Source organism: Cohnella zeiphila (genome assembly GCF_014212055.1).
Lineage (GTDB): Bacteria > Bacillota > Bacilli > Paenibacillales > Paenibacillaceae > Cohnella > Cohnella zeiphila.
In genome coordinates this window covers 111,222-167,699 of record NZ_JACJVO010000012.1, presented here as the reverse complement: position 1 = coordinate 167,699, position 56,478 = coordinate 111,222, and the positions used below count along the sequence as shown (strand labels likewise).

At 56.5% G+C, this 56,478-nt stretch carries 58 protein-coding genes (2 of these 58 running past the window's edge); 24 read left to right on the top strand and 34 right to left on the bottom strand.

Translation table 11 applies throughout. The features are described from left to right. The 3 genes from H7C18_RS11555 to H7C18_RS11545 all read left to right on the top strand — a co-directional run. Positions 1-4,997 carry the 3' portion of a DUF7507 domain-containing protein gene (locus H7C18_RS11555; RefSeq protein ID WP_475571994.1) on the top strand. 739 nt of this gene lie to the left of the window's left edge, so only the last 4,997 of its 5,736 coding nucleotides appear in the window; its start codon lies off the left edge, out of view; its stop codon occupies positions 4,995-4,997. A 175-nt stretch (positions 4,998-5,172) separates the two neighbouring features. Continuing rightward, positions 5,173-5,790 (top strand): TetR/AcrR family transcriptional regulator, encoded by a 618-nt coding sequence (locus H7C18_RS11550; protein ID WP_337913345.1) that lies wholly within the window; start codon positions 5,173-5,175, stop codon positions 5,788-5,790. Between the two features lie 244 nt (positions 5,791-6,034). Continuing rightward, the gene (locus tag H7C18_RS11545) at positions 6,035-6,778 is read left to right on the top strand and encodes an SDR family oxidoreductase (protein ID WP_185129201.1); all 744 of its coding nucleotides are present in this window, start codon (positions 6,035-6,037) and stop codon (positions 6,776-6,778) included. Between the two features lie 4 nt (positions 6,779-6,782). Here the strand turns inward: H7C18_RS11545 and helD are convergent, their stop codons facing one another. Together helD and H7C18_RS11535 are read right to left on the bottom strand one after the other, a co-directional pair. Further along, entirely contained in the window at positions 6,783-9,209 is a 2,427-nt protein-coding gene (gene helD, locus H7C18_RS11540) for an RNA polymerase recycling motor HelD (protein ID WP_202887024.1), read from the bottom strand. 311 nt (positions 9,210-9,520) lie between these two features. Then, positions 9,521-10,075: a cysteine hydrolase family protein gene (locus H7C18_RS11535; protein WP_185129200.1), complete on the bottom strand. Its 555-nt coding sequence runs from the start codon at positions 10,073-10,075 to the stop codon at positions 9,521-9,523. A gap of 119 nt (positions 10,076-10,194) precedes the next feature. Here H7C18_RS11535 and H7C18_RS11530 point away from each other — a divergent pair, with 119 nt between their 5' ends. Continuing rightward, positions 10,195-10,809, top strand: coding sequence for a TetR family transcriptional regulator (locus H7C18_RS11530; RefSeq protein ID WP_185129199.1), 615 nt, complete (start codon positions 10,195-10,197; stop codon positions 10,807-10,809). A 59-nt stretch (positions 10,810-10,868) separates the two neighbouring features. Here H7C18_RS11530 and H7C18_RS11525 read toward each other — a convergent pair whose 3' ends face one another. After that, positions 10,869-11,258, bottom strand: coding sequence for a DoxX family protein (locus tag H7C18_RS11525; protein WP_185129266.1), 390 nt, complete (start codon positions 11,256-11,258; stop codon positions 10,869-10,871). A 262-nt stretch (positions 11,259-11,520) separates the two neighbouring features. Here H7C18_RS11525 and H7C18_RS11520 point away from each other — a divergent pair, with 262 nt between their 5' ends. Then, complete coding sequence (locus H7C18_RS11520; RefSeq protein WP_185129198.1) at positions 11,521-11,985, top strand: SRPBCC domain-containing protein; 465 nt, start codon at positions 11,521-11,523, stop codon at positions 11,983-11,985. After that, positions 11,982-12,380: a metalloregulator ArsR/SmtB family transcription factor gene (locus tag H7C18_RS11515; RefSeq protein ID WP_202887020.1), complete on the top strand. Its 399-nt coding sequence runs from the start codon at positions 11,982-11,984 to the stop codon at positions 12,378-12,380. Before H7C18_RS11520 ends, H7C18_RS11515 begins: the two co-directional genes overlap by 4 nt. An 83-nt stretch (positions 12,381-12,463) precedes the next feature. Here H7C18_RS11515 and H7C18_RS11510 read toward each other — a convergent pair whose 3' ends face one another. Then, positions 12,464-12,943 carry a MerR family transcriptional regulator gene (locus H7C18_RS11510; protein WP_185129265.1) on the bottom strand — a complete coding sequence of 160 codons (480 nt, stop codon included), beginning with the start codon at positions 12,941-12,943 and terminating at the stop codon, positions 12,464-12,466. A 124-nt stretch (positions 12,944-13,067) separates the two neighbouring features. Here H7C18_RS11510 and H7C18_RS11505 point away from each other — a divergent pair, with 124 nt between their 5' ends. Continuing rightward, on the top strand, positions 13,068-14,192 hold the full coding sequence (locus H7C18_RS11505) for an NADH-dependent flavin oxidoreductase (RefSeq protein ID WP_185129196.1): 1,125 nt from the start codon (positions 13,068-13,070) through the stop codon (positions 14,190-14,192). Between the two features lie 66 nt (positions 14,193-14,258). On the opposite strand, the gene H7C18_RS11500 is transcribed toward H7C18_RS11505, so the two are convergent. After that, positions 14,259-15,104, bottom strand: a complete 846-nt coding sequence (locus H7C18_RS11500; RefSeq protein ID WP_185129195.1) for an NAD-dependent epimerase/dehydratase family protein — start codon at positions 15,102-15,104, stop codon at positions 14,259-14,261. 119 nt (positions 15,105-15,223) lie between these two features. Between H7C18_RS11500 and H7C18_RS11495 the strand changes: the two genes are divergently transcribed. After that, positions 15,224-16,051, top strand: a complete 828-nt coding sequence (locus tag H7C18_RS11495; RefSeq protein ID WP_185129194.1) for a helix-turn-helix transcriptional regulator — start codon at positions 15,224-15,226, stop codon at positions 16,049-16,051. A 163-nt stretch (positions 16,052-16,214) separates the two neighbouring features. Here the strand turns inward: H7C18_RS11495 and H7C18_RS11490 are convergent, their stop codons facing one another. The 10 genes from H7C18_RS11490 to H7C18_RS11445 form a co-directional block, all read right to left on the bottom strand. Beyond that, on the bottom strand, positions 16,215-16,637 hold the full coding sequence (locus tag H7C18_RS11490; protein ID WP_185129193.1) for an OsmC family protein: 423 nt from the start codon (positions 16,635-16,637) through the stop codon (positions 16,215-16,217). A gap of 45 nt (positions 16,638-16,682) precedes the next feature. After that, positions 16,683-17,429 carry an amino acid ABC transporter ATP-binding protein gene (locus H7C18_RS11485; RefSeq protein ID WP_185129264.1) on the bottom strand — a complete coding sequence of 249 codons (747 nt, stop codon included), beginning with the start codon at positions 17,427-17,429 and terminating at the stop codon, positions 16,683-16,685. Between the two features lie 22 nt (positions 17,430-17,451). Continuing rightward, complete coding sequence (locus H7C18_RS11480) at positions 17,452-18,096, bottom strand: amino acid ABC transporter permease (RefSeq protein WP_185129192.1); 645 nt, start codon at positions 18,094-18,096, stop codon at positions 17,452-17,454. A gap of 78 nt (positions 18,097-18,174) precedes the next feature. Beyond that, positions 18,175-19,068, bottom strand: coding sequence for a transporter substrate-binding domain-containing protein (locus H7C18_RS11475; RefSeq protein WP_238357637.1), 894 nt, complete (start codon positions 19,066-19,068; stop codon positions 18,175-18,177). A gap of 43 nt (positions 19,069-19,111) precedes the next feature. Next, complete coding sequence (locus H7C18_RS11470) at positions 19,112-19,693, bottom strand: TetR/AcrR family transcriptional regulator (RefSeq protein ID WP_185129262.1); 582 nt, start codon at positions 19,691-19,693, stop codon at positions 19,112-19,114. A 279-nt stretch (positions 19,694-19,972) separates the two neighbouring features. After that, positions 19,973-20,284: a hypothetical protein gene (locus H7C18_RS11465; RefSeq protein WP_185129191.1), complete on the bottom strand. Its 312-nt coding sequence runs from the start codon at positions 20,282-20,284 to the stop codon at positions 19,973-19,975. Between the two features lie 40 nt (positions 20,285-20,324). Further along, the gene (locus tag H7C18_RS11460) at positions 20,325-21,521 is read right to left on the bottom strand and encodes a ParM/StbA family protein (protein ID WP_185129190.1); all 1,197 of its coding nucleotides are present in this window, start codon (positions 21,519-21,521) and stop codon (positions 20,325-20,327) included. A gap of 357 nt (positions 21,522-21,878) precedes the next feature. Beyond that, positions 21,879-22,655, bottom strand: coding sequence for an SDR family NAD(P)-dependent oxidoreductase (locus H7C18_RS11455; RefSeq protein WP_185129189.1), 777 nt, complete (start codon positions 22,653-22,655; stop codon positions 21,879-21,881). A 53-nt stretch (positions 22,656-22,708) separates the two neighbouring features. Further along, positions 22,709-23,518 (bottom strand): SDR family NAD(P)-dependent oxidoreductase, encoded by an 810-nt coding sequence (locus tag H7C18_RS11450; protein WP_185129188.1) that lies wholly within the window; start codon positions 23,516-23,518, stop codon positions 22,709-22,711. A 65-nt stretch (positions 23,519-23,583) separates the two neighbouring features. Continuing rightward, positions 23,584-24,162 (bottom strand): TetR/AcrR family transcriptional regulator, encoded by a 579-nt coding sequence (locus H7C18_RS11445; protein ID WP_185129187.1) that lies wholly within the window; start codon positions 24,160-24,162, stop codon positions 23,584-23,586. A 115-nt stretch (positions 24,163-24,277) separates the two neighbouring features. Here H7C18_RS11445 and H7C18_RS11440 point away from each other — a divergent pair, with 115 nt between their 5' ends. Next, a complete protein-coding gene (locus tag H7C18_RS11440; RefSeq protein ID WP_185129186.1) occupies positions 24,278-25,102 on the top strand; it encodes a helix-turn-helix transcriptional regulator in 825 nt (274 codons plus the stop codon). Positions 25,103-25,206: 104 nt separating this feature from the next. Then, the gene (locus H7C18_RS11435; protein ID WP_185129261.1) at positions 25,207-26,154 is read left to right on the top strand and encodes an aldo/keto reductase; all 948 of its coding nucleotides are present in this window, start codon (positions 25,207-25,209) and stop codon (positions 26,152-26,154) included. A gap of 51 nt (positions 26,155-26,205) precedes the next feature. Here the strand turns inward: H7C18_RS11435 and H7C18_RS11430 are convergent, their stop codons facing one another. Further along, positions 26,206-27,330, bottom strand: coding sequence for an acyltransferase family protein (locus H7C18_RS11430; protein ID WP_185129185.1), 1,125 nt, complete (start codon positions 27,328-27,330; stop codon positions 26,206-26,208). A gap of 209 nt (positions 27,331-27,539) precedes the next feature. Here H7C18_RS11430 and H7C18_RS11425 point away from each other — a divergent pair, with 209 nt between their 5' ends. Beyond that, complete coding sequence (locus H7C18_RS11425) at positions 27,540-28,190, top strand: response regulator transcription factor (RefSeq protein ID WP_185129184.1); 651 nt, start codon at positions 27,540-27,542, stop codon at positions 28,188-28,190. 4 nt (positions 28,191-28,194) lie between these two features. Here H7C18_RS11425 and H7C18_RS11420 read toward each other — a convergent pair whose 3' ends face one another. Beyond that, the gene (locus H7C18_RS11420; RefSeq protein ID WP_238357651.1) at positions 28,195-30,156 is read right to left on the bottom strand and encodes a sensor histidine kinase; all 1,962 of its coding nucleotides are present in this window, start codon (positions 30,154-30,156) and stop codon (positions 28,195-28,197) included. 355 nt (positions 30,157-30,511) lie between these two features. Between H7C18_RS11420 and H7C18_RS11415 the strand changes: the two genes are divergently transcribed. Next, entirely contained in the window at positions 30,512-32,029 is a 1,518-nt protein-coding gene (locus H7C18_RS11415) for a right-handed parallel beta-helix repeat-containing protein (RefSeq protein WP_185129260.1), read from the top strand. A gap of 430 nt (positions 32,030-32,459) precedes the next feature. Here the strand turns inward: H7C18_RS11415 and H7C18_RS11410 are convergent, their stop codons facing one another. Beyond that, a complete protein-coding gene (locus tag H7C18_RS11410) occupies positions 32,460-33,038 on the bottom strand; it encodes a TMEM175 family protein (protein ID WP_185129259.1) in 579 nt (192 codons plus the stop codon). Between the two features lie 5 nt (positions 33,039-33,043). After that, positions 33,044-33,898 (bottom strand): helix-turn-helix transcriptional regulator, encoded by an 855-nt coding sequence (locus H7C18_RS11405; protein WP_185129182.1) that lies wholly within the window; start codon positions 33,896-33,898, stop codon positions 33,044-33,046. Between the two features lie 142 nt (positions 33,899-34,040). Here H7C18_RS11405 and H7C18_RS11400 point away from each other — a divergent pair, with 142 nt between their 5' ends. Beyond that, the gene (locus H7C18_RS11400; RefSeq protein WP_185129181.1) at positions 34,041-34,958 is read left to right on the top strand and encodes an MBL fold metallo-hydrolase; all 918 of its coding nucleotides are present in this window, start codon (positions 34,041-34,043) and stop codon (positions 34,956-34,958) included. 43 nt (positions 34,959-35,001) lie between these two features. Here H7C18_RS11400 and H7C18_RS11395 read toward each other — a convergent pair whose 3' ends face one another. Continuing rightward, a complete protein-coding gene (locus H7C18_RS11395; protein ID WP_185129180.1) occupies positions 35,002-36,234 on the bottom strand; it encodes a YbfB/YjiJ family MFS transporter in 1,233 nt (410 codons plus the stop codon). A gap of 116 nt (positions 36,235-36,350) precedes the next feature. Here H7C18_RS11395 and H7C18_RS11390 point away from each other — a divergent pair, with 116 nt between their 5' ends. Continuing rightward, the gene (locus H7C18_RS11390; RefSeq protein ID WP_185129179.1) at positions 36,351-37,244 is read left to right on the top strand and encodes a LysR family transcriptional regulator; all 894 of its coding nucleotides are present in this window, start codon (positions 36,351-36,353) and stop codon (positions 37,242-37,244) included. Positions 37,245-37,304: 60 nt separating this feature from the next. Here H7C18_RS11390 and H7C18_RS11385 read toward each other — a convergent pair whose 3' ends face one another. Beyond that, the gene (locus tag H7C18_RS11385; RefSeq protein ID WP_185129178.1) at positions 37,305-39,260 is read right to left on the bottom strand and encodes an elongation factor G; all 1,956 of its coding nucleotides are present in this window, start codon (positions 39,258-39,260) and stop codon (positions 37,305-37,307) included. A 292-nt stretch (positions 39,261-39,552) separates the two neighbouring features. Here H7C18_RS11385 and H7C18_RS11380 point away from each other — a divergent pair, with 292 nt between their 5' ends. The 3 genes from H7C18_RS11380 to H7C18_RS11370 all read left to right on the top strand — a co-directional run bounded on the left by H7C18_RS11380 (position 39,553) and on the right by H7C18_RS11370 (position 41,787). Further along, the gene (locus tag H7C18_RS11380) at positions 39,553-39,891 is read left to right on the top strand and encodes an ArsR/SmtB family transcription factor (protein ID WP_185129177.1); all 339 of its coding nucleotides are present in this window, start codon (positions 39,553-39,555) and stop codon (positions 39,889-39,891) included. Positions 39,892-39,995: 104 nt separating this feature from the next. Beyond that, on the top strand, positions 39,996-40,337 hold the full coding sequence (locus H7C18_RS11375) for an SRPBCC family protein (RefSeq protein ID WP_238357636.1): 342 nt from the start codon (positions 39,996-39,998) through the stop codon (positions 40,335-40,337). 457 nt (positions 40,338-40,794) lie between these two features. Continuing rightward, positions 40,795-41,787 (top strand): phosphotransferase, encoded by a 993-nt coding sequence (locus tag H7C18_RS11370; RefSeq protein ID WP_185129175.1) that lies wholly within the window; start codon positions 40,795-40,797, stop codon positions 41,785-41,787. A gap of 69 nt (positions 41,788-41,856) precedes the next feature. On the opposite strand, the gene H7C18_RS11365 is transcribed toward H7C18_RS11370, so the two are convergent. After that, a complete protein-coding gene (locus H7C18_RS11365) occupies positions 41,857-42,450 on the bottom strand; it encodes a TetR family transcriptional regulator (RefSeq protein WP_185129174.1) in 594 nt (197 codons plus the stop codon). 176 nt (positions 42,451-42,626) lie between these two features. Here H7C18_RS11365 and H7C18_RS11360 point away from each other — a divergent pair, with 176 nt between their 5' ends. Continuing rightward, entirely contained in the window at positions 42,627-43,484 is an 858-nt protein-coding gene (locus H7C18_RS11360) for an SDR family oxidoreductase (RefSeq protein ID WP_185129173.1), read from the top strand. A gap of 71 nt (positions 43,485-43,555) precedes the next feature. Here H7C18_RS11360 and H7C18_RS11355 read toward each other — a convergent pair whose 3' ends face one another. The 10 genes from H7C18_RS11355 to H7C18_RS11310 form a co-directional block, all read right to left on the bottom strand. Beyond that, on the bottom strand, positions 43,556-43,972 hold the full coding sequence (locus tag H7C18_RS11355; RefSeq protein ID WP_185129172.1) for a hypothetical protein: 417 nt from the start codon (positions 43,970-43,972) through the stop codon (positions 43,556-43,558). A 112-nt stretch (positions 43,973-44,084) separates the two neighbouring features. Next, positions 44,085-44,357, bottom strand: a complete 273-nt coding sequence (locus H7C18_RS11350; RefSeq protein ID WP_238357650.1) for a chorismate synthase — start codon at positions 44,355-44,357, stop codon at positions 44,085-44,087. 148 nt (positions 44,358-44,505) lie between these two features. After that, positions 44,506-45,027 carry a hypothetical protein gene (locus H7C18_RS11345; protein ID WP_185129171.1) on the bottom strand — a complete coding sequence of 174 codons (522 nt, stop codon included), beginning with the start codon at positions 45,025-45,027 and terminating at the stop codon, positions 44,506-44,508. Positions 45,028-45,128: 101 nt separating this feature from the next. After that, positions 45,129-45,377: a hypothetical protein gene (locus H7C18_RS11340; protein WP_185129170.1), complete on the bottom strand. Its 249-nt coding sequence runs from the start codon at positions 45,375-45,377 to the stop codon at positions 45,129-45,131. A gap of 347 nt (positions 45,378-45,724) precedes the next feature. Further along, positions 45,725-46,111, bottom strand: a complete 387-nt coding sequence (locus H7C18_RS11335; RefSeq protein WP_185129169.1) for a hypothetical protein — start codon at positions 46,109-46,111, stop codon at positions 45,725-45,727. Between the two features lie 5 nt (positions 46,112-46,116). After that, positions 46,117-47,277 (bottom strand): acyltransferase family protein, encoded by a 1,161-nt coding sequence (locus tag H7C18_RS11330; protein ID WP_238357635.1) that lies wholly within the window; start codon positions 47,275-47,277, stop codon positions 46,117-46,119. Further along, complete coding sequence (locus tag H7C18_RS11325; RefSeq protein ID WP_185129168.1) at positions 47,274-47,639, bottom strand: GntR family transcriptional regulator; 366 nt, start codon at positions 47,637-47,639, stop codon at positions 47,274-47,276. The genes H7C18_RS11330 and H7C18_RS11325 overlap by 4 nt, the downstream gene beginning before the upstream one ends. Next, a complete protein-coding gene (locus tag H7C18_RS11320; RefSeq protein WP_185129167.1) occupies positions 47,636-48,298 on the bottom strand; it encodes an ABC-2 transporter permease in 663 nt (220 codons plus the stop codon). The genes H7C18_RS11325 and H7C18_RS11320 overlap by 4 nt, the downstream gene beginning before the upstream one ends. After that, positions 48,291-49,145, bottom strand: coding sequence for an ABC transporter ATP-binding protein (locus H7C18_RS11315; RefSeq protein ID WP_185129166.1), 855 nt, complete (start codon positions 49,143-49,145; stop codon positions 48,291-48,293). The genes H7C18_RS11320 and H7C18_RS11315 overlap by 8 nt, the downstream gene beginning before the upstream one ends. Before the next feature lie 132 nt (positions 49,146-49,277). Next, on the bottom strand, positions 49,278-50,192 hold the full coding sequence (locus tag H7C18_RS11310) for a helix-turn-helix domain-containing protein (protein WP_185129165.1): 915 nt from the start codon (positions 50,190-50,192) through the stop codon (positions 49,278-49,280). A 194-nt stretch (positions 50,193-50,386) separates the two neighbouring features. On the opposite strand from H7C18_RS11310, the gene H7C18_RS11305 reads away from it, so the two are divergent. The 4 genes from H7C18_RS11305 to H7C18_RS11290 are packed head-to-tail and all read left to right on the top strand — an operon-like array spanning position 50,387 to position 54,330. Next, the gene (locus H7C18_RS11305) at positions 50,387-51,490 is read left to right on the top strand and encodes an iron-siderophore ABC transporter substrate-binding protein (protein ID WP_185129164.1); all 1,104 of its coding nucleotides are present in this window, start codon (positions 50,387-50,389) and stop codon (positions 51,488-51,490) included. Then, on the top strand, positions 51,483-52,493 hold the full coding sequence (locus tag H7C18_RS11300; RefSeq protein ID WP_185129163.1) for a FecCD family ABC transporter permease: 1,011 nt from the start codon (positions 51,483-51,485) through the stop codon (positions 52,491-52,493). Before H7C18_RS11305 ends, H7C18_RS11300 begins: the two co-directional genes overlap by 8 nt. Then, on the top strand, positions 52,490-53,521 hold the full coding sequence (locus H7C18_RS11295; RefSeq protein ID WP_185129162.1) for a FecCD family ABC transporter permease: 1,032 nt from the start codon (positions 52,490-52,492) through the stop codon (positions 53,519-53,521). The genes H7C18_RS11300 and H7C18_RS11295 overlap by 4 nt, the downstream gene beginning before the upstream one ends. Beyond that, positions 53,518-54,330 (top strand): ABC transporter ATP-binding protein, encoded by an 813-nt coding sequence (locus H7C18_RS11290; RefSeq protein WP_185129161.1) that lies wholly within the window; start codon positions 53,518-53,520, stop codon positions 54,328-54,330. The genes H7C18_RS11295 and H7C18_RS11290 overlap by 4 nt, the downstream gene beginning before the upstream one ends. Positions 54,331-54,366: 36 nt before the next feature. Here H7C18_RS11290 and H7C18_RS11285 read toward each other — a convergent pair whose 3' ends face one another. Then, positions 54,367-55,230 carry an SDR family NAD(P)-dependent oxidoreductase gene (locus tag H7C18_RS11285; protein ID WP_185129160.1) on the bottom strand — a complete coding sequence of 288 codons (864 nt, stop codon included), beginning with the start codon at positions 55,228-55,230 and terminating at the stop codon, positions 54,367-54,369. A 100-nt stretch (positions 55,231-55,330) separates the two neighbouring features. On the opposite strand from H7C18_RS11285, the gene H7C18_RS35720 reads away from it, so the two are divergent. Further along, positions 55,331-55,717 carry a MerR family transcriptional regulator gene (locus tag H7C18_RS35720; protein WP_185129159.1) on the top strand — a complete coding sequence of 129 codons (387 nt, stop codon included), beginning with the start codon at positions 55,331-55,333 and terminating at the stop codon, positions 55,715-55,717. Between the two features lie 42 nt (positions 55,718-55,759). On the opposite strand, the gene H7C18_RS11275 is transcribed toward H7C18_RS35720, so the two are convergent. After that, positions 55,760-56,104 carry a winged helix-turn-helix transcriptional regulator gene (locus H7C18_RS11275; protein ID WP_185129158.1) on the bottom strand — a complete coding sequence of 115 codons (345 nt, stop codon included), beginning with the start codon at positions 56,102-56,104 and terminating at the stop codon, positions 55,760-55,762. Positions 56,105-56,249: 145 nt separating this feature from the next. Here H7C18_RS11275 and H7C18_RS11270 point away from each other — a divergent pair, with 145 nt between their 5' ends. After that, positions 56,250-56,478: the 5' portion of a DoxX family protein gene (locus H7C18_RS11270; RefSeq protein WP_185129157.1), read on the top strand. 125 nt of this gene lie beyond the right edge of the window; the window shows 229 of its 354 coding nt (coding positions 1-229); it begins with the start codon at positions 56,250-56,252; its stop codon lies off the right edge, out of view.

Sequence of the window (56,478 nt, the reverse complement as noted above, 5' to 3'; positions counted from 1 at the left end):
CGTATGTGACGGGGCAAACGTTATCCCTTGATTTTCCGATCACGCCCGGCGCGTTCCAGCCTTTCAAGGACGGGTCCTCCAGCGCGTTCGTCACCAAGGTGAATCCCGGCGGCAACGCGCTGGTCTATTCTACTTTTATCGGCGGCAGCAGCTTTGATCTGGGACGCGGCATCGCGGTCGACGCATCCGGTCATGCCTATGTGACGGGGCAGACTCTATCTCCCGATTTTCCGACGACGCCGGGAGCGTTTCAGACGATCATCGGCGCAGCTCAAGATGCGTTCGTAACCAAATTAAGCCCGGACGGAGGGTCCCTTGTCTACTCCACCTTTCTTGGCGGAGAGGGGGCGGATACCGGATTCGCCATCGCCGTCGATGGCGCAGGAAGCGCCTATGTCGCGGGCGGCACGAGTTCCGTCCATTTCCCCGTCGTTAACCCCCTGCAAGGGTTTATCGCCAATGAGCATGCTTTTGTTGCGAAAATAAATCCGGCCGGCAGCGCGCTTGAATACTCCACCTTCCTCGGAGGCCATGGGACTGACGAGGCGCACGGCGTCGCGGTCGACGGAGCGGGCAGCGCGTACGTAACGGGCTCCACCACATCCCCGGACTTTCCGACCACGCCCGGAGCGTTTCAAATTACATTGAACGGCGTCATCGGCGCTTTCGTATCGAAAATTAACGGGAATGGTTCCGTTCTGTCGTATTCAACCTACCTTACCGGCAGCGGCGACGACGAGGGCCGGGGCATAGCCGTCGACGACCTGGGCCAGGCTTACGTGACGGGAAGCACCACTTCCTTCGACTACCCGACGACGCCGGGATCGTTCCAGCCCTTTTACGGCGGAGGGTCTTCCGACGCCTTCGTAACGAAATTAAGTTCGGACGGCTCGTATCAGGTCTATTCGACCTTTCTCGGAGGGGGCGAATCGGATGCGGGCAATGGCATCGTGCTGCTCTCGGGCTTCGCTTATGTGACGGGAAACACCGCATCGTTCAATTTCCCCGTCACTCCCGATGCGTTTCAGTCGTTCTTCCAGGGCGGCGGGGACGCTTTCATTACGCAATTCAACATCTTTGGCAACGAGCTCGTCTTCTCCTCTTATATCGGCGGCAGCTCAAGCGATGTCGGCCATGCGATCGCCGTTGACCGTGCAGGCTGTATTTTCTTGACCGGTCAAACTTTCTCCACCGATTTCCCGGTCACGCCAGGCGCGTTTCAGCCGTTTCTGCATGGAAGCAGCGATGCCTTCGTTCTGAGGCTCTGCCTGAGCTTGGGGACAACGGTTCTAAAGTTTCCGGACCGGTTCGAAGTGGGCCGAGGCGAGATCGTGACCTACGCGATCGAAATCCAGAACCCGAGCGCGGCAACGCTCACGAACGTGCGGGTGGAAGATCCGGTGCTCGGCCTTTTCGAAGTCATTCCCGAGATTCCGCCCTTTTCCGTCCATATCGTCAAATTCGAATTCGTCGTTCCGCCGGATCAACCTTTCGGACCGATCAGAAACACCGTGTTCGTGACCTCCGATCAATTCGGAGAGCCGCTAACGGGCGATGCGGAGATTGTCGTGACGGGATCTCCGGTATTGGTAGCTTCCAAGACCGCCAATCCGCCCGCCGCCTTTCCGGGGGACACGATCACCTTTACGATCACGCTCGAGAATCGCGGCGACGCCGACTTGATCAATGTCCGCATCTTCGATCCGTTCATCGGACTGGATGAATTTATCGGCAACATCCCGCCCGGAGGGGTATTCGAAATCAATTGGCCGTTCGTCATTCCTCCGGACGCTCAGGCGGGGCTAACGATTGCCAATACCGTAACGATTACCGCCGACAATTTGCCTGGGCCGGAGGAGGTCGGAACGACGGTCGAGGTGCTGCCGGTTCCCAGATTGGAGATCAGGAAAACGGCAGACCGCAACGTCGCGCTTCCGACCGAAACGGTGCATTTTACGATCGAGGTCTTCAATACCGGCAATACGGAACTCACCAACGTTCATGTGACAGACGATCTCACCGGATTCGACATCGTGATTCCGATTCTTTTCGCCGGACAAATCGAGGTTTTCACGGTGCCGTTCTTCGTTCCGCTGGAAATGCCGCCCGGGATTTATACGAATACGGCGACAGCTGCCAGCGATCAGACGGGAGAACCCGTATTCGCCAGTACGGATGTGGAGGTGCTCGCCGATCCGCGTCTGGGGATCGCCAAGATTCCGGAGACGACCAGCGTCGTGCCGGGACAGACGATCCGTTACGCCATCATCCTGGAGAACATCGGCAGCGTGCCGCTTACCGGCATACGGATCTTCGATCCGGTGCTCGGAATCGACGAATTCGTACCCGATCTGGCGGTCGGGGAAGTACGCGAACATGTATTTGAATTCACCGTCCCTCCGGTCCCGGTCGGCACCGCCATCGTCAACGTCGTTACCGTCGAAACGGCCGAGACCGGGCCCCAGGAAGCCGAATCGGTCGTCTTCGCGACGGGCATCGGACTGTCGATTCTGAAGGAGTCGAGCCTTGCGGCGGCCGCGCCGGGAGAGACGGTCGAATACACGCTGACCGTAACGAATCTTCTCGATGTTCCTCAGACGAACATCGTGCTGATCGACGATCTGCTGGGAGTGAACGAGACGATCCCCAGCCTCGCCCCGAACGAGACGATCACCTTGACGTTCCCGTTTGTCATTCCCGTCGACGCGGCGTCCGGTACCATCATCCGCAATACGTTCGTCGTCCGTTCGGATCAATCGCCGGAGCAGGAGACGGTAGTCGATGTGGTCGTGACGGAGCCGCCGGGACCGGCGCTTCTGATCCTGAAGCTTCCCGACCGCAATGCGGCCGCGCCGGGCGAGACGATCTCTTATACGCTGACCGTGACGAATTTGCGCAATTTCCCTTTGACGAACGTCGTGCTGACCGATGAGCTGCTTGGGTTGAACGAGACGATCCCCCTCCTGCAAGCCAATGAGACGATTACCCGAACGGCGACGTTCACGGTTCCGCCGGACGCGGCGGCCGGTAGCGTCATCCGCAATGCGTTCATCGTCAGCTCGGATCAGTCGCCGCCGACAGAGACGATCAGCGAGGTGAACGTGACGGAGCCCCCGGGGCCCGAGCTTCTGGTCCAGAAGGCTGCCGACCGGAATGCGGCCGCGCCGGGAGATACGGTCACCTTCACGCTGACCGTCACGAATCTGCTCGGCATCGATCAGACGAACGTCGTGTTGACCGATGAACTGCTCGGGCTTAGCGAGACGATCCCTCTCCTGCCGGCGAACGCCACGATTACCCGGACGGTGACGTTCACCGTCCCCGCGGACGCGGTGCCCGGCAGCGTCATTCGCAATACGTTCATCGCCAGCTCGGATCAGTCGCCGCCGACGGAGACGGCGAACGAAGTGATCGTGCAGAATCCCCCGGAGCCGACGCTTCTGGTCCGGAAGCTTCCCGACCGCAATACGGCCGCGCCGGGCGACACGATCGCCTATACGCTGACCGTAACGAATCTGCTCGGCGTCAATCAGACGAACGTCGTGCTGACCGATGCGCTGCTGGGGCTCAGCGAGACGATCGCGCTTCTGCCGGCGAACGCCACGGTTACCCTTACGGTAACGTTCGTCGTTCCCGCGGATGCGGTTCCCGGCAGCGTCGTCCGCAATACGTTCATCGCCAGCTCGGATCAATCTCCGCCCGCGGAGACGGTTAACGAAGTGACCGTGCAAGAACCTCTGGAACCGGCTCTTCTGGTCCGGAAGCTTCCAGACCGCAATACGGCCGCGCCGGGCGACACGGTCACCTATACGCTGACCGTTACGAATCTGCGAAGCGTTCCGCAAACGAATGTGGTGCTGACCGACGAACGGCTCGGGTTGACCGAGACGATCCCTATCCTGCAGGCGAATGAAACGATTACCCGAACGGTGACGTTCATGGTTCCCGCAGACGCGGCGATCGGAAGCGTCATCCGCAATGCGTTCATCGCCGGCTCGGATCAATCGCCGCCCGCGGAGACGGTCGACGAAGTGACCGTGACGCCTGGACCGGAGACGACGCTGACGGTTCGGAAGCTCTCCGACCGGACGGCCGCCCAGCCGGGCGAAACGATCCATTACACCGTCGAAGTCACGAACACCGGCGGGATTCCGGCTACCAACGTCGTCGTACGCGACTCGTTGACCGGCGAGACATTCACGATTCCGGTGATCGCGCCCGGGCAAACGGCAAGGGCAAGCTTTGCGTTCACGGTGCCGGCAGGCACGGCGGCAGGGAAAATCCTCGCGAACCGCGTCACCGTCGCTTGGGAGGAGCAACCTCCCGGCTCGTTGCCGGTACAAGACGAGGAAAGGGTAATCGTGGCCGATCCCGCCGAATTGCCGGATCTGACGGTCGAAGCCCCGCCGGAACCGCCGGCTCCCGGAGAGACGGTAACCAAGACGATCACGGTTACGAACGTCACGGGCAACGCCCTGACCGACGTGCGTGTCTTCGACCAGCTGCTCGGCTTCCGTACGCGCATTCCGTCGCTCTCTCCCGGAGAGAGCCGCGTATTCACGCTGCAGCTCACGATACCGCCCGACGCGGTAGGCGGAACGCAGATCCGGAACATCGTATCGATCGTCTCCGACCAGACGCCTCTGCAGCAAGAAGAAGTCGTCATTCAGGTTCAGTCGCATCCGAACGCGTCTTTGGCCAAAACAGTCAACCCTGCGGTCGGGAGGCCGGGAGAGACGGTCATTTTCACCATCCGGGCCTGCAATACGGGCAACGTTCCGCTATTGAATCTGCGGCTGACAGACCCGCTGCTCGGCCTGCAGCTGCGAATCGAGCGCTTCGAGGTCGGAGCATGCGAGACGCTTCGCATTCGGTTCGTGCTGCCGGACGTGGAGGAAGATACCGTCATCGTTAATTCGGTCACCCTCGCATCCGATAACGGGCCGACTCGCGAAGCAAGCGCCTCGGTCAAGATCATCGCCGAAGAAGAAGAGTAATGCCGAAATCGCCCGTCTCTCCGATTGGAGGACGGGCGATTCTCATGTCCTCTACATCGTCGGGACAAGCCGCCGAGACCGAGCCTTGGACAAGCCGAGCACGGGGAAGTTGGCGGTTATTCGTTTATCAAGTGACAGATATGCGATGTTGTCATTTACATATGAGTCTGATATAGTGGGGAAAAACGGAGAAGGGATCGGCGAGATGAACGAGCTGCCTTTAAGCAAAGAACAAATCATGGACGCCGCCGAACAAGTGCTCCGGCGCTTCGGACCGGACAAAACGTCCGTGATGGACGTTGCGCGGGCGCTGCAAGTGAGCCACGGTACGCTGTACCGGCATTTTCCCAGCAAGGCCTCGCTTCGCGAAGCCGTCACGGAGCGCTGGCTCGCTCGAAGCATTGCCGAACCGTTGGCGGAGATCGCGGACGGCACGGACGGAAGCTTCGCCGCGCGGCTGCGCTTATGGCTGGAGAAGCTGATCGGCAGCAAGCGAAGCTACGCAAGCGACGATCCCGAGATGTTCGCTATGTATACGGACGTCACGGCGGATGCCGCCGAGATCATCGATTCGCATGTGGACGCTCTAATCGGCCAGATTGAGAGCATTCTCGAAGGAGGCATCCGCTCGGGAGAATTCAAGACCGCTCCTCCCTCGGAGACGGCCAGGGCGATTTTCCTGGCCACCTCGCGTTTCCACCATCCCGCGCATTCCCCCGAATGGACGGCCGAACGGGCGGACGCGGATTTCGATTCCGTGTGGAGACTGCTGCTGAGCGGTATTTCCGCTTAATCGCGGATCCTTCAGTCCTACTTGAAGCCCTTCCGATCCTCGGATCGAAAGGGCTTTTTAGTCATTGCGGAACGGGGAATCAAAATTTAAATGACAATATTGATATTTTGTTACTTGATAAATGATAATTGATCATCGTATAATCAAGTCATCTAAGAGATTCAGCCGCTCAAGCCTAACGCTTGGCATGCTTAAGTCCCGAAGAAACGGGCAAAATGAGATCAATTTTCAGGAGGAGATCGTCATGACGGCAAAATTAAACGGGAAAATCGCGGTGGTAACGGGAGCTTCGAGGGGGATGGGCCGGGAAATCGCCGAATTGCTGGCGAACCAGGGCGCGAAGGTAGTCGTGAACTACACGAGCAGTCCGGAGAAAGCGGAAGAGGTTGTGAAGGGCATCAAGGAGAAGGGCGGCGACGCGCTCGCGGTTCAAGCGGATATCAGCAAGGTTGCCGAATTGGAGAAGCTGTTCCGGCAGACGGTGGACGCTTACGGCCGAGTGGATATTCTGGTCAACAACGCGGGCATCATGATTACGAAGCCGCTCGCGGATCTTACGGAAGAGGATTTCGACAGGCAGTACGCGGTGAACGTCAAGGGCACCTTTTTCGCGATCCAGCAGGCGGTTCCGCACATGGGCGACGGCGGACGCATCATCAACTTCTCCACGTCCGTAGTCGGCCAGATGTTCCCGACTTACAGCGCGTATACGGCAACCAAAGGAGCCGTGGAGCAGATCACGCGGCAATTGGCCAAGGAACTCGGGCCGAAAGGCATCACGATCAACGCGGTTGCCCCCGGCCCGGTGAACACGGAGCTGTTCACGGCCGGCAAAACGCCGGAGCAAATCAAGAACGTGGGCGGCATGAACGCGTTCGGGCGTCTGGCCGAGCCGGAAGACATCTCCAACGTGGTTCTGTTCCTGGCCGGTGCGGAATCCCAATGGGTCACCGGCCAGACGATTCGGGTCAACGGCGGCTTTATCTAAGCCTTTAAGCGTTATGCGGCTCCACCTCAAACAAAGACGGATCCAAACCTTGAAGGAACGGCGTCCATTCCCCCGAGGCATAGAGCAGAAGCCGGTGCATCGCCCGCGTGCATGCCGTATAGAAAAGCTTGCGTTCGCTCTCCCGGCGATACGTCTGCGACGAAGCATCATAGATCAGGACGGCATCGAATTCGACGCCCTTCGCGAGATAAGCGGGAACGACCATCGTTCCCTTCTCGAAGGTGGGCGTCTTTTTGGTAATCAGCCGCAGCGACGGACATCCTTGGGCGGTCAAGAGATCGTAAGCGTCGCGGCTCTCGGCCGCCGTCTTCGTGATGACGGCGACGGAGTCGAAGCCTTCCGCCTGAAGCGCCGCGAGATCCTCCGCGATCCGCGCCGCCCGCCGCTCGCCCCTGTCCGCCCCGATGAGAAGCGGCTTCCTCCCGCTTCGTTCGAAGGGCACGATCTCCTTGCCTCCCGGCAGCAGAGACCTCGTGAACGCCACGATCTCTCGGGTGGACCGATAGCTGCGAACGAGGCGGAACAGGCTCGTCTTCGACTCGCCGTAAAGCCGGATGAGCGGCGAATCCGCCCCATGAAGCTCCGTGGCCTGGGTGAAGATGGCCTGACCGAAATCGCCGAGAACCGTCATTCGGGCCCGGGGGAACAGCTTCTTGAGAAATTCGTATTGGAACATCGAATAGTCCTGGCCCTCGTCGATGAATACATGCCGCACCTCCGTGCTCGACCGAACGCCCTCGACGAGTTCTTTCAAGAACAGGTACGGCGTCGCGTCCTCGTAGAACAGTTCGCTTCGGCCGAGCTTCTCCTTGGTCATCTCGCAGATTTCCGGCCAAAACGCGGGCGCATCGGCCCCGTTCGCCATTTGCCGGAAGGCGTCCCGGTCTCCGAACAGCTGGGCGTACAGCCCCTCCCTGTCGAGGAACGACATCCGCTTCACGCTTCGCCTCAGCGGCTGGAAACGCTCCTTCACCAGCATGCGGCGCAGCAGCTCTTCCTCCCGCTCGCCATAGTCGAAGTCCGCTTCGTCCCGCCGGAGCTTGTTGCTCAGTCTTTCTTGAATTTCTTCATACTGCTCGGCGAAGTCGAAGACGCCCCTCTCCTTGTGCAGCTCCCGATACGCCGCGGCGTACTGCTCCTTGTCGAGATATTGAATCTCCTCCTGCACCCAGGGCGCTTCCCGCTCCTTGCGCTCCAGAGCGGCCAACTCTCCCAGCAGCCATTCCTGCAGCAGGGCAACGCGGCTGGACAAGCGGACGGACGGATCGAAGCCGTAGAACTTCGCCGCCATCCGGTCGGCCGCAATCAACTCGCGGTCCTGGAACACGATGCTTCGGAAAAGCATTCCCTCATTCCCCAGCCACTCCGAATAATCCTGGAGAGCTTGAAGGAACGCCGCGGACGCCTTATATTCGATCCCGCTCAACCGAGCTTCATACCCTGACGCCGAGGATTCCGTCAGCACGTATTCGATCTGATCGAACGGATCCTCCAATCGAAGCGCCGTTCCGAGCCCATGCTCCAGATATTCCTGGAAGGTCGTCTGCTGCATATTCTCCTCGCCGAGCTCGGGAAGGACGGTGGAGACGTAGCTGTTGAACATCGGATTCGGCGAGAAAAGAACGATCTGGTCCGCCTTGAGCCGCTCGCGATGTTTGTACAGCAAGTACGCCACCCGCTGCAGCGCCGCCGACGTCTTCCCGCTGCCGGCCGCTCCCTGTACGATGAGCATCCGGCTCTTGTCGTCGCGGATAATCGCGTTCTGCTCCTTCTGGATGGTCGCCACGATGCTCTTCATCTGGGCGTCCGCGCCTTTGCCGAGCACCTGCTGCAGCAGCTCGTCGCCGATCGTTACGCTTGTATCGAACACGTTCTGAAGCCGGCCGTCGCGAATCTGGTACTGCCGCTTCAGCTTCATCGTCCCGGTAACCCGCCCTCCCGGCGTGTCATAGGCGGCCGTTCCCGGAGAATAGTCGTAATACATGCTTGCGACCGGAGTACGCCAGTCGTAGACCAGAAAATTCAGGCCGTCTTTATCGACGAAGGAGGAGACGCCGACGTAGATCCGCTCTTCGAAGCCCAGGCCGTCCTCCTCAAAATCGATCCGCCCGAAATACGGAGACGGCAGCAGCCGGTTCAAGCCTTTCCACTGCTGTAGCCGAAGCCGGTGGCTCCGCTCCCGTTCCGATAATAAGGCCTCCTGCTGCCGAATGCTGTAGAAGGTCTCCTCGAAATCCTCCTGGGTGCTCGTGTTGACCGTGACTTCTTCCCAGAACCGCTTGCGAATGTCCGCCGCTTGGCTGTTCAGCCCGTCCACTTCCGGCTCCAGTTCGGCAATTCTCTCCCGCAGCTTTTCCGTAACCAGCTCCAGCCGTTCCTGTTCTTGCTTCCAATCCTTCTCGTCGATCATGCTCCCGAACACGCTCCTCTCGATCTCATCCGATGAAAAAAGAACGTTTGACAATCGGCCGCGCCATGTGGTAAGATTAAATTGTAGATAAGATGAGATATTTGTGACTTTATTTAAAACAATGGGCAATGGTTTTTTCATCATACCACAGCCCCTCGTTGCACGCAATTGGGTATTTAAAGAAACCCGGCGAATCCGCCGGGTTTTTATTTTGTCCCTGCGCATGATCGAAAAAAGCCAAAAGGCGCCCGATCGGGCGCCTTTGAAGGTTAATCCGTATAGACGGTCGATTTCTTTCCGAGCTCCGAACGTTAGCCCAAGCTTTTCACCCAGTCCTCGGCCGTCAAGACATCCGCTTGCCGGGGGAATACCTTCTCCATAAGCACGCGATGAACCTCGGGATCGGCGTCGCCGCACGCGTCGGAGAGCACCTGCAGCGCGAAGTCCTTGTCGGCCGCTTCCCGCAGCGTCGAGAGGACGACTCCGCTCGTGGCAATGCCGGTCAGAACCAGCGTATCGATGTGCTTGGCGCGAAGAATGACCTCCAGGTTGCTCCCCGCGAATGCGCTGACCCGATATTTCGTGACGACCGGCTCCCCGTTCTTCGGCTGAACGGACTCGTGAATTTGCGTTGCTGCATCCAGTACGGTCATGCCGCCCATCTGAGCAATAGCGGAGAACGACTTGTTATTCGGGCTGATCTCGGGATATCCTTCGCTGAAGCCTACGCGTACGAAGATCACCGGAATGTCGTGCCGACGCGCGGCTTCCACCGATCTCTGAACGGCGCCGATCAAGTCCTGACTCGGGAAACGCGATACGATGCCATTCTGAATGTCCATGACCAACAGGGCGGGTTTGCTCATTCGTTTACACTCCTTCAAGCTTGAATTATAATAAGCGGAGAACTCTCCACTTGATAATAAACGGAGAACTCTCCACTTGTCAACGAAAGTGTTCAGTTGAATACGGGGGACGGATTATCGTGAGAAATAAAGAGAAGAACAATGCCCGGACGGAACGCCGCGACGCCGCGGAGAATCGCCAGCGAATCCTTGATGCGGCTTTGAGGCTTTTCGAAGAGAACGGCGTGGAGCCCGTCAGCATGAATCAGATTGCGATCGAGGCGCAGATCGGAGCGGGAACCCTCTATCGCCGTTACCGCAACAAGAGCGAGTTGTGCCTGGATCTGATCAGAGACAACCTGGATCTCCTGTTCGAGGACATGGATGCGTATCTGGAGCAGCATCGGGACGATCCGCCCGGTCGCCGACTAAAGGGAATTCTCCGCTTATTTATCCGTTTTCGCGAGAAAAAGCTTCAATTGCTGGCCGGCGTCGAGGAAGGAGCATCGCCGAGCAGGCCCAAGAACCGGTCGCCCAACCCGATGCTGGTGGAGCTGCAGGAGACCTTCGCCCGGCTGTTCGGGGAGATGTCGGCCAGCGAGCCGTCCGAGCCGGAGAACGTATTCAAGGCCGACATGCTGCTCATGGCTCTGAAAAGCGAATTCTACGTGTTCCAAAAAGAAGTCCGCGCCTATTCGTCCGAGCAGTTCCTGGAACGGTTATGCTCCGCTCTTTTCCCGACGGCAGGAAATTGAAACAGCGGCAATCCGGACGTAACAACAAAGCTCCGGACTGCCGTCCGTCATTTCCGATCTTACGATCTCCAAAAAAGTTTGCGCACTCTTTCATCCCGCAGCCAGAGAGCGCCCCAAACCAAAATCGCTGTGTACACCGGGAAGAGAACATTGCTGAACAATGGATTATCCAATCTTAGCTGGACGGCAACTGCGCCGCCATAATATCCTGTCAAAAGCAATGCGCCGAGGAATCTCGTTCGAGGTACCGCATAAAACAGTGTCGAAATCAAGCCCAGTATCCCGATAGTCGTCACTAGTCTCTCCGCGAATCCGAGCTCGATCGTGGATTTGACAACTTGAGCGGGCTTGATCATTTTGCCTATTCCGTCCACAAGCATAAAGAGAACGACAATCCCGCTCATAAACCGCGCCGTCCAAAGCCGCCCTCGCGAAATGCCGCCGCCCATTCCACTTGCTTGCCGATTTTTGATTGTCATGAAAAATATCCTCCTTCGTTTGGATCTACGGATCTTTTTCGACCCCTACATCTCTACAACGAACGGGAAAGGAATGAATCGACAGGATGGATAATCAATTTTTGGAGCCAACCGATTAAACGGATTTATTTTGTGACGCGCAAGTAAATGATTGCACATCCCCTTCGAATGTGTTATCTTTGATGTGCAAGCGAATGGTTGCACGTAAAAAATTAAAGAAGGAGTGACGCAAATGACAGCGGACCGCATCGAGAAGGACATTCGAATCGCCGCGCCGGTAGAGCAGGTATGGGCCGTCGTTACCGAACGCAGGCACATGGAGGAGTGGTTTACTCACGGCGCGAGATTAAGGGAACTCGATTTGCGCCCCGGCGGACGGCTCGTGCTGGATCAAGAGGCCATGAACGCCACGACGATAGCCCGCATCGTGACCCTTGATCCGCCGCACGTCTTTTCCTATCGATGGGCCATGGCCTACCCGGGCTCCGAACCGACCGAGGAAAACTCCACTCTGGTCGAATTCCGCCTCACCGCCGACGGAGACGCAACCTTGCTGCAAGTGACGGAGAGCGGATTCGCGAACCTGGTCATTCCCGCCGAACAGGAGGCTTGTGCCGGCCCCGAGGCTCACTCTCAAGGATGGCCTATCTACCTGGAGGAGATTCGCAAGCGCACCGAGGAGTTCGCTTTGAAGTGAGCGGCAACATCGAGGGGCCGCCGGTCGAAGACGTTCTGGGGGCCCTGGCGGATCCCACTCGCCGACAAATCCTCGACCGGTTGGCAGGCAGCGGCGAGGCGACGGCGACGACGCTTACCGCCGAGATGTCCGTATCGCGACAGGCCGTCGTCCAGCATCTCGCGATACTGGAAGCCGCCGGCCTGGTGAAGGGGTACCGGATCGGACGGGAGCGGCGTTTCATCGTCGTTCCGCGGCGATTGACCGAGACGGCCCGATGGATGGATCGCCTGGCCGCCCAATGGGATGGACGGCTCGCGGCGATCAAACGCATTGCCGAGCAGGCACACCAAGCGGGTCTGGAGTCGCCCGGGCGGCAGAAAGAAAACGAACAGCCGGAAACGGACCGTTCGTAGGGGATCCTATAGGGGATGTCTTCAGGGCAGCTGCCGTCCGGCAGGCTGCCTTTTTCGTGCTCTTTGACGTGGAAGCTCCATGCTTATCCGGCCGACGCGGGAAAGTAGCTCATCTCTACGACGGAAATGGGTTTTGCGTCGCCCGGGCTTGGCTCCGAGCAACCCCCGCCGCCTCTCCCCTCCTCCAACTTTTTGTCAATAAAATCCACAAGCTGCCGGAGCGAAGAGATTTGATTCACAATCGCCTCGCGCTGATCTCTTAATTGATCCACCAGGTCGGGATTTTCCGCGGGATGGCTATCGGCCGAGACCGCCAGAAAAGGCCGCATGGCCTCAAGCGAAATCCCCGTCTTTTTGAGGCAAGATATGAGCTTCAGGGTATAGATGTCGTCTTTCCGATAGACGCGATGCCCATTGTCCTTCCTCTCCGCCCGAGGCAGCAGCATGATCTTTTCGTAGTAACGGATCGTATCCTCGGAAATTCCGGTTAGCTTGGCGGTTTGCTTGATCGTAAACGCTGATTCTGCCACTAACGTTCCCTCCCGAACTGTCGTTTTGAGCATTATACATCTTGGAGCCGACTCCAAGTCAAATTGATTCTCCTCGCTTGACTTGGATTCGACTCCAACTTTTACAATGGGCCGTACCGGGGAGAAAGACCCGGAATATAGGAAGGAGCGGACAGCCATGAACCCCAAATATCAACCTTTAATGGAGTCGTTTCGATTCAAGAACGGGGTCGAAACGAACAATCGCATCGTGCTTGCGCCCATGACGATCTCTTACTCTCGGCAGGACGGTACGGTATCCGATGAACTCCTCGCGTATTACGAAAGCCGCTCAAGCGGCGTTGGAATGGCCGTCACCGGGAGCGCATTCGTCGCCCCCGGCGGCAAGGTATTCGGCGGGGAACTGGCGGCGGATCGCGACGACAAGATTCCAAGCCTGCAGCGGCTGGCGGCAGCCATGAAGAAACGCGGGGCCAAAGCCGTCCTGCAAATTTTCCACGGCGGCCGCGAAAGCTCGCCCGAGGCGGTGACGAGCGGCGAGATCGTCAGCGCGAGCGCGGTTGCCAAAGAAGGATCGGGCGTGATTCCCCGGGCGCTCGAAGAGCGGGAAATCGAGGAGATCATTCGTGCGTTCGGCGCCGGCGCCCGCAGGGCCGTCGAGGCCGGCTTCGACGGGGTAGAGATTCACGGGGCCAATCGGTTTCTGATTCAACAATTTTTCTCCCCGTACACCAACCGGCGCGACGATCGTTGGGGAGGAAGCCTGGAGAATCGGATGGCGTTTCCGCTCGCGGTTGTGGATGAAGTGCAAAAAGCGGTGGCGGAGCATGCCGAACGGCCGTTTCTTGTGGGATACCGGTTCTCGCCGGAAGAAGAAATGACGCCCGGCATCACCATGGCCGATACGCTGCAATTGGCGGATGCCCTCGCCAACAAAAGCTTGGATTACTTGCACGTCTCTTTAATGGACTTTTGGTCCAAGCCCAGACGCGGCGTAACGGACCCTCGCTCCCGAATGGAAATCATTCATGAACTCGTCGGGTCAAGAGTTCCGGTGATCGGCGTAGGCGCGATTCGCACCCCTGACGAGGCGCTTGAAGCGCTGCGATCGGGGGTCCCCTTGATCGCGCTTGGACGAGAGCTGATTATGGATCCGGATTGGGTCGAGAAACTAATGAGGGGAAAGGAAAACGAAATCCGCACCGAGCTTACTTTAAACGATCAAGAAAGATTGGGAATTGCAGATCCGTTATGGCAGAGAATCATCCAAACTCCGGGATGGTTCCCCATCGCCAATCCATAACGCGCTTGCGATTGCCGAACCGTCCGCCGGACCTCCCCGGCGGACGGTTCGATTGAAGGATCAAACTCAGATACAAGCTCCCGCATCTCTTGCCGAATAGAACGACGGGTAAATCGGCCGGTAATTCAATTCGCCTCTTATCCGCATAGTATCGACGACCTGATCCCAAGGATCAAAGTCCTGATGCAGCGCCTCCGGCGAATTCTCGCTGTTATGAAGCTGAAGCAGCTCCGCCACGGAGATCGGCGCATCGTCGGCCACATTGTAGATTCGGCCGTCTATTCCCGGCGTGGAAGCCGCCAACATCAGGGCCTGACCGACATCCGCATGATGGGCCATATGGATCCGTTTGGCCGGATTCCAATTGCGGAAAAAGGGCAGACTTTCCGCGATGTGGGGATCGTTCTCGCCATATACAAACGGAAGCCGGACGATGCGCACTCCCAATCCCTGTTCGCGATGAAGCCGCAGCAGCGCCTCTTCGGCTTCGGCTTTGCTTTGAGGATAAGGAAACGCGGCTCTAAGCTCGTCATCTTCACGCTTGGGTCTTGGCTGACCGCCGGATCCGTATACGTTGTTGGTGCTTGAAAATACAAACCGCGGCACCTCCGCCTTCAACGCCGCTTGAGCCAAAGCGACGCTTCCATCGAAGTTTGCTATTCTGGTGGTGTTCTCGTCTACGCCGCGGAACTGCGCAGCCAAGTGAACCACAACATCCGTGCCCCGAAGAGCGTCAACATAAGGATCCGGCTGCAAAAGATCGCCTTCCAAAATTTCGGCCCCTTGCCGTCGAAGCCCCTCCGCCTTTGCGGCGTCCCTAACCAAAAGTTTAACTTGATGACCGCGCCGCAGCAGACGCGGAACCAGACGGCTTCCGACTTTCCCCGTAGCTCCCGTTACAAAAACGTTCATTTCCCAATTCCTCCTGCGTTTTTATAGATGCTATACCGGCAGTATAATAGAAGGTGCAAGCCGCTTCCTTCCTGCGTTTATCATAAGATTGAGAGTGATCGGATAAGGAGGAGTTAGGGATGGAGAGGATTTCCTCCGGCATGTCGCTGGGCGAATTTTTGCGTTCGCGCCGGGAGCGTCTGACGCCGGAAGAGGTAGGGCTGGTCTCCTACGGGCGACGACGGACTCCGGGGCTTCGAAGGGAAGAAGTGGCCCAGCTTGCTCATATCGGAACCTCCTGGTATTCCTACCTGGAGCAAGATAAGGACGTCCATCCGTCAGACGATGTGCTCCGGAGCCTAGCTGAAGCACTGCGATTGACGGAAGTTGAACGACGCCATCTCTATCTTCTGGCCAGACCGGAACGACAGGAAAAGGCAGAAGAGCCGGCCTTAAACGCCGGTCTGGAATGGACGATCAAGGCTCTGGAACCGAATCCGGCTTTCGCGCTGGGAAGGTGCTGGGATTTGCTGCAATGGAACAAGGCGGCGGAGCTCGTTTTTCAATTGCCTTCCTTTTCAAACGATGGGCAGCAGAAACCCAATTGGATGAGACATCTTCTGATCGACGCCAAGCCGGAATGGATTGGGGAGAATTGGGAAGCCAAGGCGCAGATCTTGATTGCGCGCTTTCGCGCGGATTACGCCCGTTTCCCCAAGGATACGAGGTTCAAGGAGCTTGTTGACGAATTGATGCAGAGCAGTCGGCTGTTTCGCGAGACTTGGCCGCTGCATTACGTGGAGGCCCCGGCCGATTGCCGCAAACAGGGGTACGACCCCCGGATCGGAGAGATGGAGTTCGAGCATGTGACCTTGCAGCCTCCGACCCATCCGGATCAGAAGATTATGATTTATACGGCTTCCACGGATACGGCGGCGCGTTTGCGAAGCGTCTTGAGCGGCTCTTGAAGACGCAAAAGATTATCGATTACAAAATCGACAATTATCAAGAGGTCTTCGGAAATCCCGATTTGAACAATACAGCCTGCACTCCCTAATTTCAGATCCTATTGCAGACCGGCATCCGGGAAAAGAAAAAACCCGCTGAGCCGTATGGCCGCGGGTTCGCCGATTAAGCCTTCGATACATCGACTCCGTTGAGCACGAGCTTGTAGCGGATGTCGGCCTTCAACGAGTCGGATACCGCGCAATACTTTTTGCTTCCCATCTCGATCGCTTTCCACACCCGGTAGTCCGGGATGTCTCCGTCCACGTTGAAGGTCAGGTCGATGGCGGTGAAGCCGGTCGGGGGTTCTTCCTTCCGGGCGCCGTCAGCCTCGATCTCGATCCGTTCGATCGAGCCCAGGAATTGATCCAGAATCATCGTCACGTCGATGCCGATGCAGCCGGCCAAGCCCGCCAGCAGCAGCTCCATCGGCGTAGCTCCCTTGCCGTCGCCTCCGTAGGCCGGAGTTGCATCCATGCCGACCGAATAGCCGGAAGCTCCGACCGAAGTAAACAATCGTTTGCCGTTCCAAGTTGTCGTAACTTTCATTTTTACATACCCGCTTTCTCTCGTGAGATGAGTGGATTTCACAATTTAATGATCGCTCAACTGATTCAGGAACTTTCTCGCCCGCTCGGATCGAGGGTCGCGGAAGAAATCTTCCGGCTCCCGCTCCTCGACCACCACGCCGCCGTCCATGAACACGATCCGGTTCGCCACCTGTCGCGCGAACTTCATCTCATGGGTGACGACGACCATCGTCATCCCTTCCCTTGCCAACTGCCGCATAACCTCCAGCACTTCGCCGACCAGCTCCGGATCGAGCGCCGACGTCGGCTCGTCAAACAGCATCACGGACGGCTCCATCGCCAGCGCCCGGGCGATGGCGACGCGCTGCTGCTGGCCGCCGGACAGCCGGGAAGGATACTGGTCCTTCTTGTCCGCCAGGCCGACCCGCTCCAGCAGCCGCTCGCCGATCCCTTCGGCCTCCGCTCGCCCCAGCTTCTTGACGGTCAGCAGCGATTCGATGACATTGCCTAGCGCCGTCTTGTGCGGATACAGATTGAACTGCTGAAAGACCATGCCGGCGTTGCGCCGAATCTCGCGGAAGCTCGACCTCTTCCTTCGTGACGGCATATCCGCATCCACGCGGACGCCGTTCACCTCAAGCGAGCCCCCGCTCAACTCCTCCAATCCGTTCAGGCAGCGCAGCAGCGTGCTTTTGCCCGAACCGCTCGGCCCGAGCAGAACGACGATCTCCCTGGCCGCGACCCCAAGATCGATGCTTCGCAGCACCTCCACGCCATGAAAGGACTTCGACAGCTCCGTCGTTCGGATCATCATTTCGCTTCACGCCCCGATCTCAATAAGCTTTGGACAGCCGCTTCTCGATCGCGTGAAGAATCGCCGAGAAGCCGGTGCTCATGACCCAGTAAATCGCCGCAATCCCGAGATAGAAGGGCATGTTCACGAAATACTGGGCAATCAGCAGCTGAGCGGATCGCACCAATTCGGTTACCGTAATGACGGAGACAAGCGCCGTCTCTTTAAGCATTCCGATAAACGTGTTGCCCATCGGCGCGATCGCCACCCGGGCGGCCTGCGGAAAGACAATCCGCCTTAACGTCTGCCAAGACGTCATGCCTGTCGCATAGGCCGCTTCGGTCTGCCCCTTCGGAATCGCCAGAATCGCTCCCCGGAACGTCTCGGACAAATAAGCGCCGACATTGATGCTGAGCGCCACGCAGGCAGCGGTGATCGGGCCGAGCGTGATCCCGTAGTCCACGAGTCCGAAATAGACGATCAGAATTTGCACGTAGGCGGGCGTGCCGCGAATGACGGATACGTAGGCGCGCGCCAGCCAGCGGATCGGAAGGTTCCCCTTCAGCCTGGCAAGCGCGACCACGATGCCGATAAGAAGTCCGAAGATCATCGATATAACGGTAATCAGCAGCGTATAATAGGCGCCCTTCAATAAGAAAAGCCCGTTATCCCACACAAGGCTCATGAACGGTCGAATCTCCTTTTCGGTCCGATGGATCAGGGCCATGACGCGAATCCGCCATGGCCCTCTGCCCTCTTCGTTTTATTGCGCGGCCGGCTCCTCGCCGAACCACTTCTTGAAGATGGTATTGTAAGTTCCGTCGGCCTTCATGTCCGTGAGCGCCTGGTCGAGAGCCGCCAGGAATTCCGGGTTGTTCTTGCGAACGGCGATCCCCGCCTGATCGGACTTGATCGCCTCGCCGACCGCTTTGATCTTGAAGCCGTTCTTGTCCACGATCGGCTTCAGGGCGTACATGTTGTTGATCGTCGCGTCGATCCGCCCGGCGTTCAAGTCTTGCAGCGAAGTGATGACGTCGTCGTACGTCTTGATGTTGAACTTGCCGACCTTCGGCAGAACGTCGTTGCGCAGATACGACTCGTCGTTCGTCCCGAGGCCCACGCCGATATTTTTGCCTTTGAAGTCTTCAAGCTTCGTAATGGAATCGTTGTTCTGCCGGACGATGATCTTCACTTCGTTCGTGATGTACGGCTGGCTAAAATCGATCTGCTGCTTGCGTTCGTCCGTGATCGTCACCTGGCTGATAATCGCGTCGATCTTGCCGGCCTGAAGGCTCGGAATCAGTCCGGAGAAATCCTGGGCGGCGAATTCGGCCTTGACCCCCAGGCGCTTGGCCGCCTCTTTGGCAATATCGACGTCGAAGCCGTCCATTTCCTTGTTCTCGTTCAAGAAATTATAAGGGGCGTAGGTGCCCATCAGTCCGACCTTCATCACGCCGGCGGCCTTGACTTTGCTCAAAAGGTCGGAGCCGCTGCCGCTCGCCGGAGCCGTGCTTGCCGAACCGCCCGCAGGAGACGAAGCCGAGCCCGAGGGCTCTTGCGCGTTATTGTTATTTGAACCGCACCCGGCAAGCGCGAGCGCGAGAAGCAGGACGACGGAGACAGCAAGTATATACGGGCTCCTTGATTTCTTCAGCATTGGTTTTCTCTCCCTGTGCGATCTTTATATTTAAAATGTCCAGTCAAATCCCGAGCAATCCGAAAAATTCGAACCGGGCCGTTTCGGACGCCAGCTGCTCGGCCGTCTTCGCGGCGATCCCGCTGTCCGGCGCGCCTAGACCGAACAACCAGCGCGTAATGACCCCTTCTATTAAGCTCACGATGAGGGCTGCCCGGAACTCGGCATCGATCGTATCCGGCAGCATGCCGAGCTCGATCGCTCTCCGGATGTTCTGAAGGAAGGCGTTCTCCATCGCGGCCCGGGTCTCGGCGATGGCTTGCCGGATCGGTTCGATGCCGCCGCCTCCTCCGAGCAGCAGCTCCATCAAATAACGGTTCGATTCGGCGAAGCGAAACAGTCCGGCGAGCAGAGCTTCCGACGCCTGCACCATATCCTGCACCGTTCCCGCCTCCCGGCGGTAGCCTTGCGCAATGACGTCCAGCAGTTGGCGCCGGCCGTCCTCCACGATCTCCAGCGCGATCGCTTCCTTGCTTTTGAAATGCCAATAGAACGTCCCTTGGGCCACGCCGGCTTCGGCGACAATATCGGAAATCTTGGTCGCGTGGTAGCCGTCCTTCGCGAACCGCCGAAGGGCGATCTCCATAAAGTGTCTTCTTCGCTCTCCGCCGATCTGGGAGTCGTTCTCTCCGCTCACCTGGCTATCCCCCTCCCGATTGACTAGTCAGTCAGTTTTATTTTAAATCCTATTGGATTGCTATGATTTTGTCAAGCGATTTCCGCCAATACGAAAAAAGGCACCCGCCGGGGTGCCTCTCCGCGATCGCGCACGATCAAGTATGACTCGGTATTACTCGGTAATACTTTGTATGATACTGTAGTATTTTGTATTTCCTTGCATGACTCGGCCCTATTATGTCGCATTTTAGCTCCATGCTTCAATGTCCTCGTCATCGATCTCTTCCGCTTCAGGCTCGGAAGAGGAAGAAGCGAGCGGATCGTCGTCCGCTTCCGCGGCAACGGCGGTTTGCTGCGCGGCGTCTTGCAATCCCGCCCTCTCCATCGGGATATAGGTCTGCAAATTGCGAACGCCGTTCTGCCGGATCTCGTTCTCCACCAGATAACGAATCGAATCCATCAAGTTGGTCTGCGAGTTCAACCATGCCATGATGAGCGGATCCTCCGACTTCTTCGTCTTCAGGCTGATGTTCTCGCCCGGAGACTTGTTCTTCTTCATCCTAAACACCTGCCAAGCTTCCGTAAGTTACCGCCGCGCATCAGGCAGGCTGTTCCGCTTTACTCTTGAGCGCCTCGTAAATTTTGCCGTGGACGAAAGCGTCCAGCCCCATCGCGTTCAGCTCTACGGCATATTCGGCCGGGATATAGAGCAGCTTGATCTCCCGTTCGTCGCAGGCTTCCTTCAAATACGGGTACAGAACGGACCTCATGAGGATGCTTCCTCCCCCGTATACGCAGATGAGGTCGATCTCGTTGCGCGCTTTGGTCAGCTGCTTCTTCGCATGCTGCACGATCTGCTTGACCTGGCTCTCCAGAGGCCGGCGAAGGGTCTTGAGCGCGCGGGCATGGTATTTGTGGTTCGGATTTTTGATCACGTCGCTGAAAAACTGCCTCGGGCTATCCGGCAGATGGATCAGCCGGTTGAACTCCGGCAGCGCTTCTTCGATGGCATAGCCCGCTCCGTGGTGGCTGCCGTGAACGAACTGCCGCAGGAAGCGATTGCCTTCCGTAATCGGATATTCCGTGGAGCCGTCGCCGATGTCGACATGAAGGATCCGCTTGTCCTTGAAAAAGCTGCCGTTGAACTTCTTCCCGATGTTGTACGTCTCGGCAAAATCGGCGAAGATCTCCCCTTCTCTCCAGCTCCCCGATGCATCCTTCTGCAGCGTGAAAATAACCGGCGTCGCTTCGGGAACGACCTTCACGAACGGGAACACGATGCGAACCGCCACGCGTCGCAGCCCCAGATGCACCGTCACATGATGCGTGCCGGAAGTAAACCTTTTCTCGAAGCGGGCCGACGTCTCGTCCGTATGCTGCGTGACGGGCAGGGCGGTCGCCATATCGACCTCGAGGTCGATCTCCGACGGGATCGCCTTCTCTTCCTCGTACGCCTTCTGAACGGCCGCCGCGGCAATCTGAGCCAGCGTGTTCACGATCGGAAGGTCCATATCGCTCTTTGAATCTATGCCGATCTGAAGATTGTCGATGATCTCGCCGCTCTCGAGCGCGAACTTGCCGACATAGTACATGCCCGGCCGGGCGGCCGGCGAATCGATCGTGACGACAAGCTGGTCCTGCAAGTTGGCGACGAAGCTCTCCGGGGCCTGTTCCTCTCGCCATGGGAGCTCGTCCACCCGGCAATTCACGTTAGGCTGCTGAATCAATCTGCCGTCGATCACCAGATCATGCTCGCTATTGCCGTTATCGTTCCCGACAAAAAAATGATAGTTCATCTTAGTTCTCCTCTACAGATTAGGATTGGCATGCCTGGTATTACTTTGCCACACCGGGTGTTAGCGGACATCATCCGGAAGTCCCACGTTTTCATTATCTTTCTCTCATCAAAAATAGAACGGAAGACGCTCGATCGAAGCGCCTTCCGCATTTGGGACCTCTGAAATTTGTCGACTCCTATCCGCAACCCTCCCCCGGGAAGTTCGTCGTCCGAGGCGGCGCCGGAGACTTGACGCCGAACAAACTTCGCGAAGCTCGCAGTCGCTCGGCCGCTCGGACAGCTGGCACATGACGCTTCTGCGGTAACGAGACAAGGCGCCCGGCTATACGGGCGCCTTTCGTCGTTTCCTGGGTTTTTAATTCTTCCGATAGATAGGAGCGCCCATCGGCGAGGAGCCTGCTCCTCCGTCGACGCCGAGATTGGCTCCTTGAACGAAGGAAGCGTCGTCGGATGCCAGAAACAGCACCGCGGCCGCGATCTCCTCCGGCTTGCCCAGCCGCTGCAACGGAATCCCTCGGGAGAGGGCGGCCTCCAGCTTGGCCTCCCCTTCCGGCGTCGATTGCCCCCAGATCGGAGTGAGCGTCGCGCCGGGGGATACGACGTTGACGCGAATGCCGCGGGGCGACAATTCGGACACCAGCACTCTCGCCAGACTGTTCACGGCGCCTTTGCTGGCCGCATAAGCCGCATATCCCGGCCCGCCTGCTTCAGCCAAGACCGAGCTGGTGAAGATGATCGAGGCGCCTGCGTTCAAATGAGGCAGCGCCGCCTGCACCGTGAAGAAGGCGCCGGTGACGTTCACCTTCAGAATCTCCTCGAACAGGGACAGCTCGGATCCTCCAGCCGGCGTATAGCCGGAAATGCCTGCGTTCGCGAATACGATATCCAATCGGCCGAACCGTTCGATCGCGGCGGCTACCGCTTGTTCGGAGCTTGTCGGAACGGAGGCGTCCGCTTGCACGGCGACGGCGTTCGATGCGCCTAGCTCCTTCACCGCTTCCTGCAGCGTGACTTCGTTTCGGCCGGTGATGACCGCCTTAGCCCCTTCCGCCACGAACAATTTTGCCGTCGCCAAGCCGATCCCGCTGTTGCCTCCGGTGATCAAGGCCACTTTTCCGTTTAATTTTCCCATGAGTGATCCTCCTTTAATTTGCTTTAGTTTCCGTCCTTGCTTCTCTTTATCCGTCAAGCTTCGGCCGAACGCGTCTCCCAGGCACTCAGCTCCTCGAGCCTCTTGTTATACGCATCGCGTATCGTATAAACCGCCTGCGAGCCGACCGCGAAGCGCAAAGGCGGATGGTCTTCGTTCACGACGGACAGAATGGCCCGGGCCGCCTTGGCCGGATCGCCGATACTCAAGCCGGACAGGCCTTTCTCATAAGCCTCATAAAGCAGAAGATACTCCGGTTTCCGCTCGGTTTGATCCAGAGACGCCCCCAGAAAGTCCGTTGCGAAGACGGAAGGCTCCACGATCGTCGTCTTGATTCCGAAGCCGGCGAATTCCGCCGCGAACGCTTCGGAGAAGCCCTCTACCGCGAACTTCGAGGCCGCATACAAGCTGTAAGGCGGCATGGACCAGACTCCGAAGAAGGACGACAGGGTGACATAATGCCCCGATCCCTGGCGTTTGAAGACAGGGAGCGTCGCCCGAATCACGTCCAGAACGCCGAAGACGTTGACGTCGAACTGTTTGCGGATTTGCTCGTCCGCATACTCCTCCAGCATCCCGAACAATCCGTAGCCCGCGTTGTTGACGACCACGTCGATTCTGCCGAAGACGTCTACGGCCTCCTGCACGGCGGCATGAATCTGCTCTTTCTTGGTGACATCCATCGCCGCGAGATGGACGCGGTCGGGAGCCAGCCGTTTAAAATCCTGAATGTCCTCCAGACTGCGGGCCGTGGCCACGACCCTCTCTCCCGCTTGCAGAAGCTGTTCGGCCATATGGCGGCCGAAGCCTTTGGAAGTACCGGTGATCAGCCAAACCTTGCTCATAAACGGGTCTCCTCCTTTTTTGAGAACGATCGTTCTACTATTCGTTCGAAAAAGCCGATGCCCGCTTACGCATGAAGATTAGCCAATGCGGCATCGGCGATTCGATGCATCTTCGTTCTGTCGGCGGAAGTTCTGGCGAGCACCCGGATCCCCAGCATGACGGCATGGATCTGCTCCGCCAGCTCTTCGGCCTTGCGGTCCTGGGGGAACTCCCTCTTCTGCTGACCGGTTCGGATCAGATCGGCCAGAAGCCGTTCCATCGTGTCGAAGCCTTCCCCGGTCCTCGCATCCACTTCTGCGTCCCGCGGCGCCAGTTCGGTCGCCGTGTTGACCAGCAGGCAGCCCGGAGGCTTGCCTTCATAACCGTCAATCATGAGATCGAAGAGAAATTGGAGCGCTTTTCGGCTGCTTTCGGCCCGGGCGATAGCGGCCCGGAAGCGTCCGTTAATCAGCGTGCCGTACCGTTCGATGGCCTTCAGAAACAATTCGTGTTTGTCCCCGAACGTGTCGTACAGGCTTCTGCGATGGATCCCCATGCCTTCGACCAGATCGTTGACGGAAGTCTTCTCGTAGCCCTGCTCCCAGAACAGATGCATCGCCTTCAGAAGTACGGCGTCCTCGTCGAATTCCTTCCCTCTTGCCAATCCCATCCCCCCCTTCATCGCCACTTTAGCATATTGAGAATGATCGGTAAAGAATTATTTTTGCCCATCGTTCCCGTTCCCATACGGTATACTGATAATAGGTGGTGACCAACTCATGACGATTTCAAGCAGCAGAGCCAAGACGATCGGAGCGTTCCTCAAATCGCGCAGAGAACGTCTTACGCCCGAGAATGCGGGCCTTGCCTTCGTAAGCGGGCAGCGGAAAACGCCCGGCCTACGGCGCGAGGAAGTCGCCGTTCTGGCGGGCGTAAGCGTTACTTACTATACATGGCTGGAACAAGGAAGGGAATTGACCGCGTCCCGAGAAGTAATCGAGAGCATCGCCAAGGCGCTTCGATTAAGTCCGGACGAGAAAGGCCATTTGCTGGAGCTATGGAACCCTTACGCATCCGATACGGCTATCGCTCCGGCAGCTCAAGCCGCTCTGGATCCGCAGGTTCAGACGGTCATCGATCAGGTGGCTTATCCTTCTTATATCACCAACGAGAGGACCGAGGTCCTCGCTTGGAACAAGGCCGCCTGCGAGAAGTTAACCGACTTCGCTTCCGTTCCGGCCGAAGGCCGATCCTTAATTCGATTGGTATTCGAAAATGAGGACATGCGCCGCCGGATCGTGAATCTCGACGAATTCGCGAGCTATGGGGTTGCCGTGTTCCGGACCTACTACGATAAACACCGGGAGGATCCCTGGTATGAGGAAACGGTGGAGCATCTCAACCGGAACAGCCCGGCGTTCGTTCAACTATGGAAGCCGTACGACGTTCAGCACAAGAGAGGCAACCGGGTGTTTTTGCGGTCCTTCGCCGACTCCGATCCCGTCGTTTATGATATCCGGCCGCTGGCGAACCTATCCGACCGCCCGGATCTTCATATCTGCGTCTATATGCCGGCTTCGGAGAGCCGGGAAGCTGACGGGTAATTTTTTTACCGGTAAAAACGTTGTGTGGCTGACCTCGGGACGGCTCGTTTAGAATGGGTTCATGTTCGAACGATCCTGACGAAGGAAATGAGGGAAGCCGCATGATACAGACTAGAAAACTAGGCACAGAACTCGAAGTGTCGGCCATCGGCCTCGGAACGATGACGATGCCGAACGACGAAGAATCGGTACGTACGATTCGCGGAGCGTTGGATCTGGGCGTGACGATGTTCGATACGGCCGATTTTTACGGCGATCCGGAGTTCCGGCGGTTCGGGGAAAATGAGAAGCTGGTCGGACGCGCCCTGAAAGGCCGGCGCAGCGAGGCCATTATCGCCACCAAATTCGGAATTACCTTCGGTCAAGGTCCGAAAGGCGATCCCGCCTATATCAAGAAATCGATCGACGCCAGCCTCTACAGCCTCGGTCTCGACTACATCGATCTGTATTACCAACACCGGCCCGATCCCAACACCCCCATCGAAGAAACGATCGGAACGATGGCCGACCTCGTTCAGCAAGGCAAGATCCGATACATCGGATTGTCGGAGGCGCCCGCCGACCTCATCCGGCGAGCCCATGCGGTGCATCCGATTGCCGCGGTCGAGACCGAGTATTCGCTTTGGAGCCGGGAAGTGGAGGATGAAGTCCTCCCGGTCCTGAAGGAGCTGCAGATCGGCTTCGTGCCTTACAGCCCGCTCGGCCGCGGCTTTCTCACCGGTCAGATCAAGAAAATCGAGGATTTGCCGATAGATGACTATCGGCACCATTATCCGAGGTTCCAAGGCGAGAACTTCGTCAAGAATGCGGAGGTCGCCTCGCTGGTCGAGAAGCTTGCCGCGCACAAAGGCTGCACCCCCGCCCAGCTGAGCCTGGCCTGGCTCCTGGCGCGAGGGGAGCAAATCGTACCGATCCCCGGTACGAAGCGATTGGACCGGGTGCAGGAAAACCTCGGCGCGCTGCAAGTCACGTTAACGGCCGACGAGCTGGCGGAAATAGAACGAATCTCTCCGAAGGGGGTCGCCTCCGGCAGCCGCTTCCGCCAGAGCTAATCTTGACATCCGACCCTTCTGCCGTCTGCGCAGAAGGGTTTTTTCCGCGCATCAAACCACCTTCTTCACGCCGGGAATGCGCCGGATGAGCGTGGCTGCCAGGTATGAAAGAATGACGGCGAAGCAGCCGGCCAGCACGAACTTCGCCATCGGATTCCAGTCCAGGCGGCGGAGCATGAAGGCTACGTAGGTAACAAACATCGCATGGAGGATGTAGACCAGAAAGGCATGGGCGGACAGCCACCCCGCGGACTTCGTCGCCGCGCCGTTCCAGCGCTCGCGGAACCCTACCAGCAGCACGTAGGAGATGCCCAGTCCCATTAACGGATCAATCGTGGCATAGAAAGCCGACTGCCAGCTCAAGCCCCCCATAAATACCGCGATATTGTCCTCCATTGCGCCTCCGAGCGCCATCCCGGCGGCCATCAAGACGATCAGCCCCGCGACCGCCCATTTCCATTTTCGCGCCGTCTGCTCCGAAAGCTTTGTCAACCACTGCCCGCGATAGGCCGCGATTCCCGCCAGGAACAGGCAGATATACGCCGGAAAATAAGCGAGCTGCAAATTGAGCACATCTTCGCCGACAGGGTATGCCAAGCGAACCAAGAAATTCGCAGCCGCGACGATGAGCACGTAGCCGGCGATCAAGCGCGGCGTCAAGGCGCGGGGCTTGCCGCGCGGTTTGCCTGCCGTCAGCAGCCGGAATCCGGCGTACCCGATAAGGAACAGCAGCAGCGCCTCCAGATACCACAGCGGCCCCACCTCGAATGCCGCCACGCCTTGAAGCGGATGAGGAAGAATTTTGTCCCGGAAGAAGGCGCCAAACGAGCCATCGAATCCCGATCCGGCATATTGCAGAAGCGGAGCGATAGCCAGCATGTAGAATAGCAGCGGTACTCCGAACCGGACCAGACGCGTCTTCAGGAACCCGACCGCCCCATGGCGATCGTAGGAGGCAGGCGTCACGAAGCCGGAGATAAAGAAGAACAACCCCATAAAAAACGACTGATTGACCGCCGTAAACATCGTCAGCAGCGTGTTCACGACCACATTGTCTTGATGCTCGTAATAATACCAGCTCCCCGATCCTCCGTAAGCGATCGCGGTATGGTGAAGCACCACCAGCACCGTCAAGAATACTTTCAATCGATCCAGATAGACCAATCGCTTTGCCATGATCGCATCCCCTTCCCCATGTTCATGCTTCCACGGTACCACGGCACCGCCGGAAGCTCACCGAAACCATGAAGGGGAATCGCGCAAATCGGATTTCGGTCCGAAGCGGCGCCGATTGCGGTCCCGCTCGCAAGAGCTGCGGTGCCGCCATGCGACCGCCATGCTATACTACAATCAATCGCAATGGAGAGCCGATGGAGGTCGCCGTGATGAAGCATATCTTATTGGTGGACGATCATCGCACGTTTCTGGCCGGAACCGCCCTCATCCTGGAAAAGCACGGCTTCCGCGTGACGGCCGCGTCAAGCGGAGCGGAAGCGTTGGAGCGGTTGGCGGAAGCTTCTTTCGATCTGTTCGTATACGACTTGAAGCTGCCGGGGATGAACGGCTTCGAGTTGATGGAGACGACGCTGCGGCGCTGCCCGGAGGCAACGATCGTCATCCTGACCGGCGAGGACATCGCGGATCATTACGACCGGCTGATCGAGTCCGGGGCGACCGGCATCCTGGAGAAGTCGCTCGGCGAGCCGGAGTTTATCGCCAGTCTTCACTTGGCCATGCAGCAGTTGACGGTACTTCCCCTCCCTCTCGCCAAGCAGCTGCGAACCAAGATCGGCCGGTTTCCGGCCCCGAGTCCTGACACGGGAACCGCGAACCGGACGTTAACGGAGAAAGAAGTGGCCGTCTTGAAGCTGATCGCGCAGGGGCACAAAAATAAAGACATTGCGGACCGGCTGTTCATGAGCCAGCGCAATGTCGAGTATATGATCTCTCATTTGTTCGAGAAGCTGAGCGTGTCTTCCCGCCAGGAGGCGGTTTTAAAGGGGATCGAACTGAAGTGGCTGAGCGTGGACGCGTAGCCGGCTAGGAGGAGTATCGAATCGGCATCGAGCACCACACTTTCAACCCTTTGCCGGGTTCGGAATGCATCGATACCTCCCCTCCGATCATCTGAATCCGCTCCGCAATGCCTCTTAATCCGAAACGGTTGGTGGAAGAGAAGTCCCTGCCGCTGTCCATCCCCTTGCCGTCATCCGCATACCGGATAAACAGCGCCTCCTCCTCCTGCCCGACCTCCAAGGTCACCCGGTCGGCTTCCGAATGCTTCACCGCATTGTGGATCAGTTCCTGCACGACCCGGTAGATCACGGTATTCTGCTCGTCGCTGGGAGAAACGGCGAGCGGCAGGGAGCGGAATTCCAGCTGAAAGTCGGCCCGCAGCCTCGTTCTCTCCACCAGCTTGGATATCGCATGAAGCGCGCCTTGATCGGACAGGAACGACGGCATCAGCTCCCGGCAGGTTTCCCGGATCATGAATTCCGCGTTATCGAGCCCGAGCCGGATCTGCTCCTTCTCTTCCTGCACCCATTGGCCGGACGGCGTCCGATCCAGCAGCCGGCGGAGATGAAGCAGCTCCTGCAGCACTTCGTCATGGAGGTCGGAGGCCAGCCGTTTCCGCTCCTTCTCCGCCATCTGCAGGAACAGCTTGGACAGCCAGGGTGCCCGGTCCGCCTGCCTTTGCTCCATTTCCTTCAATTGCCCCTCGAGCAATTCGAAATACTCATAGAAAATCGACACGTACTTCGACATCAACAGCAGGGCGAATCGGTCCCGCTCCTCCATGGAGACCGGACCGCCGTCCCGGGAGCATACCGCCAAGAAAAGCCGCGACTCCCCCATGCCCCCCGCCGCCCCTAGTACCATCGACGGCGCGATGATCGCCTCTCCGGCGGACAGCCGAGTCCGGCGGGATTGCAGCGCCTGCCCGACCTCCTCTTCGAGCCGGACCGAACCGTCTGTTCCTTCCAGCTCGACGGAACCGTCCGTCTCGTCGTATTTCGCCAGAACAAACGCATGCGGCTGGAAAAAACGCCGTCCTTCCCGGATAACGCAATTCTCCCAATCGGCCACCCGATACGTCCTTAGCATCGCAGACAGCAAGGAGTCCAGCCGCTGCCGGGTATCCACCTCCTGCTCCAGAGCCGCGTTCTTGGACCGCAGCTCTTCGTTTACGGCCCTATTGTCCCTAAGCGTCTGGACGAATCGATGGAAGAACACCGCTCCGAATACCGAGAGCAGCGAGAGCAGCGCCCACGCGAACGTATCCTCCAGGCATTGCTCCCAATAAGCCCTTTCGTAGCCGAGAGGGTGCCCTTCGATGGCTTCGAGCAAATCCTTCAACGGATCGGGCAGCAGAACGATCGCGAACAGGACGAACCCGGCCCCGATCCGTCTTAGCTCCGCTTGCTGTTCCTTCCGGCGCAGCAAGGCAAGGAATTGCGCGATGCAGAGCGCCATATTCGAGAACACCAGCACCAGAAACAGCCAGCTCAGGACCTTGAACGCTGCTTCGCCGGCCGACAGAAGCAAGGCCGCCGCAATCGCCGCCCAAAGGACTGCTTCCGCCTGGAGGAACGCGCGGGTAAGGAGACGCTTCGCGGTACCCAACAGATAAGCGACCAAAGAGAAGAGCAGGAACACGATTCCGCTTTTGATGACCAGCGACCCGTTCGGAATGTCCGGAAACGGTCCGAACAAGAGCGATTTTCCGTCCCAATCCCAGAACAGCTGAAGCGAGGTCAGAAGCGAGATTACGCCAAGATAAAGGTATCCGCGTTCCTGAGGGAGAACGGCGAACATGGCCCAGAAGACGACCGCTATGAAAATAAACAGCACGACAAAGACGGCATCGTCCAAGTGGGCGCGCACCTGGTCCATAACGTCCGTGCCGCCCGTCGGCGGCTTCATCAGCGAAAAGTTGATCGACCCGTTGATCCCGAGGAGGAGGAACGCGGCGCCCGTTACTTTCGCCAGGAATCTCAGCATGGTCAAGTATTCATCCGCCTCCTATCGATTCCATTATACTTCGTAGCCATTCAGCCATGGAGCAAAATCAATCATTAGGAGGCAAGCGGCCGAGGCCGCACGGCTGCATGGGGAAGAAAGATTCTTGTTTCTACAGGCGGATTTAAATCTCGTCTCGGAAAATATTCGGATCGTACGGGCTCCGCCTTACGCTAGAGCTAGACAAATCGCGACAAACTTTGGGTGAAATTGACAACAAACTTGAATTTGGTATAAAATTCATGTGAAAATTTGCGCCAAATTTTCAACCATTTTATTAAGGGAGAGGATGAATTTGACGTACGCTAATACTGAAAGATTCGCCCGACGCGGAGCAATGCTGGCCACCGCGCTCTTGGCGGCAACGACTCTGCTCCTGCCGATCGGAGCGAGATCGACCGCTCATGCGGCGACCGCTTATTACGTGTCGACGACCGGCAGCGACAGCAACCCGGGCACCAGCCCCGATTCCGCCTGGCAAACGCTGCAGCACGCGGCCGACGCCGCGGTCCCCGGCGATACGGTCTACGTTATGGGAGGGACGTATAACCAGAAGTTGAAAATCTCAAAGTCGGGAACTTCCGCCGGCGGATTCATTACGTTCCAGAACTATCCGGACCAAACGGCGATTCTCGACGGGACCGGTTTAACGGTGAATGAAAGCGAAGGTCTGGTCGAGATCGATAGCGCCAGCTATGTGAGAATCCAGGGCTTCGAGATCCGCAACTTCACGAGCTCGGTGCGGGATGTCGTGCCGATGGGCATCTATGTCAACGGATCCGGCAATCATATCGATCTTCTGAACAATTACGTTCACGATATCAAGAGCACCGCGGCGGTCCGTTCGGATCTGTCGGGACGCGACGCGCACGGAATCGCGGTGTACGGCACGGAAGCGACGGCGATCAGCGACGTAACGATCGATGGCAATACGCTGACGAATCTGGTTCTGGGCTCCAGCGAGTCGCTGGTCGTCAACGGCAACGTGACCGATTTTCAAATGACGAACAATCTCGTTCACGACAACGACAACATCGGCATTGTCGCGATCGGGTTCGAGGGCACCGCTCCCAGCAATGACCAAGCGAGAAACGGCGTCATTCGCGGCAACACGGTATACAACATCACGGCCGTCAACAACCCCGCATACGGCAAGCCGGTGCCCAACGATGACTATTCGGCGGACGGCATTTATGTAGACGGCGGCAAAGATATCGTGATCGAGAACAATACCAGCTATAGCAACGATATCGGAATCGAGTTGGCCAGCGAGCATACCGGCAAGGCGACGAGCAACGTTACGGCCCGCAACAATCTCGTCTACAAAAATCGTTACACCGGCATCGCCATCGGCGGCTACGACTCGGACAGAGGCTCGACGATCGGCTGCATCATCGTCAACAACACCCTTTACAAGAACGACACGGTCGGTTACGAAGGCGGGCAACTGCTCTTGCAGTACGACACCCAGAACAATACGATCGAGAATAACATTATGGTTGCCAGCTCGTCGAACATTCTGATCCAGAACAGCTTCAAGAAGAATACCGGCAATATCGTCGATTACAATCTCTATTATGGGCCGGGAGGAGCGTCGGGATCGGCGTGGGTCTGGAAAAATATTTCCTACGGCAGCTTCTCGGCCTACAAGAGCGGTACCGGCAATGACGCGCATTCCCTGTTCGCCGCCCCGCAGTTCGTAGACGCCGCTTCCTCCGACTTTCATCTGGCCTCCTCGTCCCCTGCGGTCGACGCCGGATATACGGATACGGCGGTCATCGGCTCGACGGACATCGACGGAGACGCTCGCGTCATCGGTTCCTCTGTCGACATTGGAGCGGACGAGCGCGCCTAAGCGAGCAAAGAATCGTATTACGAAGAAAGACGCCAGTAGTCCGACTGGCGTCTTTTCCATTGTTGCCCGGATAATCCTCGTACTGGAATGGCGTTGTGATTTCCGGTTTTTGCGACTTGAACAGGAAATTCTCCCTTTATCGCTCACGGAATGACCATTTGGGTCCCCTGAACCGGAAAAGCTCCTCTTATTTCGATCAAAATGCGTCCATTATCCTCGATGAACGAAAATATAGGGGGAATTTCCCTTCCAATCGCACAAATCTTCGTTGGAGGCCAGATTGTAGGGAGATTTTCCGGTTTGCGGCCGTTCTTTCGGGAGTTTTCGACCGAGAGATCGTCGCGTGAACGACTATACTCACAAATGAAGCGATGTCCCTTACCGGCCAGCGTCGAGATGACGAAAGGAATCGAGCCGAAATTTTAAAAGGCTAATGGTCTTTCAAGACGCGCTCGATCCGCTTGTCAGGCACGAACCAGACGACGGTTACGAGGACGAAGAAGAAGCCGGATATCCAAGGACTGATATAGGCGGTCAAACCCGCGACCAAGTAGAGCAAAGGGGATAATTTCCCCTTCCAATCCTTCCCCATCGCCATGACGAAGGCGGAGTCGCCGGCATGCTGCTTCATGATCGCGCGCTGAAACAGCCAGTACGCGATCGACGCCAGGAGCAGAATGAGAGCGTACAGCGCCGTCGGAGCGGCCTCGAAGTGGCTTTCCCCCATCCAAGCCGTCGTGAACGGGATGAGAGACAGCCAGAACAGGAGCAGCAGGTTGAGCCACATCAACCGCCCGCTCATCGTTCGAACCATATGGACCAGGTGATGATGGTTGTTCCAGTAGATGCCGACGTACGCGAAGCTGAAGATGTAGCTGACGATCTTGGGGCCGAGTCCGATGAGGTCTTTCCAGTCATGGCCCTCCGGCACTTTGAACTCCAGCACCATAATCGTAATGATAATGGCCAATACGCCGTCGCTGAACGCTTCCATCCGATTTGCTTTCAGAGCGGTCACTTCCTTTTCCCTGATGAATGGTGTTCCAAATGATGAGCCAGTTTGGCCCTCGTCTCCGGTGACGGCAGGTACATCATCAACCGGACGTCAGGATCCCGGGGAACCTGCAGAGTCAAATGCTCGAACGCCAGCAGTCCCAGCGAAGGATGCTCCAACTCGATGGATCCGTCCAGGACGCTGCGTGCGTCATGCTGAAGCCATATTCGGCCGAAATCGGCACTGGCATCCTTCAAATCCTCGATCAACCCGTCAAACGACGGGTCTTCCAGATAACGGGCTCTCGCCGTATGAAATTCCGCCACCAAGCCGCCCGCCACCCGGTCCCAAGCCCGGAATCGCCGCTTGACCTCATGATTGACGAAGAACTGCCAGATCAGATTGAGCTCATAGATCGGCTTTGTCCGATTCGGCCGAGTAATCGCGAACACCTCGTCAGCCGCCTCGTTCCATGCCAGATAGTCCCAGCGTCGCCCGATCACCATGGCGGGCGCCGGCCCGAGCTCGCGGACCGCTTGCTGCAGGAGTGATCCGGCCATCTCTTCGACCGGATCCGCTTGCGGAGGAAGGGATTGCCCGGAGAGCAGGAAAAGATGCCGCCGCTCGTCCGGAGTCAGCCGGAGCGCCCGCGACAAGCTCTCCAACACTTGCGCCGAGGGGCGGATGTCGCGTCCTTGCTCCAGCCAGGTGTACCACGATACCCCCACATGGGCAAGCAGCGCGACTTCCTCGCGGCGCAGTCCCGGCTTTCGGCGCGGGGAGACGGACGGAAGATTCGCGTCGTTCGGAGATACGCCTGACCGCTTCTCGCGCAAAAACTCGCCCAGCAGCTTGCGCCGCTCGCTATCGTTCATATCCAGCGCTCCTAACTGTTACCGGGAGACCTAGGCTTAAGAAGCCCGCGTCCGATCAGCACGAACCCAGTATAATCAAGTTCAGCAAACGAGACAACACATGCGCAGCCCCATTCCATTTCCCTAAAAAAGGAGGCACACGATGCCGAATCAAACCCAACCGATCACGCCCGATGTCCGTCCTGCCGGCGTCTATCCGGTAGCCGTCGGAGATTTCCGCTGCCTTGTCCTTAGCGACGAGGTCGGCTACTCGCTGCCCGCGTCTCTCATTACGAATGCGACCCGGGAAGAGGTGGCTGCCGCCCTTCGCTCCCATGCTTTGCCGGCCGATCAGGTGCCGATGCAGATCAGCGTTCTGTATATTCATGCCGGGCAGCATCGGATCCTGATCGATACGGGACTTGGGCAATTGCCTGGACCCAATGGAAAGGTCGACTTCGTCGGCAAGGTCCGTTCGAACCTGCAAGCGTTCGGGATCGCCCCCGAAGCGATCGATACCGTGATCCTCTCTCACGCTCACAGCGACCATTATGGCGGTATTTTCGACGAGGAAGGCGGGTTTTCCTTTCCTAACGCTCATTACGTGCTGCCCAAAGCGGAGTGGACGTTCTGGATGGAACAGCCCGATCTTAGTTCCTTGGCGCTTCCGGAGCCTCTCAAGCAAAGAACGGTGCAATCGGCGCAGAGCTGTCTCGCCCGTCTTCAACCGAGGCTGAGGCTGATCGAGGAAGATGAAGTCATTTACCCGGGCGTTGCCGCCGTGCCTGCAAAGGGAGAGACGCCGGGGCACAGCGCGTTCCTTGTCTCCTCCAATGGCGATTCGCTGCTGGTCGTCGGCGATGCATGGCCGCATTACCGGCTGACGGCAGAGCACCCGGAATGGCTGACCGCCTTCGACCTGGACCCGGAGCAGACCGTTCGCACGCGGCGCGCCCTGCTCGACCGCGCAGCCGAAGAGAACCTGCTCGTGCTGGCGTACCATTTTCCATGGCCGAGTCTGGGGCGAATCGTCAAGCGCGGTGCGAGCTGGTCCTGGGAAGCGACAGAGTATCGGTGGTGAAAATGTCAGGAAGGGCGCCCGGCGGAGCGCCCTTCCGTTTCTTTCAGCCCCCGAAATCGCGAGCCTCCTGCTTTCGCTGCTGGCGTCCGTATGCACCGGCCAACGCGGCGGAGATCGCCATAAAGATCGCGCTGGACGCGACGCCGAACCGCAAGCCGTACCGGTCAACCCCTACGCCTCCCACGATCGGACCGATGATCTGCCCCGCGGCAAAAAAAGCGGTGGCCAGACTCAGACATGCCGCATAGGCATGATGCGGGACATGGCGCCGAAGAAGCGCGGTCGTCATCAGCGGCGGGGTAATGAAGGAGACCAGCCCGATCAGGACCGCGCCCGCCGCCGTCCCGAACAGATGGCCGGTCGTGACGCCCAGCGTGCCGATCGTCCCCAGAATCAACCCCGACCCCAGCGTATACCCGCTCGGCCATCGGTCGATGGCTTTGCCCCCGATCCATCCGTTGAATAAACCCGCGAAGCCGATTCCGGACCAGACTAGCCCGGCATAGAGGGATGGAATGCCTTGGCTCGTCAGATAGGGAATCAAATACGTGAAGTAGATGATGTAGCCCCAGCCGAAGAAGAAATAAGAGGCGATCAGGAACAAGAGCTTCTTCGGACTCAGCAGGAGACGGTACACCTTCTCGCCCGCTTGCTCTCGCGGGTTCGATGCCGCCGGCGAGGCAGTGCCCGCCGTTCCCCGCTTCCGAGTCACGTACTCGAATCCGACCGCGGCGATCACGCCGAAGAAGCCCATGGCCGCCCAAGCGTACCGCCACCCCTGCAATTGAGAGGGATCAATCGTCAGAGGGGCGAGCAAGCCCGTCGCCAGAATGCCGGCGGAGCCGCCCAGCCAGATGAGACCCGACGCCACTCCCCGCTCCGCCGGACGGACGGCGTCCATCGCGATGGACAGCACGAGCACCGTGGCGAACGCCGACAACCACCCGATCGCGAACCGCCACAGCCCGAGCTCGGCCGGATGATCGCTGAACGCCGAGCCGACCATGGCCAATCCGAGCAGAATGCAAGTCCATCGGTTGAGGATCGGCTTGCGGTCCGGATATCGCGAGATCAAAGGAGACAGACATAGCGTCCCGGCCAAATAACCGATAAAGTTGACCGTCCCCAGGATACCCAGCTGTCCGTAGCTCCCCCCGATCTCCCGCTGGATTCCCGGTAGAAACATCCCGTAGGAGAGCCTGGAAAAACCGAGGATGACGACAAACAAAAGCGATGCCCACAACGTGATCCAGTTAAATGCGGATTTCGTGCCCATAGCCCCAACTTTCCTTAAAAGAATTTGTCGACCCTAGTGTAAATCCGCGCGAATGTTTTGTAAAATTGAATTATATGAACGAATGATTTGTATTTCTTAAACCAAAGGAGACGACGATGGACCTTCGAGCCCTGAAAACCTTCGAAGCCTGCGTGCGCCTGGGCCATTTCCAGCAAGCCGCCGAGGAGCTCCAGTATGCTCCCTCCACCGTAACCCTTCAGATTCAGCGCCTGGAGGCCGATCTGGGCGTTTCCTTGTTCGTGCGCGACGGCAAACGCGTCATCGTGACCGAAGCCGGCCGATGGCTCCACCGGGAGGCCGCGGCGCTGCTGAGGTCGGTCGGCTCCATGAGGCAGACCGTCGCCGATATCGCGGCGGGAGACGACGGCTCCGTCCGTCTCGCCGCGATCGAGCCCATCGCCAGCCAGAAGCTGGCGGCGATTATCGCCGGCTTCTGCCAATCCCGTCCGAAAGTGGAGCTGTCCATGGAAGTGAGCGGCAGCAAGCTGATCGCGGAGAGGGTGCGGAGCGGCGAGCTGGACTTCGGCGTCTGCGCGGCTCCGCCTGCGAACCTCATGCTCGAGTTCGAGCCGCTGACCGAGGACCGATTAGGGGTTCTGCTGAACGCGAGCCATCCCTTGGCCGATCGGGAAAGCATCGCGACGAGCGACCTCGCCGGGCTCACCGTTCTGGTCAAGGAGCCGACCTGCATCTATCGGGAGCTCTGGGAGACGACGTTTTGTCCGTCCGGGCAAAATCCTTTCACCAGCATCGAGGTCGGGAGTTTCTATGTCATTCAACAAATGGTCCAAGCCGCCTTCGGCGTCGGAATCGTTCCGATGTACAGCGGCTTGGAGCAGGAAGGCACCTTGGTCATCCGGCCCTTCGCCGACTTGAATCCCGTCGTCGCCATGGGCATCGTCTGCAAGGAGAAAAACCACCTGGGCAAAGCCTCGTTGTTGTTAATGGACGCCATAAGGGACTCGTTGTCCTCTAAAGCCGCAAGCTGAAGGCCATCCCTGGCGGGATGGCCCTGCATAATCCAATCCATATTGCATACCCGGATCCGCTTAGAGCAGGTGCATCTTGGCCTCCGCCTCGTCCCACGGCACGGAGTAGCCGGCTCCCTTGGCGCAGAAAATCGAGGAGGACGTATAGAGAGGGTCGGCGTCCTTGCGGTAGCCGATCCGTTCGATCACTTCCTCCGCATTATGGCACCGGTCGTAGCCGCCGAACACGCAGCGGATGCTGCCTCGCCCATGCGTGAAGGAAGCGAGCTCGGTGCTGTAGCTCATAAAAGTCGACACGGGTACCCTTCCCATAATGACCGCATGGGTATCCATCGTCTGCGGCGGCTCGAACGTACCGGAGGCCCGCTGAATATCGGAGAGCACTCTCCCCATCTCGTCGATGCCCACCTTGATTTTGAAGTCGTAGAAGGGCTCCAGCAGCACATTGTCCGCTTTCTCCAACCCCTGCCGCAGCGCGCGAAAAGTCGCCTCGCGGAAGTCGCCGCCGTGCGTATGCTCGTTATGCGAGCCGCCCCGCAGCAAGGTGATCTTCAGATCCGTGACGGGCATCCCCGTCAGCAGGCCGTGGTGCTCCCGCTCGTAGAGATGCGTCCGAATCAGGTTCTGATCCTTCACGCCGAGGTCATCCGGATGACACGCGCTGGCGAATTGAAGCCCGCTCCCGCGTTCCCCCGGTTCCAGCAGAAGATGCACCTCCGCATAATGCCGGAGCGGCTCGAAGTGCCCGTACCCCGTCACGGCGGACTGGATCGTTTCTTTATAGAGAATTTCCGGTTGGCCGAAAGAGATCGCGAAGCCGAACCGATCCTTCACCAGCTGCTCCAGCACCTCCAGCTGGATCAAGCCCATGACGCGAATGTGAATCTCCTGCAGGCTCTCTTCCCAGACGACGTTCAGGGACGGGTCCTCCGCGTTCAGCATGCGGAACGCGCCGAGCACCTGCTGGACGTGAAGCGAGTCGTCGAACTCCACCTTCGATTGCAGCGTCGGCTCCGACTCGTAAGCGAGCCTGTCCGCGATCACCCCCAAGCCTTGACCGGCCTCAGCGGCGGACAAGCCGGCCACCGCGAACAGATCGCCGGCCGCCGCTTGCTCCACCGGCTGCGACTTCAAGCCGTTGACCAGGAAGATCCGCGTGATCTTCTCGTCGTAACGAAGCCCGCCGCTCTCGTAGCTGAGCTGATCCCGGACCTTCAGCGTGCCGCTCAGCGCCTTGATGAACGTGAGCCTCGTCCCGTTCGCATCGTGCTTGATCTTATAAATGCGGCCTCCGAACGGAGCCGTCTCATCATAAGTCGCCGTCGTCAGCAGGCGGAATTGCTCCAGGAATTCCACCACGCCCGCATCTTGCAACGCCGAGCCGTCGGCACAAGGGAAGAGACGGCATTCCCGCACCATTTTCCGCAAGGCGCTCAGCCAGAAAGCTTGGTCTTCCCTCCCCTCCAGGAACGCTTCGAGCAGCGACTCGTCCCGCTCCGCCATCGCCTCCCGCAGCGCCTCTCCGACGACACCGCCGGCGAAATTTGCCGTGAGAGAACAGACATCCCCGGTCAACTGGCGGCGGATGTCCTCTTCGGTTCTGCCCGCATCCGCGCCGACCCGGTCGGTCTTGTTAAGGAAGAAGAACGTCGGAATCCGGTGACGGCGCAGCAGCTGCCAGACCGTCTCCGTATGGCCCTGGACGCCCTCCACCGCGCTGACGATTACGATGGCGTAATCGATAACCTGGATCGCGCGCTCCATCTCCGGAGAGAAATCGACGTGTCCCGGGGTGTCTATCAAATAATAAGTGTCGCCCTTGTATTCCATGATCGCCTGGTCGGCGAACACCGTAATGCCCCGGGCCCGCTCGATGTCGTGGCTGTCCAGAAACGCATCCTGATGGTCCACCCGGCCCCGCGACCGGATGCTGTGGGTATGGTAGAGCAGCTGCTCCGCGAAAGTCGTCTTGCCCGCATCCACGTGGGCGAACAAGCCGATCGTCAGCCGCTTCATCGTTCTTCTCCTCCGCAGCTTCTCATCCTCGCCGTCTCCTTTCCTCGCTCCCGATCCTCGTCAGCCGAGGAGAAGCGGTTGCCCAAGCCGGGCGTATCCGTTATTGCCTGTATGAATCGATCCGAATTTTTCAGGAACATCTTGAACCATTATAGCCGTCAGCGTTGCCAGCGCAAAGAACTGATTATCATTTTTGGAACAAGGGCAGTAAGCCATTAAATCCCCGGCAGCTTGACATGATCAACCATTGCAATGCATAATTAAGAATATTCTTAATTAAGGAGTCTTTTAATTGGCTGCGAAGGACACTCTTAGCCTCATCTTCGCTGCACTCGCCGATCCGACGCGCCGGAACATCCTGACCCGACTGTCACAGAGGGCCGCGACAGTCGGGGAGATCGCCGAGCCCTTCGGGATAAGCGCACCCGCGATCTCCCAGCATCTCAAAGTACTGGAGCGAGCAGGGCTGATCGAACGCACGGCGAACGCCCAGTGGCGGACCTTGAAGATTCGTACCGAGCCTCTTGATGAGGCATCGGCCTGGGTCGAAAAGCACCGCCGCGAGTGGAACCTGCGCTTCGACGCAATGGAAGAGCACCTCAAAACCATGAACTCAGAGGAGGAACAATGAACATGACCGCTTCCGCACCGGAATTCACCATTACCCGCACTCTGAATGCCCGCCGCGAGCTCGTATGGCGCGCTTGGACCGAGAAGAAGGAGCTCGCGGGCTGGTTGCCTTCGACACCCCTGGAGTCCATCTCCTTCGACGTCAGAGAAGGCGGACGCTACCGCTACACGATGGTCAATAGCGAGACCGGCGAGGAGTATCACACCGGAGGCGTGTTCCTCGAAGTCGTACCTTTCGAACGGCTCGTCTTCACCTGGGGCTACCCCGACGATCCCATCGAGAATTCCCCTGTCGTGACCCTAACCCTCACCGCACAGGGCGACCGCACAGAGATGATCTTCCACCTGCGCGGAGTAGCCGGTCACCCCGGCGATAAGTACTATTACGACGGCTGGTCCCATACGCTGGACGACCTGGCGACGCACCTGCGCGACCAGGACCAGTAAAGGCGAAATAATCGCGAATTGCCGTGACCGAACATTTCCGCCGCTATGCCGTGCGTAATTTTGGATGAGTCGGAACCTTACCGGGCCGTCCTCGGGAGCGATCAATTCGCCTGTTTGGGTGGCTCCACTCGCCAGCATCAGCGGCGTTTCGGTGTAAAAGCCGTTACGAAGCGAAGTAAAGGGAATTCCCGAAGCTTGCAGAATTTGCTCTGTTGCCGCTTGGTCAAGCATCGGAGCGAAATGCGATGTCGGAGAAGATCCCATGTGACTGGAGATAGCGAAGCCTTTCGAACAACCGGAAAAAAGCCGTTTCCGTTGTGTTCGCGACGCTCGCTGGATTCGTCGGTTTACAGTCCATGAATAAGAGGCACTTACCCAAACACGCCCCCTCCTCCATGAATAACCTGACTAATAACTCTCCACTCAGATCGTCATCTTGACGGAAGCGAGGTGGCCCATGGCCAATCCCTTGCCCCAAAGCCGAGTCCGCCAAATTGTCCGCCGCTTCGGTCTCATTCCGCTGCGTACGGACTCGGTCGCGTCTTATTACCGCAAGAATGCCGTCGTTCGAGTACAGACGGAGAACGGGGCTTATGCGATGAAGCCCTTTTTCCGAAGCAATCTGCTCCGCACAAGTACAATTGACCAAATAAAAGCAGCCGCAGACTATATACAGCTCTTGATGAATCATGACTTCGACTCCATGCCGAAATGGCTCGCGAGCCATACCGGGAAGTTATGGACTTTACATCAAGGAAGGCCCTTCTACGTATGCCCATGGATCAATGGAAGAAGAATGGAGAGTCAGGAGGATTTCGAAAAGCTTGGACGAGCCCTGGCCTCCTTGCACGAAGCATCCCGTCTTCCCTCTCCCGTCAAAGGCCCCTTCTATAGCCACATCCGGTTATGGCAGAATCAAGACCGTCTCTTTCGCAGACAGACCGCAAAAGCAAGCCAAATGAATAAACGGTTTCGTAGATGGTATAAAAGGTACGGAGCTTCCTGCAACCGAATCTCAGATCGGTCCTGGGCCGAATTAAAGAGCCCGGAGATTGCAGGCCTTCTGGAAAAGGAAATGACTTGTCCCGCATTGATACACAGCGATATTACTCCGCAGAATGTCATCATTGCCGATGACGGGCAGCTTTACATGATCGATTGGGACCGCGTTAAGCCAGGATCCATCTATGTTGACGTAGCAAACGCGCTCATGAACACAACTCACTTTAATCCCGTTTTCATCCATTCGTTGTTAAAAGGATACGAAGAGCTCCGTCCTTTCGACCCGGCCGAACGCCAATTGATTTCTTCCTTATATCGATTGCCCCGGGAAGCTTGGCTTGCCGCTCGGTTCCCTAACCGCTCAAGAAGCCGTAGCATGCTGGACATTATGGAGGAGACCTGGCCTCTTCGATTAAAGGCAATGGAAATATTGGACGAGTGGGCATGAGCTGTCGTCGCTTTTGTTGGAGGGTTTTGAAGCAGAAGATTCGCTCTCCTTGCGGTGGGGAAGATATCTTTAGCCGGTTGTTTGCTCCCAAAAAGGGGTCAAATGGACCGATAGAACCTCAATGACTTCATCAAACATCGTCTCCGCTGTGCGATCTTGCGGGTTCCGGCTCCACTGCAAAGCCGATCCGAATATGCCCCAACTGATAACGAGCGCCATCGCCTCCAATTTTTCTTGCGAAAAGCCCTGGGTGTCCCCTTCATATACCCGTTTAAGCAGGAGTCGATGGAGATCCTGCTGCATGGCATTTTCAAACATCGCTTCAAATTGCTTGTCTCCCGGCGTACGGCATTGTTGAAACTGCAAAAGAAAATCGAATATGGTTTGAATAAGGATTCGCAAATTGTCGGCACTGCATCTTGTTTCTTCTTGCAATCTATCCTTTATAGCCATTTGGAACTTTTCCGTCATCCAATATTCAAGGAACTCATATTTATCCTGAAAATGCGCATAAAATGTTGTTCGATTTACGGTTGCTTGATTCGTGATATCGCGCACCGAAATGGAATAGACGTTTCTCTTTTTCCCAACCAACTCGTTAAAAGCCTGCACGAACAAGTGACGGGTTCTTTTAACACGCGGATCCTCGGGATTTACCGACATTTTACCCCCCTCTTTCTCTTAAACTCAAATAACGGACAAAAGGACAAAAATGTCGGGAACGCAACAAAAACAGCTTTTTGCAGGTTGTTCGCGCAACTCCATCCTTTTATTTTTACCTTATACGTTTATGATTGCACAAACAAAATCGGTGTGCAAACGAAAGGATGAGTGCAGAAATGATTGTTGTTACAGGGGCGAATGGCAAATTAGGCCGGAAGGTTGTGAAGGAGCTTCTAAAGCGTGTTCCTGCCGGGGATATTGGTGTAAGTGTCCGTGATATGAACCAGGCACAGGATCTAAAAGAACGCGGAGTTCGCGTTCGGCAAGGACATTTCGATGATTCCGAAAGTCTTCTTTACGCCTTTGAAGGAGCGTCTCAAGTTCTCATGATCTCGTCCCACTCCTTGGGAGAAGTTGCGGTTCGTCAGCATCAAACCGCAATCGACTCGGCCAAGAAGGCTGGTGTTGGCCGACTGCTGTACACTAGTCAAATGTTTTCATCCGCAACGTCGCATTTTCCTCCTATGAACGTTCATGCTGCTACAGAAGAGATGCTAGAATCTTCAGGAATAGCTTTCACGTCGCTGCGAAACGGCTTTTATGCCGCATCCGCGATAATGTGGATGGGTGATGCCTTGAAAACAGGGGAATTGATGGCTCCGGAGGATGGTCCTGTTGCCTGGACCACCCATTCCGACCTGGCCGAAGCCGCAGCGGTAATCCTGACAGAGCAAACATATGACGGCATAACTCCTCACCTTACGGCTTCCGAAGCGATTGACATGGAAAGAATGGCATCAATTGCTTCCAAGGTCTTGGATCGGCCGATTCGGCGAATTGTCGTGTCGGATGATGAATATCGGAACCACCTGGTGTCCCGAGGACTGTCGGAAGAGATGATCGGCATGCTTACGGGTATGTTTCAAGCAAGCCGACAGGGAGATTTCTCACAGACCAATCCCGCTTTGGAAAACTTGATTGGCAGATCCCCGGTGAATTTTACTGATTTTTTAAAAGACTCGATTTCTCAATAACCCTTTAATATTAAACGTCAAACAGCCCCCCACCTGTCATCAGGTTGAGGGCTGGCTTGGCTAGATATAGGTTATTTAAATGAGCAATTCACCTTGTTCCGGCTTGCCCATTCCATCATGACCTCGACCGCTTCAGGCCGATATTTTTTGCGAAGCATGAATTTCTTTGAATCCAGTCCCTTGTGCAGTTTGATCGATACCCATCCCGTTCTGCGGTGCAGCTTAAGCTCCTTTATTTCTTCTGCCATGTATCTATTGTTTTTGGTTTCAAAATAATCGTCCATAATGAGGATCGGAAATCTTCTTCTTGCATATAACAGCGCGATTGCAAACAAGACTGCCGATAAGAGCAGATTTGTAATGAGTTCGCCAGCTGTCCCTTTCCCAAGAAGAAAGTACCGATTAGATGAAGTGAAAAATGGGATCCACACCGGAATGCAAAAAACTCCTCTTTCAGGTACGAAGAAGGCGTATCTCTTCGGGTACATGGAATCACTCCGTTCTTAAGGAATGATTAGGGTCGATTTTCCGATCGCTACTGCAATTATAACATAGGGGTTGGAAAATGTTTCCGTACAACATTACCCATTCTTCTCGCCGTTATCCGCCCAATAACGCGGCCTGACGCTTATAATGGTCCTCGATATCCAAACATGTCATGGCTTCGATGACAGGCATAATTCGAGGACAATCTCTTTCGCAGTTCCAGCAACCTGCGCCCACGACTCCGACTACAATCCGCGCGGCCGTCTCCCTGCCGGAAGCTCGGCCGCTCCCACGGTGATCGCGTATCTCGTACTTCTTATCGTAGGTCTGATCCGCATGTCCTTGCCTATAAATCATCTTAATGTCGTCGTAAGCAGATGGATGCATGTCTGTGTTGCTCAACACTTCGCACAGCAACGTTCCTGTCGCTATACCCTCAAAGGACCTGATAATATGAGAATGCGTTCATATTCCCTATTTTCTCGGCTGCACTCTGGAAGAAATAGTCGGTAACACGCAAAGCGGCAAGACTGACTTACTTCGGATAGGAGTAAAGCACTTTCATTTCCGCGTCATAAATTACAACATTGGAATAGTTCATAACTCCTTTAACTTCTTTTCCGTAAGGAATTATTGCCCCTTTTCCACTGATGTTTTTGCGATTTATAGTTCCATCTTCAAAGGTTATTTCAACTGTGGATGCTGTTTTGAGTAACTTATCATCATTGATTAGAACTGTAACGAAAGGATTTCTTGATGCTGATCCCGCTATTAGAACGGGAGCATCTGTCATTGTTCCCTCATAAAAGTTTTGATCTTGTATATTTCCATCATCATCTTTGTAAATCAGATGATACCCTTCAATATTAGCCTCGCTGTATAACACTACAGCATAATCATTCATCATTTCTACAGCAATTTTATTTATCTTATTGTCGCGAATGTAGTTATTTATATCATCTTCTGTTAAAGGAGTTGAAGATTGACGAGAGTTTGAACAACCAATCAAAGTAAGAAACAGACCCACAACAAGAAATGTTGTTTTTAATTTATGCATTATCAATTCTCCTTTGCAGGCATCAATTAAAACTAAATAATGGAGTAGATGGGGGTAGCCCCCCATCTACTGAGAATAAACTATATTATATCAAAATAAAATTATCCAATAAAATCAGCGAAATCAATTGAGGTCTGTACACGATAGACCCTTTGAATCCCATCTTTTGTAACATAAATATCAGAAACATCAATTATGTCGGCATCGGTAAACCAACCAATTGGTTGGGTTGCATGGGCATCGTTGCCGAGTCTTGTTATAGATGCATACCAGTTACCAGTTACCGGCTGAGAATCCCATACAATTTTATCACCATCTTTACTCCAGGATGGAGGATAACCAATAGTCATGAGTAAGCCACTGTATTCAGTCGATTGATGCATTACCATTCTGTCAGGATTATATGGATCTGTGCCTAACCACTTAGCATTTTGAATACCATCTGATACGGTTAGACGAGGGATCGAATACCCCGTACATAATCGAAAAATACACCAAATGATGCAGCACTACCAGAAGAGTAAGCGCCGACTTCAGGTTATCGATAAAGAATAGCCGGCCTTCTTGGGAAGCCATGATTCCTCTTCACCTCGATTTCAGTTACATGGGCGGAATAGTCGGAAAAAATTTTGCATTTGCCCGCAGTCGCCGAACAAGCTGACGTTTTGCTCAACTCCAAACTGCCGAAGGTCCCGTTTTACGAGAGCTTTTCCTTCAACCGAAGACGGGAATAAAAGGAACGTCCGATTAGAAGGCCCCCGATGGCAAACACAATCGACACCCAGATTCCGTTCTCGCTCGTAGCCAGATACGAAGGAATTGTCATGTTAATGGTGACTTTCAAGGCAATAAACACGATGAGGATCCCCGTGATCCAGAGCTTCATCTTGCCCGATCCGATCTGCCTGCGGTCCCGAAGAAGCAGGATCCATCCTTGAATCATCCCGGCGACGACGCCCAATACCGTTCCCGACAGCAGCAGGAACCACTCTTCCGTTCCAATTCCCTTCATCGTCAATGCCCATACGACTCCGGCAAGCAGCAGCACCGTTCCGATGAGCCGCGTTCGACCGAGTCCTTTCATGACCATCAGCTCCTTGATTCCGAATTTTTCTTCAACCGTCGCCTGACGGCCTTCATGCCGAACAGCACCCGCAGCACGTTGTTCCTGCGGATAACGAAATGATATAGCACAGAAATCACAAGGCTTACGGCCGCAAGCAGAAAGAGAAGCTTCGCCGGGACCGGCCAACGGAGAGCGTAAATCAGATACCCGATCGTGACAATCACCGGCTGGTGCATCACATAGATGGGCATCGACGCTTCCATGCCGTACGACAGCGCCGGACCGCGGGTTTGCTTCAAATAGCGGTCAGCCAGGAAGAAGACGAACAGCATGCCGCACCAGCAGCTGACGACCCGGTCGAGCACGAAGAGCGCCGACAGTGCGGTTCCGCTTGCGGGGATGCCGTGCCGCATCCATAAGATGAAGATCAGGGTGCTGGAGGCGGCTCCGATCCCCGTCGCAAGTCCGCTCCTGCGCACAAACGCTTGGAAGGGCTCCTTGGAGAAGAAATAAAAGCCGCAGATGTAGATCGTCAAATAATAAAGAATTCCCCAACCGCCCAAATTCCCCGCATCGTTGACCAATGCGGCCAGCACGAACAACGAGACCAGCATCAAAGCAAAATGCCGGATCCCGAACGGCTTCTCCGCCCTTGCCCGCTTCGTCCGTACGAACAACGGCGCGGTCAGAAGCGAGAACAGCAGCAGGAAGAACAAATACCACAGGTGCAAGCCGGCGAAAGCGAAGTTCCCCTGTCCGCCGATATTCAGATAGAGGCCATCAAAATAATGGGGCAGAAAGTCCAGCAGCGACCCGGCGAACTGATGATGACTCGATCTCTCCATATACACCTGAGGCGGAGACAGGACGAAGACGCCGAACGCCAGCGGAACGCCGAGACGCAGCAGCCGCTCCTTCAGAAAGCCCTTCGAATCCCGCTTCTGCAGCGAATAATACGCACTGATCCCGGAGACCGCGAAGAATATCGGCATCATCCCGTTCACGGCAAGGTTCGTATAGGCGAAGATGAAGCCGTTATCCAATTCATTGTTTTTGACATGCCAGGGCTGCGGATTGAAGAACATCGAGCAATGATACAGAACGACGACGAGAGTCATGAGGATGCGGATCCAATCCAGATCCGTCTGCCGTGCGGAGGCGGATGACATCACGGATTTATTCAATAAATCTTCTTCAATAGCTCAATGACTTCTTCCAGGGTGAGGCCAAAGGACTTGTAGTAGGCGGTGTCGATATCCATCTGCTTCAAAATCATCTCATTGCGCATTTCCAGCATCTCCTCCGGTGAAAATTCGGCGACAAAGCAACCTTTGCCGGTGACGGTGTTGATCAGACCGCATCGTTCGAGTTCTTCCCAAGCCTTCTTGACGGTGATGACGCTGACGCGAAGCTCCTGGGCCGCTTGCCGGATGGGGGGCAGAATGTAGCCGCTCGGAAGCTCGCCCTTCAGAATCTGGGAGCTGATCTGTTCGAACAACTGCTGATAAATCGGTTTTTCCGAAGTGTTCGAGATCGATACGTTCATAGAAGTTCCACTTTGAGGAATCGCTGCACCGCAATTCGGTAAGCCGTCAGGGTGAAAGCCGCGAAAAGGACGATTCCGGCAGCCAGGATGGAGGCGTGAAGGCCGATATGCTCGGCGATGGTCACATTGAAAATGTCGGACATGGACTTGTTCTCAATTCCCACCCATTGGACGATTCCGGCATAAATCATAGCGGCGGCAGTGGCCAAAATCAGAGGCACGCTAAATTTATACGCCGTCTTGTAGTACATAGGGATAAGGATGATGTTGAAGATCGCCATCATGACCAAACAGAGCCCCCAGAAGCCCATGGACGGGGCGAAGAATTGGTAGCCGATGTTCAGGTTCGCGTAGACGAGATCATGGATCACGCCGAAGATCGCCGCGAAGCCGATGTGCAGGATCTCCAGGATGACAATAACGGCTACCCTTGCCTTTACCATATCTTTCTTGGTTACGGGCATCATCGAGGTAAACATCATGTCGTTCTGCGTTTTAAAATTGTTGAACATGTTCGGAACCGTGATCCAGTAGAAATACATAGGGACGAGAAAATAGATCCAGCTGGGAATGAGCATGAGCAGTCCCAGCAAAGCAGGGAATACAAAAAACATCCGGTTAATTCCTAACTTCAAATCCTTTATCACCAGGTTATACATACGCAGGCTCCTTCTTCGCGAAGTAGATCATAATTTCCTCAAGACTCGGCGTGGCGGCTTTGATGCCGGACGAGGGATCGAAGTCTTGGGAGCGGATCAATCCCGTAAAGCCGAACGAATTGACTTTGTAGGAGATCATCCGATCCTTCACCCGGCTCAGCTCGTTCTCGCTGCCGTTCAGCAGCAGATAGGACTCCTTGAACTCTTCCTTCTCGGCGCTGTTCACGATTTGCCCGTCGGCGATGAAGGTAATGTAATCCGCGCACTTTTCCAAATCGGTGGTAATGTGGGTCGAGAACAGAATGCTGATCTCGCCGCCTGAGACGAGCTGCTGGAACAGATCCAGCAGATCGTCCCGGGCCACCGGATCGAGCCCGCTTGTCGGTTCGTCGAGAATGAGCAGCTTTGCTCCATGGGATAAGGCAAGGGCCAGGCTGTACTTGACCTTCATCCCCGTCGACAATTCGATGATTTTCTTATTCTCGTCCAATTTGAATCGTCTCAGAAAGCCGGAATAGGCGGCCTCGTCCCAATTCTTATAGAACCTCTTGATCACGTCGGTCAACGTTTTGATCTTGTTGCGGTTATAAAAATCGATGCCGCCGAAGGCGCATCCGATCTCCTGCTTCAGCTCGATCTCGTGTTCGGCCATGTTCTTTCCCAGAACGCGAATCTCGCCGCTGTCGGTTTGGATCATTCTCATGATCGATTTGATCGTCGTGGTCTTGCCTGCCCCGTTGGCACCGATAAAGCCCATAATATAGCCCTTCTCCAATTGGAACGATACGTCCTTCAGCTCGAAGTTGGGGTATTTCTTATTTAAATTCCGGATGTCCAGCGCCAGCATACCGTACCTCCTCATCAAGATTGTGTATATCGTGTATGCACAATATATCACGGGGAGTTTGGGGAAGTCAACGGCTCCATAAAAATTGGAAAAAAATAAAGCCACCCTTTTACGGATGGCTCTCATTTGCCGTCAAACCTCATCCGATCTTTTTCTGACCGGCCGCAGCACCGCGTAACCATATCCCTCCGGATAATGCCGTTGATAATCCTGCTTCGTCTCTTCATCCCATTCGTACCCCATGTCTTGGGGATCGAAGCTCCATGCCGCCTCTTCAACCGCGCTCATGACAGCGCCGTTGTCCTTCAAATAATCGAACGGCGGGTGGAAAAAGACCAGATATTCCGATTCCGGGATCTCCCTGCATGCCATCCCTTCCGGAATCGGTCCGTCGTAATCCGGCGGAACGGGGATTCCGTATAGATACCCCTTTTGTCCGTCCCGATAAAACCATCCCGCCGTCTGACCCAGCTGTCCGGGGAGAGTGTGGTTGGACATGCTATCCAAAGTCCCGCAGATCTCGTCGCAATTGTGACCGTTCGCCCAGAAGTCCCCGAAGTTTTGAACGGTAATATCCCAAATTCCGATGAACTTATGCGCCGGAATCCGTTCCGCCTTGATCTCCGCCGGTTGCAAGTGAACGCCGCTCATCCGATCCCGCTCCTTGATCAAATAATGATAAGGGGAGAAGACTTCCTGACGAATCGCCAACCGAATCGGTCGCGGAGCCTTCCGGTAGGCTGCGGGGGTGAGCTGAAAAGCCTTGACGAATGCCCTTGTAAAAGCCTCTTGCGAAGAGAACCCGTACTTTACGGCAATATCCAGAACCCGCCGGTCCGTATCTCGGAGCTCCAGGGCAGCATGGCTGATCCTTCGGGTCCAGATGTAATCCCGCAACGTCATTCCGGTCAATTGATTGAACTGCCTGGAACAATAGTAAGGCGAATAGCCCAGCCGTTCCGACATCTTGAGCAAGGACGCAGGCTCCGTTATATGGCTCTCCACCCAGTCCACCATCAGCTGGACCATTTGGTTCCACTCGTACATGGACGTCTCCCTCCTTTCGCTTCGATCATAGCACCGGAACTTTCCCCATATTTGATTTTAATTGCATTCGTCGAAAAGGACAGGCTTCCAAATTTTCCGTTGACAATGGTGCCATGCAACTGTATATTTATCGACAATGATAATCATTATCATTATATTTGACTAAAAAATACATATCAAGGAAGGGTCCTCGCATGAAAACAATTCCAACCTACTCGTCCAAAACGCTGCTGATCTCGTTTGTCCTGATCCTGGCACTGACGCTGGCCGGTTGTTCAAGTTCAAATTCGTCCTCCGACCCGTCGCCGTCCGAGAGCGCTTCGGCAAGCGCCGAGGCTCCCGGAACGGAGACGCCCGCTTCCGCTTCCCAAGACGCCGATTCGGAATATCCGATCGTGATCAAGCATGCTTTCGGCGAGACGGTCATCAAGAGCAAGCCGAAGCGGGTGGCGACGATTCAATGGGCCAATCAGGATGTGGCTCTCGCTCTCGGCGTGGTGCCCGTAGGGTTCTCGGCGGCGAATTACGGCGTGCAGGACGACAGCGGGCTCTTGCCCTGGACGGCCAAGAAGCTCAAGGAACTTGGCGAGAGCAGCCCTAATGTTTTTCAAGATACGGACGGCCTTGATTTTGAGGCGATCTCCGACTCGAACCCGGATGTCATCCTGGCCGCGTACTCCGGCATCACGCAGGAAGACTACGATATTCTCAGCAAGATCGCTCCGGTCGTGGCGTATCCGACCGCTCCTTGGCTCACGACGTGGCGGGAGCAAGTCACGATGGATGCGGCGGGGATGGGCATGAAAGCGGAGGGCGAACAGCTCATCAAGGACACCGAGAACCTGATCCGACAAAAGGCAAGCGAGCATCCTCAAATCAAAGGCAAGAAGGTCGTCTGGGTCAACTTCTCGGCGAAAGACATGTCGAAGCTGCACATTTATACGCCTGCCGACCCTCGCGGATCTTTCCTGGAAGAACTGGGGATGGTTTATCCCGAGAGCGTCACGAAGCAGATTGCCGATCCGGGCAGCTACTCCATGAATTTAAGCGCCGAGAACGCCGACATGCTGAACGACGCCGACATCTTGATCGGGTATGGCGGCGATGACTTGTATCAAGCCGTGAAGGCGGATCCTCTGCTTGGCCAAATCCCGGCGATTCAACGAGGTTCCGTCGTGTTTATCGGCGACGGCACGCCTCTGGCGGCTTCCGGGAACCCCAATCCGCTCTCGATCGCCTATACCATCGACGAGTATCTGGATTTAATCGACGGAGCGATCGGCAAGCTCGATGCGTAGCTCGCCTGTTCCGAAGAACTTTCCGGCGGTTCTGGTCATTGGCTTGGTCCTGCTCGGCGTCTGCGTGATCGCCTCTCTGGCCTTGGGCTCCCGGCTGGTGCGATTCCATGAACTGATCGACGGATTGTTTCACCATCAGGCAGACTCCTACGGGGCAAGCGTGGTTCGCAAGCGGATCTCCCGAACCGTCTTCAGCTTATTCTGCGGCGCGGCGCTCGGCGTCTCCGGTTCTCTTATGCAATCGGTCACCCGCAACCCGATCGCGGACCCGAGCATATTGGGAGTGAACACGGGCGCTTCCTTATTCGTGGTATGCGGAATTGCGTTCTTGCACATCGGCACCGCGAATCAATATATTGGGTTAGCTCTGGCCGGGGCCGCGATAACGGCGGTCTTCGTATACGGAATCGGCTCGATGGGACGTGGCGGCGCCACTCCCTTTAAGCTTGTTCTGGCGGGTGCCGCCACAAGCGCGGCCCTCTCTTCTCTCGTTACCGCCATCATGATTCCGCGCTCTTCCGTCATGGATCAATTCCGATTCTGGCAAGTGGGAAGCGTCGGCTCGGCTACCTGGAGCGCCGTCGCCGCCTTCGTCCCGTTCCTGATCGCCGGAATGCTGATCGCGTTCATGACCGCTCCGGCCCTGAACGCGATGGCGCTGGGAGACGAGGTGGCGACCGGACAGGGCGTTCGAACGGGGACGCTCCGGCTCGTTGCGGCTCTTGGCGGCGTTCTTCTGTGCGGCGTAACGACGGCGCTGGCCGGCCCGATCGGCTTTGTCGGGCTGCTGGCCACTCACGTCATCCGCCTGATCCTCGGCCCCGACCTGCGTTTCGTGATCCCCATGTCGGCGATCTCGGGAGCCGTCATTCTGACGGTATCCGATGTGTGCGGCAGGCTCATCGGCAGCCCCGGAGAGCTTGAAGTCGGCGTCGTTACAGCATTTATAGGAGCTCCGATCCTCATCCTGCTGGCGATGAGATCGAAGATGCGTTCATTATGAAAAATCAAACGATTGAATGGGTGTTGGCCGGCAGGCGCCAAAGGCGCCGCCGATGGATCCTGGTTACCTGCCTTCTTGCGGCCGTTGCCTGCTTTCTTTGCTGCGCCATGCTTTTGCTGGGGAGCACCGTCTATCCGGTTCAAGACGTGATCCGGGCGCTTGCGGGAGAGCACCTCCAAGGCGTGTCTTTCGCGGTGAACACCATCCGTCTGCCGCGAATGCTGGCCGGTCTTTTGGCCGGATTTGCTTTCGGCCTTGCGGGGTACGTGTTCCAGACCATGCTGCGCAACCCGCTGGCGAATCCGAATGTCATCGGGATTACCTCCGGCACCGGCGCGGCCGCCGTCTTCTGCACCATCGTACTCCATGCAAGCGGAGCGGTCGTCTCCGCCGCTTCCGTGATCGCCGGTCTTGCCACCGTGCTGATCATTTATATTCTATCCAGAGGAAAGTCGTTTGCGGTCGGGCGATTGATCCTTGTCGGAATCGGCATCCAGGCCATGCTGGACGCGGTGATCTCCTATCTTCTCCTGATCAGCGCGCAGCAGGATATTCCCGCGGCGCTCAGGTGGCTCGCCGGCAGTCTCAACGGCTCCCAGATGCACGAGCTGGCGCCCCTTGCGATCGCGACCCTTGTCTTTACGCCCATCGCGATCGTGCTGGGCAAGCATCTCCAGCTATTGGAGCTCGGAGAACAAACGGCTTCCTCTCTCGGCGTAGACACGAACAAGACCAGAATCGCTCTGATCGCGAGCTCCGTCTGCATGATCGCGATAGCGACCGCTGCCACGGGGCCCATCGCCTTTGTCTCCTTCCTTGCGGGGCCAATCGCCAAAAGGCTCGCCGGGGTCGGCTTCTCGAACATCGTTCCGTCGGGCCTGGTTGGCGTCAATTTGGTTTTGGCGGCAGATCTGATCGGACAATTCGCTTTCGAGTACCGGTTCCCCGTGGGCGTCATCACCGGGCTGCTCGGAGCGCCGTATTTGATCTTCTTGCTGATCCGAATGAACCGGAAGGGAGAATTATGATGGGATCGCATGTTTTTCAAGCCGAACAGGTTGTCGCCGGCTACGATCGCCAGACGGTGATCGACGGAGTCAGCCTTGTCGTTCCCGTTAACCGGATAAGCGTCATGATCGGAGCGAACGGCTGCGGAAAGTCTACGCTTCTGAAGGCTTTGGCAAGGCTGATCAAGCCGGAATCGGGCAGCATCTCCCTGGACGGTAAGCCCGTCGGCAAGATTCCTCCGAAGCAATTGGCCCGGGTCCTGGGACTGCTGCCGCAATCCCCCATTGTTCCGGAGGGAATTACCGTCGCCGATCTGGTCGGACGGGGAAGGTTCCCGCATCAATCGTGGCACGCCGGATGGACAAGCAAGGACGCCGAGGCCGTTGCCGAAGCGATGAGAATCATGAATATCGCGGAGCTTGCCGACCGCCACATCGACGAGCTGTCCGGCGGTCAAAGGCAGCGCGTATGGATTGCCATGGCTCTGGCGCAGCAAACCGACATCTTATTTCTCGATGAGCCGACGACCTTCCTGGATATCACGTATCAAATCGAGATTCTGGACCTGCTCACGGATCTGAACCGGAAATACGGCACGACGATCGTCATGGTTCTTCACGATATCAACTTGTCCGCGCGTTACGCCGACCATATCTTTGCGCTTCGGGAAGGCAAGCTTATGGCCGAGGGCAAGCCCTCCGAGGTGATTACGGACCTATTGGTAAAAGACATCTTCGGGCTGGATTGCGCCGTGATCAAGGACCCCGTCTCGGGCTCTCCTCTGGTGGTGCCCAAAGGCCGATATCACGCCGGCAGCGCAAGCCGCTGACCTGACGGGCCATCCTTGCGGGTTGGCCCTTCCTTCTTACACCTTCGAAATCCCTGTAAGCTCCTCGCTCACGCGCCATAACCTTTTTCCCACATCTTCATTCTGTAATTGGGGAATGGGAATCATCTGCTTTTTATCATCGAAAAACGCGCCGGTTACGCTCTCGACCTCCTTCGCAGCAGCCAGATACACCCCGATCCCGCAGTCCTTTTTGGCCGAACGATTGCTTAGTTTCCCATACGCCTTCATATACCAGGGAGCGGTTCGAATCAGATTCGATTGGATCAATCCCGGGTGAAAGGCGAGAGCCGCAACGCCCGTCCCTTCCAGCCGTCTCGCTAACTCGGAAGTAAAAATCACCCTGGCGAACAACGCTTGGGCCGTCGCGCGCAAACCGCTGAAGCGGTTCACTTGCTGTACATCTTCAAAATCGAAGCTGGCATTCTTGAGAAACCGGGGCGCTCCCGCAACAGTTATAACCCTCGACGGACGACTCTCCTTCAGCAGATCCAGCAGCTCGTTCGTCAACGTAAAGTGGCTGAGATAGTTCACCGCGAACGTCCTCTCGATTCCTTCCGGGGTCAGTTCCTTCTCAAAATAAACCGCCCCTCCCGCATTGACCAGAGCATCCAAGCGATCATATTTCCGTTTGAACGCTTCACCCGCTTGCCGGATGGAGGATTGAAGGGACAGGTCGGCCGCCAAATACTCGCCTGTATCATTTCCCGTGGCTTCGGCAATATCGCGCAGCGCTTCCTCTCCCCGTTCCCGATTGCGGCTTAGGATCACGATTCTGGCCCCCAGCTTGGCCAAACCCGATGCGATGGCCTTCCCGACCCCGGACGTCCCGCCTGTAATCAGAATTACCTTGTTCCGGATCTCCCTGTTCGCTCCGTTCATTTCCTCTGCACCTCGCTCGTGTAATTATTGCTTTAAGGGAGACGATACAGTATAAAGCGCACTTGACAGCAATACCGTTCCAACCTGCTATAATCAAAATATGGAGAACACATTTTCGAGCAAGCAGGTATCGGAAGAGACGGGATTAAACATCCCCACTTTGCGATATTACGAGCAGATCGGGTTAATTGACGGAGTCGCGCGGGACGAGAACGGATATCGGCGGTATTCGGAGTCCGATATCGCTTGGTTTGAGATTATTAAATACTTCCGGGCCATGGGAATGCCCATTCGGGAGATGCAGCAGTTTCTCGAATTGCATCGTCATGAGAACTCCACCACGGCGGTACGAAGAGAATTTATGGAATCTTATCGGGGGAAAGTCATCGATCAAATGAAGGAACTGGAGAAGACGCTGGGGAAAATCGATCATAAGATCGAGCTGTTCAAAAATCTTGAAGCCTTGGAGAAGCGACGATCGGACTAAACCCCTCCGGGCAAACCAAGGGCCGGCGCCGGCCGGCCCGCATTATTTCCCCGAACGCTCGGCCCCGTCTCGCGCCTTCATGTGCTCCGCATGGGACGCTCCCCAGTCGTTCAGCACCTGCAGCACCTTGCTCAGGCCTTTGCCGTATTCCGATATCGAATATTCGACTTTCGGGGGGATCTGATTGTAGACCTCTCGATGCACGATATCGTTGGATTCCAGTTCCCTTAGCTGCTGGGTCAGCATCTTTTTGTTGATATCCGGTATCGCCTTCTGTAGCTCGCTGAATCGCATGGTTCCGTTATACATAAGCTGAAGCAGAATGACCGGCTTCCATTTTCCCACCAATATGTCCAGAGCGGATTCAAACTTGCAATATTCCCTCATGGAAATCCCCGGCTCTCCTTTGCTGCGTAAGGTCACTTTTTCTTTACCATGTTTAGATAAAGTGCCTACTTCCTAGAAACGATTCCTGGTGACTATTATACCTTTAAAGGATATCGAGAAAGTAGTCGGGAGGCTGGTATTATCCATGAATATCGCATGGTGGATCGTTCAAGGGCTTGCAGCGCTGGGATTTGTCTATTCGGGGTGGTTGAAGGCGTTTCAGTATGAGAAAGCCAAGGCTTCTTGGGGGTGGGTCAAAGACGTGCCCAAAGCGTTCGTCGTCCTGATCGGGTTAGCGGAATTGGCGGGGGCGCTTGGGCTCATTCTGCCCGAAGCGTTGAACATCGCGCCCGTATGGACGCCGATTGCCGCGA

Coding starts and splice junctions, on each gene's coding strand:
- H7C18_RS11450 (WP_185129188.1), bottom strand. CDS start 23,518: ATGAGCAAGGTTTGGCTGATCACCGGTACTTCCAAAGGCTTCGGCCGC.
- H7C18_RS11315 (WP_185129166.1), bottom strand. CDS start 49,145: ATGCTGGCGCTGGACATCCGGAATTTAAATAAGAAATACCCCAACTTC.
- H7C18_RS11405 (WP_185129182.1), bottom strand. CDS start 33,898: ATGAACGATAGCGAGCGGCGCAAGCTGCTGGGCGAGTTTTTGCGCGAG.
- H7C18_RS11465 (WP_185129191.1), bottom strand. CDS start 20,284: ATGAAGAAGAACAAGTCTCCGGGCGAGAACATCAGCCTGAAGACGAAG.
- H7C18_RS11425 (WP_185129184.1), top strand. CDS start 27,540: ATGAAGCATATCTTATTGGTGGACGATCATCGCACGTTTCTGGCCGGA.
- H7C18_RS11355 (WP_185129172.1), bottom strand. CDS start 43,972: ATGTACCCGAAGAGATACGCCTTCTTCGTACCTGAAAGAGGAGTTTTT.
- H7C18_RS11365 (WP_185129174.1), bottom strand. CDS start 42,450: ATGTCGGTAAATCCCGAGGATCCGCGTGTTAAAAGAACCCGTCACTTG.
- H7C18_RS11285 (WP_185129160.1), bottom strand. CDS start 55,230: ATGAACGGAGCGAACAGGGAGATCCGGAACAAGGTAATTCTGATTACA.
- H7C18_RS11340 (WP_185129170.1), bottom strand. CDS start 45,377: ATGACTATTGGTTATCCTCCATCCTGGAGTAAAGATGGTGATAAAATT.
- H7C18_RS11480 (WP_185129192.1), bottom strand. CDS start 18,096: ATGAGCCTTGTGTGGGATAACGGGCTTTTCTTATTGAAGGGCGCCTAT.
- H7C18_RS11390 (WP_185129179.1), top strand. CDS start 36,351: ATGGACCTTCGAGCCCTGAAAACCTTCGAAGCCTGCGTGCGCCTGGGC.
- H7C18_RS11505 (WP_185129196.1), top strand. CDS start 13,068: ATGAACCCCAAATATCAACCTTTAATGGAGTCGTTTCGATTCAAGAAC.
- H7C18_RS11430 (WP_185129185.1), bottom strand. CDS start 27,330: ATGGCAAAGCGATTGGTCTATCTGGATCGATTGAAAGTATTCTTGACG.
- H7C18_RS11535 (WP_185129200.1), bottom strand. CDS start 10,075: ATGAGCAAACCCGCCCTGTTGGTCATGGACATTCAGAATGGCATCGTA.
- H7C18_RS11300 (WP_185129163.1), top strand. CDS start 51,483: ATGCGTAGCTCGCCTGTTCCGAAGAACTTTCCGGCGGTTCTGGTCATT.
- H7C18_RS11305 (WP_185129164.1), top strand. CDS start 50,387: ATGAAAACAATTCCAACCTACTCGTCCAAAACGCTGCTGATCTCGTTT.
- H7C18_RS11370 (WP_185129175.1), top strand. CDS start 40,795: ATGGCCAATCCCTTGCCCCAAAGCCGAGTCCGCCAAATTGTCCGCCGC.
- H7C18_RS11440 (WP_185129186.1), top strand. CDS start 24,278: ATGACGATTTCAAGCAGCAGAGCCAAGACGATCGGAGCGTTCCTCAAA.
- H7C18_RS11475 (WP_238357637.1), bottom strand. CDS start 19,068: ATGCTGAAGAAATCAAGGAGCCCGTATATACTTGCTGTCTCCGTCGTC.
- H7C18_RS11325 (WP_185129168.1), bottom strand. CDS start 47,639: ATGAACGTATCGATCTCGAACACTTCGGAAAAACCGATTTATCAGCAG.
- H7C18_RS11320 (WP_185129167.1), bottom strand. CDS start 48,298: ATGTATAACCTGGTGATAAAGGATTTGAAGTTAGGAATTAACCGGATG.
- H7C18_RS11420 (WP_238357651.1), bottom strand. CDS start 30,156: ATGCTGAGATTCCTGGCGAAAGTAACGGGCGCCGCGTTCCTCCTCCTC.
- H7C18_RS11350 (WP_238357650.1), bottom strand. CDS start 44,357: ATGCATCCATCTGCTTACGACGACATTAAGATGATTTATAGGCAAGGA.
- H7C18_RS35720 (WP_185129159.1), top strand. CDS start 55,331: ATGGAGAACACATTTTCGAGCAAGCAGGTATCGGAAGAGACGGGATTA.
- H7C18_RS11490 (WP_185129193.1), bottom strand. CDS start 16,637: ATGAAAGTTACGACAACTTGGAACGGCAAACGATTGTTTACTTCGGTC.
- H7C18_RS11485 (WP_185129264.1), bottom strand. CDS start 17,429: ATGATCCGAACGACGGAGCTGTCGAAGTCCTTTCATGGCGTGGAGGTG.
- H7C18_RS11545 (WP_185129201.1), top strand. CDS start 6,035: ATGACGGCAAAATTAAACGGGAAAATCGCGGTGGTAACGGGAGCTTCG.
- H7C18_RS11275 (WP_185129158.1), bottom strand. CDS start 56,104: ATGAGGGAATATTGCAAGTTTGAATCCGCTCTGGACATATTGGTGGGA.
- H7C18_RS11335 (WP_185129169.1), bottom strand. CDS start 46,111: ATGAAAGGACTCGGTCGAACGCGGCTCATCGGAACGGTGCTGCTGCTT.
- H7C18_RS11500 (WP_185129195.1), bottom strand. CDS start 15,104: ATGAACGTTTTTGTAACGGGAGCTACGGGGAAAGTCGGAAGCCGTCTG.
- H7C18_RS11295 (WP_185129162.1), top strand. CDS start 52,490: ATGAAAAATCAAACGATTGAATGGGTGTTGGCCGGCAGGCGCCAAAGG.
- H7C18_RS11345 (WP_185129171.1), bottom strand. CDS start 45,027: ATGCATAAATTAAAAACAACATTTCTTGTTGTGGGTCTGTTTCTTACT.
- H7C18_RS11395 (WP_185129180.1), bottom strand. CDS start 36,234: ATGGGCACGAAATCCGCATTTAACTGGATCACGTTGTGGGCATCGCTT.
- H7C18_RS11470 (WP_185129262.1), bottom strand. CDS start 19,693: ATGGAGATCGCCCTTCGGCGGTTCGCGAAGGACGGCTACCACGCGACC.
- H7C18_RS11495 (WP_185129194.1), top strand. CDS start 15,224: ATGGAGAGGATTTCCTCCGGCATGTCGCTGGGCGAATTTTTGCGTTCG.
- H7C18_RS11385 (WP_185129178.1), bottom strand. CDS start 39,260: ATGAAGCGGCTGACGATCGGCTTGTTCGCCCACGTGGATGCGGGCAAG.
- H7C18_RS11360 (WP_185129173.1), top strand. CDS start 42,627: ATGATTGTTGTTACAGGGGCGAATGGCAAATTAGGCCGGAAGGTTGTG.
- H7C18_RS11310 (WP_185129165.1), bottom strand. CDS start 50,192: ATGTACGAGTGGAACCAAATGGTCCAGCTGATGGTGGACTGGGTGGAG.
- H7C18_RS11400 (WP_185129181.1), top strand. CDS start 34,041: ATGCCGAATCAAACCCAACCGATCACGCCCGATGTCCGTCCTGCCGGC.
- H7C18_RS11510 (WP_185129265.1), bottom strand. CDS start 12,943: ATGCTCAAAACGACAGTTCGGGAGGGAACGTTAGTGGCAGAATCAGCG.
- H7C18_RS11525 (WP_185129266.1), bottom strand. CDS start 11,258: ATGGGCGGCGGCATTTCGCGAGGGCGGCTTTGGACGGCGCGGTTTATG.
- helD (WP_202887024.1), bottom strand. CDS start 9,209: ATGATCGACGAGAAGGATTGGAAGCAAGAACAGGAACGGCTGGAGCTG.
- H7C18_RS11455 (WP_185129189.1), bottom strand. CDS start 22,655: ATGGGAAAATTAAACGGAAAAGTGGCCTTGATCACCGGAGGCAACAGC.
- H7C18_RS11290 (WP_185129161.1), top strand. CDS start 53,518: ATGATGGGATCGCATGTTTTTCAAGCCGAACAGGTTGTCGCCGGCTAC.
- H7C18_RS11520 (WP_185129198.1), top strand. CDS start 11,521: ATGACAGCGGACCGCATCGAGAAGGACATTCGAATCGCCGCGCCGGTA.
- H7C18_RS11460 (WP_185129190.1), bottom strand. CDS start 21,521: ATGAACTATCATTTTTTTGTCGGGAACGATAACGGCAATAGCGAGCAT.
- H7C18_RS11415 (WP_185129260.1), top strand. CDS start 30,512: ATGCTGGCCACCGCGCTCTTGGCGGCAACGACTCTGCTCCTGCCGATC.